This is a genomic window from Thioalkalivibrio sp. ALE16, from assembly GCF_000381305.1.
Classification (GTDB): domain Bacteria; phylum Pseudomonadota; class Gammaproteobacteria; order Ectothiorhodospirales; family Ectothiorhodospiraceae; genus Thioalkalivibrio.
Genome location: NZ_KB906364.1, coordinates 21,180 through 77,827, shown reverse-complemented (window position 1 = coordinate 77,827; position 56,648 = coordinate 21,180). Strand labels below are relative to the sequence as shown.

Sequence of the window (56,648 nt, the reverse complement as noted above, 5' to 3'; positions counted from 1 at the left end):
AGGCGGTGCAGCAGGAGGGCCTGGAACCGGCCGGTAACCCGAGCATCGAGCCGACCAGCCTGGAGGGCGGCGACGCCATCGAGTTCACCGCCAGCTTCCAGGTGTTCCCGGAGGTGCAGGTGGCCGACTTCGCCGACGTCGAGATCGAGCGGCCGAAGGCCGAGGTGGCGGACGAGGACATCGACCGCGTAATTGACTCGCTGCGCGAGCAGAACAAGGAGTGGGCCGAGGTCAAGCGCAAGGCGAAGAAGGGCGACCGTGTCACCCTGGACTTCGTCGGCACCCTGAACGGCGAGGAGTTCGAGGGCGGCAAGGCCGAGGACTTCCAGGTCGAGGTCGGCGCCGGGCGCCTGATCGAGAGCTTCGAGAAGCAGCTCAAGGGCGTGAAGGCCGGAGAGGAGCCGACCATCGACGTCACCTTCCCCGAGGATTACCCGGCGGAGAACCTGAAGGGCCAGACCGCGCAGTTCGCCCTGACCATCAAGCAGGTCGAGGGGCCCAAGCTGCCGGAGGTCGACGAAGAGTTCGCGAAGAAATTCGGCATCGAGGACGGCTCGGTGGAGAAACTTCGCGCTGATGTGCGGTCCAATATGGAGCGGGAACTGCGTCAGGCCCTGAAGGGCCGGGTGAAGCAGCAGGTCCTGGAGGCCGTGGTCGACAAGCACGACTTCGACCTGCCGGACGCCCTGGTGAAATCGGAGATCAACCGTCTGCGCGAGGAAGCCGAGAAGCGCTTCGGTGGCGCCGAGCAGACCCAGCCGCTGCCGGACAGCCTGTTCGAGGACGAAGCGAAGCGCCGTGTCCGCCTGGGGCTGGCCCTGCGTGCGATCATCGACCAGAAGGGCTTCGAGGTGGACGCCGAGCGCGTCGAGCGCGATCTCGAGGAGATGGCCGCGACCTACGAGGACCCGGAAGAGGTGAAGAACTACTACCGCTCCAATCCCCAGGCCAAGAGCAACCTGGAGTCGCTGGTGCTGGAAGACCAGGTGGTCGACTGGGTGGTCGAGCAGGCCAAGGTCACCGAGAAGGAAACCAGCTTCCAGGACGTCATGAATCCGAACAAGGAGTCGACTGAATGAGCCACGACATGGCCGACCAGGGTGCGCAGCATGCCCAGGGCCTGAACCTGGTCCCGATGGTGGTCGAACAGACCGCCCGCGGCGAGCGCGCCTACGACATCTATTCCCGTCTGCTGAAGGACCGGGTCATCTTCTGTGTGGGTCCGGTCGAGGACTACATGGCCAACGTGATCGTGGCTCAGCTGCTGTTCCTCGAGTCGGAGAACCCGGACAAGGAGATCAGCCTGTACATCAACTCCCCGGGGGGCGCGGTCACCGCCGGCATGGCGATCTACGACACCATGCAGTTCATCAAGCCCGAGGTCAGCACGCTGTGCGTGGGCCAGGCCGCGAGCATGGGCGCTGTTCTGCTGGCGGGCGGGGCCCCCGGCAAGCGCCATACGCTGCCGCACTCGCGGGTGATGATCCACCAGCCGCTGGGCGGCTTTCAGGGTCAGGCGTCGGATATCGATATCCATGCCCGCGAGATCCTGAAGATCCGCGACGAGCTGAACCGCGTACTGGCCCACCACACCGGCCAGCCGATCGAGAAGATCGAGCAGGACACCGATCGCGACCGCTTCATGACCGCGACCGACGCCAAGGAATACGGCCTGGTCGACCACGTCCTGACCCACCGCAACTCCGCGGACGACTGATCCCCTCGTCCGCGCCGATCGCAACCGCGCCCCGGAGACCGGCTCCGGGGCGGGGCCTCAATACCGGACTTCTGCTTGGCCCGTTTGCAACTCACAGGCAAACGGGGCATGTTTTGAAGAACACTGAAATCGCAACCGAGGCAAACGGATGAGCGACGAAACCACCCCCTCCGCCGACGGCAAGCTCCTGTACTGTTCTTTCTGCGGAAAGAGTCAGCACGAGGTGCGCAAGCTGATCGCCGGGCCATCCGTATTCATCTGCGACGAGTGCGTCGAGCTGTGCAATGACATCATCCGCGAGGAGATGCAGGAGGCCGGCCACACCGAGCGGGATTCCCTCCCGACACCGCACGAGATCCGCGCGATCCTGGACGACTACGTGATCGGCCAGAACTCCGCGAAGAAGATCCTCTCGGTCGCGGTGTACAACCACTACAAGCGTCTGCAGGCCAAGGCCGGCAAGGACGATGTCGAGCTGTCCAAGTCGAACATCATGCTGATCGGCCCGACCGGCTCCGGCAAGACGCTGCTGGCCGAGACGCTGGCGCGAGTACTGAACGTCCCGTTCACCATCGCCGACGCGACCACGCTGACCGAGGCCGGTTACGTGGGCGAGGATGTCGAGAACATCATCCAGAAGCTGCTGCAGAAGTGCGACTACGATGTGGAGAAGGCCGAGAACGGCATCGTCTACATCGACGAGATCGACAAGGTCTCGCGCAAGTCGGACAACCCCTCCATCACCCGTGACGTCTCGGGCGAGGGTGTGCAGCAGGCGTTGCTGAAGCTGATCGAGGGCACCACCGCCTCGGTCCCCCCGCAGGGCGGACGCAAGCATCCGCAGCAGGAGTTCCTGCAGGTCGATACCAGCAACATCCTGTTCATCTGCGGCGGGGCCTTCTCCGGGCTGGAGAAGGTCATCCAGCAGCGCGCCGAGAAGGGCGGCATCGGCTTTGGCGCCGAGCTGCGTACCACCGAGGCGGCCAAGTCCGGTGGCCAGTGGCTCAAGCAGCTGGAGGCCGACGACCTGGTGCGCTATGGGCTGATCCCCGAGTTCGTGGGGCGCCTGCCGGTGCAGGCGACCCTGGACGAGCTGGACGAGGACGCGCTGATCACCATCCTGACCCAGCCGAAGAACGCCCTGGTCAAGCAGTACGCCCGCCTGTTCGAGATGGAAGGGGTGGAACTGGAGTTCCGCGACGATGCCCTGTCCGCGATCGCCCACAAGGCGATGGAGCGCAAGACCGGGGCGCGCGGCCTGCGCACCATCATGGAGAACATCCTGCTCGACACCATGTACGAGCTGCCGTCCATGGAAGGCGTCAGCAAGGTGGTGATCGACGAGGCGGTGATCCGCGGCGATGCCGAACCGTATCTGGTGTACGAGAACGACTCGTTCGCCAAGAAGCAGGCGGCCGCGGATTCCTGAGCGGAAGTGTTGCGGCGCCCTTGAAATGGGCGCCGCCGCCCCCACTTCCTCCTGTACATTCGTCCAGCCCTGAGGGGGCAACATGACCGATACCCACTCCTCCCAGAACGAGGTGGACTCCCCCGTCAAGCGCGTCGCGGTGCTGCCGCTGCGCGATGTCGTGGTCTATCCGCACATGGTCATCCCGCTGTTCGTGGGTCGCGAGAAGTCGATCCGCGCGCTGGATTCGGCCATGGCCGAGAACAAGCAGGTCCTGCTGGTCGCCCAGAAGAGCGCCGAGGTCGACGAACCCGAAGCCGGCGATCTGCACGATATCGGTACCCTGGGCAACATCCTGCAACTGCTGCGCCTGCCCGACGGCACCATCAAGGTGCTGGTGGAGGGGGCCCAGCGCGCCCGCGTGATGGATGTTTCCACCACCGGCGATGCGGAGAAGGAGGAGGACTACTTCGTCTCCGACATTCGCCTGATCGACGAGGAATACGACACCGAGGACAAGGAACTCGAGGTCCTCGGCCGCTCCGCGCTGAACCAGTTCGAGCAGTACATCAAGCTGAACAAGAAGGTCCCGCCGGAGATCCTGACTTCGCTGGCCGGGATCGACGACACCTCGCGCCTGGCCGATACCATCGCCGCGCACATGTCCCTGAAGCTCGAGGAGAAGCAGCAGGTCCTCGAGATCGCCAATGTGCGCGAACGCCTGGAGCACCTGGTCGCCAAGATCGAGGGCGAGATGGACGTGCTGCAGATCGAGAAGAAGATCCGCGGCCGCGTGAAGCAGCAGATGGAGAAGTCCCAGCGCGAGTACTACCTGAATGAGCAGATGAAGGCCATTCAGAAGGAGCTGGGCGACCTCGAGGACGCGCCGAACGAACAGGAAGACCTGGCCGAGAAGATCGAGAAGGCCGGGATGCCGGAGGAGGCCAAGAAGAAGGCCACCGCCGAGCTGAACAAGCTGAAGATGATGTCGCCGATGTCGGCCGAGGCCACCGTCGTGCGCAGCTACATCGACTGGCTGGTCAATGTCCCGTGGAAGAAGAAGACCCGGGTCAGCAAGGATCTGGCGCGTGCCGAGAAGATCCTCAACGAGGACCACTACGGCCTGGAAGAGGTCAAGGAACGCATCCTCGAGTACCTCGCCGTGCAGTCGCGAGTGCGCAAGCTGAAGGGCCCGATCCTGTGCCTGGTGGGCCCGCCCGGCGTCGGCAAGACCTCGCTGGGTCAGTCCATCGCCCGTGCGACCAACCGCAAGTTCATGCGCATGGCGCTGGGCGGGGTGCGTGACGAGGCCGAGATCCGCGGCCACCGTCGCACCTACATCGGCTCGCTGCCGGGCAAGATCATCCAGAACCTGGCCAAGGTCGGGGTGCGCAACCCGCTGTTCCTGCTCGACGAGATCGACAAGATGGCGATGGATTTCCGCGGCGACCCCGCCTCGGCCATGCTCGAGGTGCTGGATCCGGAGCAGAACCACACCTTCAGCGACCACTATCTGGAGGTCGATTTCGACCTGTCCGACGTGATGTTCGTGGCCACGGCCAACAGCATGCACATCCCCGGGCCGCTGCTGGATCGCATGGAAGTCATCCGGCTGTCCGGCTACACCGAGGACGAGAAGGTCAACATCGCCCACAACTACCTGCTCGACAAGCAGATCAAGGCCAATGGCCTGAAGCCGGCCGAGATCCAGATCTCCGATGCGGCGGTGCGCGACATCGTGCGCTATTACACCCGGGAGGCCGGTGTGCGCTCGCTGGAGCGCGAGATCGCCAAGGTCTGCCGCAAGGTGGCCAAGCAGCGCCTGCTGGCCAGCGAGAAGGAGCGTGCGCGGACCACATCGGTGACCCCGAAGACGCTGGAGAAGTACCTGGGCGTGCGCCGTTTCCGCTTCGGCCTGGCCGAGGAGAACGATCAGATCGGTCAGGTGACCGGTCTGGCCTGGACCGAGGTCGGGGGCGAGCTGCTGACTATCGAGGCCAGCGTGGTCCCGGGCAAGGGCAAGACCCAGCAGACCGGGAAGCTCGGCGACGTGATGCAGGAATCCATCCACGCGGCGCTGACCGTGGTGCGCTCGCGTGCCGAGGCCCTGGGGCTGGAGGAAAACTTCCACGAGAAGAAGGACCTGCATATCCACGTGCCGGAGGGTGCGACGCCCAAGGACGGACCATCTGCCGGTATCGGCATGTGCACCGCGATCGTCTCGGCACTGACCGGGATCCCGGTGCGAGCGGATGTGGCGATGACCGGGGAGATCACCCTGCGCGGCCAGGTCCTCCCGATCGGCGGGTTGAAGGAGAAGCTGCTGGCCGCCCATCGCGGCGGGATCCGCACGGTCCTGATCCCCGAAGAAAACGAGAAGGATCTGGTCGACATCCCGAAGAACATCAAGCAGAAGCTCGATATTCGCCCGGTGCGCTGGATCGACGAGGTCCTGGAGGTGGCGCTGACGCATATGCCGGAGGGCAAGGCGGGCGAGACCCCGGAAAAGGTCGAAGAAGTCGTCAAACCGGCCAAGGAATCCGGCCGTCGCCGGGTTCGGCACCACTAAGCGTCTGTAAACGGACGGAAACCGCGGGGACCCGCAGACCGGGGCTCCGCGGTTTTTTGTGGACTGGATCACACCCATGCGGGGGCGGTCAGGAGATCGCGTTTGACTCGTTTTCCGGGGGCTTGCTATAACCCCATCCGCATCACCTGATTTCTCGCCGAGGGCAGTTGCGGGGCCATGGAGAAAAGGCCTCCGGCTGGTGTAAGCTAGGCCCAGTCCGGCAGAAAGCCTGAGTCACCACTGAGATAAGGAAGCGCTTCATGAATAAATCCGAACTGATCGACGCGATCGCGGCGGAAGCCGATGTCCCCAAGGCCCAGGCCGGCCGGATCGTGGATGCCATGGTAAGTGTTGTTGGCGACACCCTCGCCAAGGGTGACCAGGTCTCCCTTGTCGGCTTCGGTACCTTCCTGGTGCGCGAGCGTGAGGCCCGCACCGGTCGTAACCCGCGTACCGGTCAGACCATCCAGATCGCCGCTTCGAAAACGCCTTCGTTCAAGGCTGGTAAAGCGCTCAAGGATCGAGTAAACTAGCGCGCTTTATCGGGTGCTTAGCTCAGTTGGTAGAGCGTCGCCCTTACAAGGCGAATGTCGGCGGTTCGAACCCGTCAGCACCCACCAAGTGCAGCCCTGACCCTGGTTGCACTGCAAGAATACGGAGCGGTAGTTCAGCTGGTTAGAATACCGGCCTGTCACGCCGGGGGTCGCGGGTTCGAGTCCCGTCCGCTCCGCCATCTCCGAGAAAGGCGCCCTTGTGGCGCCTTTTTCTTTTCTTGGCTATTGCGATCCAGGAGCAAAGAAGGTCAAGGGCGTTTGCACCACAGAGAACACGAAGGACGCGGAGAAGGGCAAGGAATTCGGGGCCGCGGCAACACGCGGCTTGCCCCCCCTGACACAACTTCATCCTTCCAATCCTACGATGCTCTGTCCTTCCCGCGGATCGCTATCGACTTTCTCCGTGCCCTCCGTGTCCTCTGTGGTGCAAACGCCTTTGACCTTGCCCTTCTTCGTGCCTTCGTGCGCTTCGTGGTGGATAACCTAGGCGCAGACGTGCGCGGGCGCGCCTGCTACCATCGGCGGTTGATTCCCGATTTCCTCTCCACGGCGGAGTGAGCAGAGACCATCATGTTGCAAGCGATTCGTGACCGGGCGAGCGGCTGGCTCGCCTATGTGATCATCGGCCTGATCACCATTCCCTTTGCCCTGTGGGGCCTGGGCGAGTACTTCGGCGGGGCCGGCCCGCTGGTGGCGGCCGAGGTGAACGGCACGGATATCGCGGTGCGCGATGTGCATCAGGAAGCGCGCGCCCAGCGCGACGAAATGGCGCGCATGTTCGGCGGCGAGATCCCCGATGATGTGCTCGACGAGCAGGGCATCCGCCTGCAGGCCCTGGAGACGCTGATCCGTCAGGAACTGTTGCGCCAGGCGGCGGATTCCGCCGGGTTCAAGGCCGCCGGTGACAGCGTGCTGCGCGAGATCCGCGGCATGCCGGTCTTTCAGGAAGAGGGGCGCTTCAGCCGCGAACGCTACAGCCAGCTGCTGAACGCCCAGCGCATCAGTCCTGCGGACTTCGAACAGGACATCGCGCGCAGCATTGTGCTGTCGCAGATCCAGCGGGGGATCCAGGCGACCGGCGTGGTACCGGAAAGCCTGGTGGAAGACTACAGTCGTCTGCGCAACCAGACCCGCGTGGCCAGCTGGCGGGTCTTCTCCGCGGACGAGTTCGACCGTCCGGACGTGGTGGACGAGGACGCCATCCAGGCGTACTACGAAGCCAATCCCGATGAGTTCACCACCACCGAGCGCGTACGGGTGAGTTATCTCCGGCTGGATCCGGAGGGCCTGGAGGCCGGGGTCGAGGTCACCGAGGACCAGGTGCGCGAGCACTACCGGGTGAACCGCAGCCGCTACGAGCAGCCGGAGCTGCGCGAGGTGCGCCAGATCCGTATTCAGGACACGGGCGAGGAGGGCGAGGCCCGCATCCGCGAGCTGCGCGAGCGGCTGGAGGCCGGCGAGGACTTTGCCGAGCTGGCCGAGGAATACTCGGAGGACAGCCTGACCGCCGACCGTGGCGGGCGAATGGGCGAGATCGCCCGGGGGGACCTGGGCTCGACGCTGGAGACCGTGATCTTCACCCTGCCGAAGGATCTGATCAGCCAGCCGGTGCGCACCGAGCGAGGCTGGTTCATCCTGGAGGTGACCGCGATCCAGGAGGCCCAGCCGCAGCCGTTCGAAGAGGTCCGCGACGAGGTCGAGCAGGATCTGCGCGATCGCACGGCGGAGCAGATGCAGATTGACGCCCTGGACGACATGATGGCGCTGGGGATCGAGTTCCCCGACAGCCTGGAGCCGGCGGCCGATGCGACCGGGCTGGAGATCCAGACCAGCGACTGGTTCTCGCGGGGCTCCGGGGACGGCATTGCGCGGCACCGCTCCATTCGAAACGCGGCGTTTGATCCGCGGGTGCTGGAAGACGGCCACAACAGCGAGGCGATCGACCTGCAGGACGGCTCCACCGTGATCCTGCGGATCGACGAACACCAGCCGTCCGAGCTGCGCCCGCTGGCGGAGGTGGAAGACACGATTCGCGAGCGCCTGCAGCGTCAGGCGGCGGCCGATGCTGCCCGTGAAGCCGGCGAGGCCCTGATCGAGCGCCTGACCGCGGCGGAGGACTGGGCCTCAGAGGCGGACGAGAACGGGGCCTGGAGTCGCTCGGTCGAGGTCACCCGCGAGCGCGCCGCGGAACTGCCCACCGGCTTGCAGGACCACCTGTTCCGCCTGCCGGCCCCGGGCGAGGGCGCGGTGGAGATCGCCGGTGCCCGGATCGGCGACGGCGACTTTGCCGTGACCGTGCTGGAAGAGGTGCGTATGGGCGAGGACGCCGCCGATGCCGCTGCACGCCAGCAGGCGCGTGACCAGATCGGTAATGCCTATGGCAGCGCCGAATTCCGGGCCTACCTCGCCTGGCTGGAAGAGCAGGCCGACATCAAGCGCTTCCCCGACGCGCTCGACTAGCCTGAGTCGTTGTTTGGAAAGGCCAAGGGACGTAACACCACGGAGGAGACGGAGCCCACGGAGAACGTCGATTGTGACTGACTGGACGGGGCGCGGGGAGCGATGCGTTTGTCCTGTCTCTCGGAATACCTTCGCGCTAAGCAGTCCCTGCGAATTCTCCGTGTCCTCTGTGCACTCTGTGGTTCAACGCCCTTGCCTTATGGCCGCTAATGCCGAGCGGGTTTGATTGGCCGAGACCGGTTGCAGCCCGAAAACAAGAAAGCCCGGCTCCGCTCATGCGGGCCGGGCTTTTCCATGTCTGCCACGGGAAGAGGCGGCATCGGGGCCGAAGCCTGCGAGCTACTTGTTGTCGAGGCCGATCTCGGCCGCGCCCAGGCCCACCGTGTTGTAGCCGGAGTCGACATACATGATCTCGCCGGTGATGCCGGAGGCGAGATCGGAGCAGAGGAAGGCGCCGGCGTTTCCGACCTGTTCGGTGGTCACGTTGCGCCGCAGCGGGGCATTGGCCTCGACGTGGTCGAGGATGCGCTTGAACTCGCCGATCCCGGAGGCCGCGAGGGTGCGGATCGGGCCGGCGGAGATCGCGTTCACCCGGGTGCTCTCCGGTCCCAGCGTATAGGCCAGGTAACGGACGTTCGCCTCCAGGCTCGCCTTGGCCAGACCCATCACGTTGTAGTTGGGCATCGAGCGTTCGGCGCCCAGATAGCTGAGGGTAAGGATGGAGGCGTCTCGATCCTTCATCATCGCGCGGCCGGCCTTGGCAAAGGCCGCGAGGCTGTAGGAGCTGACGTCGTGCGCGATGCGGAAGCCGTCGCGGGTCATGTTGTCGAGGAAGTCGCCTTCCAGTTGCTCCTTGGGTGCGAAGGCCACCGAGTGCACCAGGATGTCGACGCCGTCCCAGTAATTGTCCAGGTGCTCGAAGACCTGTTCGATCTCGCGGTCATCCTCGACGTTGCAGGGCACCAGGATGTCGGAGTCGAAGTCCGCGACCAGTTTCTCGACGCGATCGCGCAGGCGTTCGTTCTGGTAGGTGAAGGCGAGCTCGGCGCCCTCGCGATGCATGGCCGCGGCAATGCCGTAGGCGATGGAACGGTTGCTGGCAACGCCGACGATCAGTGCGCGCTTGCCCTTCAGAAAACCCATGTGACACTCCTTGGTTCGGATCCGTGCGGACGTACCCGGGCGGGCCGTCTCGACGGCGCCCGCCCGGCTGCGGAACCGGGGACGGGCGCGACTGTCTCCGGGATCATACCGATGTGGTGCTAGTGCGGCCAGCACCCGATGAGCCGAAGCAGGTGGCTTGCTATAGTGCCAGCACCCGCGGTCCCCGCGACCGCTCGCCCGTCATGCCGAAAACAGTGTGGCGGGCGGCCAGCGCAACAACCCGGAGGTCTTGTGAGTCGTCATTTCGGTTGGATCGTGACCCTGATCGTGCTGGGCATCCTGTTGCTGCTGGTGATGGTCCAGATCGACCGCCAGTGGCAGCGCATGGCCTCCATGCAGAACACCATGAGCGAGCAGGCTCGGGACCTGCGGGCGCTGCGGCGCAGCCTGCAGGGGCTGGAGTCGGACCTGGCCTCGGGACGTTTCGCCGGCATGGAGGCCGAGCAGGGCCCGCGGGCGGACGCGGTCCCGTCGGCCTTCCGCCGCGCGGCACGGGCCGCGGAGCAGGAGGACTACGCCGAGGGTGACTGGCTGGTGCAGGCCTTTGGCACCGGGCTCGCGACCATTACGCCGTATGTGTCCTCGGATGCCTATGCCTCCGAGGTGCAGAACTATGTGCTGGAGTCGCTGGTGGTTCGCGATCCGGACACCCTGGAATGGCAGGGTCTGCTGGCCGAGTCCTGGGAATTTGACGACAGCGGGACGGAGCTGACCTTCCGCCTGCGTTCGGGGCCGCAGTTTTCCGATGGCGAGCCACTGACCGCGGAGGACGTCGAGTTCACCTTCGATTTCCTGATGACCGATGCTATCGCGGTGCCGCGGGCGCGTGCCTTCCTGGAGAAGGTCGAGGCGGTGGAGGCCGTGGACGAACGCACGGTACGGTTCGTGTTCGAGGAACCGTTTTTCGATGCGATGCGGGTGGCCGGGGGCCTCGATGTGCTGCCGAAGCACTTCTACGAGCGCTACCTGGAGGACCCCGAGACCTTCAACGAGTCGCGCGGCATCCTGCTCGGTTCCGGCCCCTACCGGCTGGAGGACCCGACCGGCTGGACGCCGGACGCCGGGCGCATCGAGCTGGAGCGCAACCCGCGCTACTGGGGTCCGATCGAGCCGCCATTGGATCGCCTGGTCTGGCGCGTAATCCAGAACGACAGCGCGCGCCTGACCACCTTCCGCAACCGGGATATCGATGTCTACGGCGCCCGGCCCCGTGAATACGCCCGGCTACGTGACGACGAGGCGCTGCGCGAACGCGCGGACACCCACGAGTACATGAGTCCGACGGCGGGCTATTCCTATATCGCCTGGAATCAGCAGCGCAACGGCGAGCCAACGCGCTTCGCCGATCCGCGGGTGCGCAAGGCGATGAGCTACCTGACGGACGTCGACCGGCTGATCGAGGAGGTCATGCTGGGGTATGCCGAGCGGGCGATCTCGCCGTTCTCGCCGCGCAGCGATCAGCACAATCCGGATCTCGAACCCATCCCCTTTGATGTCGAGCGGGCCCTGGAGCTGCTCGCCGAGGCCGGCTATCGCGAGCGCAATCGCGACGGCGTGCTGGTCAACGAGGACGGGGAGCCGTTCTCCTTCGAACTGGCGTATTTCCAGGACAACGAGGACACCCGACGGATCGCTCTGTTCCTGCGCGATCTCTATGCGCGTGCCGGAGTGGAGATGCGACCCCAGCCGACCGAGTGGTCGGTGATGCTGGAAAAGCTCAGTCGCCAGGACTTCGACGCCATCACGCTGGGCTGGACCAGTGGCGTCGAGGTGGATATCTACCAGATGTTCCACTCCAGCCAGACCGTTTCCGGCGGCGACAACTTTATCCACTACCAGAACCCCGAGCTGGACGCGATCATCGAGGCGGCCCGCGGCGAGGTGGACGAGCCGGCGCGCATGGAGCTGTGGCGCGAGGCCGAGCGCATCCTGCACGAGGACCAGCCCTACACCTTCCTGATGCGGCGCCAGACGCTGGCCTTCATCGATCGGCGCATCCAGAACCTGGAACAGACCGCGCTGGGGCTTAACCTCGGGGCGGTGCCGCTGGAGATCTACGTGCCCTTCGAACTCCAGCGCTACGGACAGTAGTCGCCTATGGGCCACGTAGTGGAATCGATTGGCAGGCGGCGCGCAGGATGCTGACCTATATCCTGCGCCGCATGATCCTGATGGTGCCGACCCTGTTCGGCATCACCGTGGTCGTGTTCGCGGTGATGGCGGCGGCGCCCGGGGGCATCAGCGCCCTGACCCTGGTGGAGGGGCAGGGCCTGGAGCCGCAGGCGCAGAAGGCGATGGAGGAGTACTACAACCGCCTCTACGGCCTGGATCAACCGGCGCCGGTGCAGTTCGGACGCTGGCTCAACAACATCTCGCCGATCGGATTCGCCCAGGACGCGGACGGTTCGCTGACCGGATGGCCGCACTTCAAGGCGCCCAACCTGGGGACCAGTTTTCGCTACGGCCGCCCGGTGGTCGACCTGATCGCGGAGCGGTTGCCAATTACGCTGCTGCTGAACGTGCTGTCGATCCCGCTGATCTACATCGTCGCGGTGGCCGTGGGGGTGCGAGCGGCCACCCAGCACGGCCAGGCCTTCGACTCGCAATCCGGCGTAGTGTTGCTGGCGCTGTGGTCGGTGCCGACCATGCTGGCGGGCGTGCTGCTGATCGGCTTCTTCGCCTCCGACCAGTTCTGGCAGTGGTTTCCCACCGGGGGCATCAGCCAGCGCGCGGCACTGGACATGACCTTCCTGCCGACGGTGGAGGTGGTGTGGGCCCTGCCGCTGCTGCTGGTCCTGCCGTTTCTGGGCGCGGCCCTGGGGATCTACCTGGCGCGAACCCTGCCGGCGCGGATCCGTGGCGGGCTCGGGGCCGTGCTCGGGGCCCTGTGTGGCTGGCTGATGTTCCGCGACCTGGCCGTTGCCGGGACGGTCAGTACCGGGGTCGCCATGGGGGTCGGCGCCGCGGTCGGCTGGCTGATGGCGCACAGTGACTGGGGGGTGCTGCGCGGCTTCTATCTGGGCACGCTGGGGCTGGGCGCGGGGCTTGCGCTGGCCCTCGGACTGGCGCCGGGCAGCATGGTGCCCGGCTTCCTGCTGGATCGGGCCTGGCATCTGGTGCTGCCGGTGCTGTGTCTGTCCTACGGCGGGCTGGCGTTCCTGGCCAAGCTGTCGCGCTCGGCGGTGCTGGAGAACCTGACCTCGGACTATGCGCGCACCGCGCGGGCCAAGGGGGTCGCCGAGCACGACGTGCTGTGGCGCCACGTGTTCCGCAACTCCCTGCTGCCGCTGATCACCGTGTCCGCCACCCTGCTGCCCTCGCTGCTGGCCGGGTCGGTGATCGTGGAGGCCATCTTCTCCATTGACGGCATGGGCAAGCTGGCGGTGGAGGCCGTGCAGACGCGCGACCGCGAACTGGTGCTGTCGATCACCCTGATCTCCGGGGTGCTGACCCTGGTCGGCTACCTGCTGGCGGACCTCGCCTACGCCATCGTCGATCCGCGGGTGAACTATGACTGAGCCGAGCCGCCATCCGGAAACCGGGGGTCGCCGCAGCCGCTCCTGGGCGCGGCGCGTGGTGGGCGAGGTCCTGCTGCGCTGGGGCGCGCGCCTCGGGATTGGCTGGATCGCGCTGTTGACTCTGGTGGCGATCCTCGCGCCGGTGCTGGCGACCTCCCATCCGCTGCTGGTGCAGACCACCGACGGCGAGTGGGCGATGCCCTTCCTGCGCTATCTGACGGCAGCCGACGTGACGCTGTTCGGTCTGCTGGTGCTGGCGCTGGTCTTCTGGCGCCTGCCCGGGCGGCCCTGGCGACGCTTCGGGCTGTGGGCCGCGCTGGGCGCGGTGCTGGCCGCGGTGGCCTGGCAGACGGTCTCGCCGCCGTCGCTGGTGATCCACGATCAGTACCGCGAGGCCGAGCGCATGGGCGAATACCAGACGGTGATTCGCGCCCCGATCCCGTATTCGCCGCGCGACTACCTGCGCGACTATGCCGATACCGGCCTGGAGGCCCCGCGCGAGGCGCCGGATCGGGTGCACTGGTTCGGCACTGACGACACCGGTGCGGATGTCCTCTCGCGCATGATCCACGCCTCGCGCATCGCGCTGTCCATCGGCTTCATCGCCACCGGGATCGCGCTGGGGATCGGGGTGATCCTGGGCGGGCTGATGGGCTACTTCTCGGGGATCGTGGACATCATCGGCATGCGCCTGGTGGAGATCTTCGAGGCGATCCCGACGCTGTTCCTGCTGCTGACCTTCGTTGCCTTCTTCGGCCGCTCGCTGTACCTGATGATGCTGATCATCGGCCTGACCTCCTGGTCCGGCTACGCGCGCTATGTGCGCGCGGAGTTCCTGCGCCTGCGCCAGCAGGACTTCGTGCAGGGGGCGATCGCGTCGGGGCTGTCGCTGCCGTCGATCCTGTTCCGGCACATGCTGCCGAACGGGATCGCGCCGATCCTGGTGGCAGCCAGTTTCGGGGTCGCCTCGGCCATCCTCGCCGAGGCGACGCTGTCGTTCCTCGGCCTGGGTCTGGTGGATGATCCCTCCTGGGGGCAGATGCTGAACCAGGCGGTACAGAGTTCCACCTTCAACTGGTGGATGGCGGCCTTCCCCGGCGGGGCGATCTTCCTGACGGTGTTCGCCTACAACCTGATCGGCGAGGCCCTGCGCGACGCCGTGGACCCGCACGCGCGCTCGGCCGCGCGCAGTGCCAATCGCGATGCCGGCGCGCGTCCGGCGGCCGGTGCCACCAGCGCGACCAGCGGCGGGGTGCGCTGAACATGCTGGAGGTGCGCAACCTGCAGATCCGTCACCGTGACAGCGAGGCACCGCTGGTTGCGGAGGCGAGCTTCGCCATCCGCGGTGGCGAACTGTTCGCGCTGGTCGGGGAGTCGGGTTCCGGCAAGTCGATCACCGCGCTGGCCATCATGCGCCTGCTGGACGAGGGCTTCGAGCGCCCCACGGGCGAGGTCTGGCTGGCCGGGCGCGAGGGACGCCAGGAACTGCTGGGGCTGCCAGCCCCGGCGATGCAGCAGGTACGCGGCGACCGAGTGGGGATGATCTTCCAGGAGCCGATGACTTCGCTGAATCCGGTGCTGACCGTGGGCGATCAGATCGAGGAGGTGCTGCGTCTGCACCGCCCCCAGATGAGCCCGGAGCAGCGCGCCGCGCGCACGCTGGAGGTGCTGCGCGAGGTGCAGCTGCCGAACCCCGAACAGCGCCGCGACGAGTATCCGCACAAGCTCTCCGGCGGGCAGCGCCAGCGGGTAATGATCGCGATGGCGCTGGTGGCGGAGCCGGACCTGCTGATCGCGGACGAGCCGACTACCGCGCTGGACGTGACCATCCAGGCCGAGATCCTGAAGCTGATCGACCGCCTGCGCGAGAAGAACGGCATGGCGGTGCTGCTGATCACCCACGACTTCGGGGTGGTGGCCTCGGTGGCCGACCGGGTGGCGGTGATGCGCGAGGGGCGGCTGGTGGAGCAGGGCGAGTGCCTGCCGTTGTTGCGCGACCCGCAGGATGCTTATACGCGCAAGCTGATCCAGGCCCTGCCGGAGAATCTGCCCCCGCTGCCGCCGGTGCCGGGCGCCGGACGCAATGCGCTGCTGCAGGTCTCCGGGCTGCAGGTGCACTTCCCGGTGCTCAAGGGGCTGATGCGCCGCCAGGTCGACGTGGTGCGCGCGGTGGACGATGTCAGTTTCGAGCTGGAGAACGGCGAGGTGCTGGCGGTGGTCGGCGAATCCGGCTGTGGCAAGACCACCCTGGGCCGGGCCATCCTGCGCCTGGTGGAACCGACCGGTGGCGAGGTCCGCTACCGCGGCGAGTCGCTGACCCGCATGCCGCGCAAGCCCCTGCGCCGACTGCGGCGCCACCTGCAGGTGGTGTTCCAGGACCCGGCCTCGTCCCTGAATCCGCGCCTGAACGTGCTGACGCTGCTGACCGAGCCGATGGCGGTGCACGGCATCGGGGCGGACGTGGACGAACGCATCGCCCTGGCCGGGCAGGTCCTGCAGCAGGTGGCGCTGCCGGAAGATACCCTGTGGCGCTATCCGCACGAGTTCTCCGGCGGTCAGCGCCAGCGCATCGCGATCGCGCGGGCCCTGGTGCTGGATCCGGACGTGATCATCTGCGACGAGGTCACCAGTGCGCTGGACGTGTCGGTGCAGGCAGAGGTGCTGCAGATCCTTGCCCGGCTGCGGGCCGAGCGGCGTCTGGCGATGATCTTCATCACCCACGACATGGGCGTGGTCGAGTACTTCTCCGATCGCATGCTGGTGATGCACGACGGACGCATGGAAGAGATCGGCGCCACCGAGGAGGTGCTGGCCAGCCCGAAGGCCGAGTACACCCGCCACCTGCTGGACGCCGTGCCCCGCGTCTCGCGCTACCTCTGAACCGGGCGAGCCGGCGGCAATGTGCCTTGGTGCGGTCGTTTTGATTCACCACGAAGCGCACGAAGACACGAAGAAGGGCGAGGTCAAGGGCGTTTTCACCACTGAGGGCACAGAGGGCACGGAGAAGGCCCGGGTTCCGGCTCCTGTGTGCCTTGCTCGGTAAGTATCTGAAGGCCCATTTATTATTCTGAAAACAGGACTGACCGGCGCCATATGGGAAACCGCGCAGCGGTTATCCGGGATCTTTCGGGATGGGCAACGGTAGGCGTGAGCCTCAACAGGTCCCGGCTTTTCCCTGCGCTTCGGCAGGGATGACGAGGTCGAATGCTCCGGGAGGGATGATGGGATACCACACCGCAGGGTTCGCTGAGTCAGAGGCGTACCCAGGACCGCGAGCGATTATTTCTTCGTGTTCTTCGTGGCCTTCGTGGTGAACCGCCGTGCGCGGCCATTTGGTCAGAGCGGTGTCTATCTCTGGCAGGTGGGGCAGTAGCTGCTGGCGCGCTGGCCGATGCGGCGGGTGCGCAGTACATCGGCGCAGACGTGGCAGGGTTCCCCGGCGCGGCCGTAGACGTGCAGGGACTGGCGGAAGTAGCCGTGGGTACCGTCCTCGCGGAGGAAGTCGCGCAGGGTGGTCCCGCCCTGCTCGATGGCCTCGGCCAGTACGGCCTTGATGTGTGCGGCCAGGCGCTGGTATTCCGCGCGGGTGACGCGGCCGGCCGCGCGACCGGGCCGGATGCCGGCGAGGAACAGGGCCTCGGTGGCGTAGATGTTGCCGACCCCGACCACGATGGCCTGGTCCATGATGAAGGCCTTCACCGGGCCACGGCGGCCGCGGCTGCGCAGGAAGAGGGTGTCGCCATCGAATGCGGGGTCCAGGGGTTCCGGGCCGAGCTCAGCCAGGAGCGGATGCGGGGTGCCGTCGTCTGGTAGCGGCAGACAGCAGCCGAAGCGGCGCGGGTCATGCAGTCGGACCTGATAGCCGTTGTCGAGGTGAACGATCAGGTGGTCGTGGCGCCGCAGTGGTGTCTCCGGCGGGCAGTGGCGCAGGCTGCCGGACATCCCCAGGTGCAGCAGCACGCCGGCGCGATCCGTCTCCAGCAGGAGATACTTGGCCCGGCGGGCCAGTCGGTGGACCTGCGCGTCGACCAGCCGCGTGGTCAGGTCTTCGGGGACGGGCCAGCGCAGGCGTGGCTCGCGGACCTCGAAGGCGGTGATGCGGCGCCCGGCCAGCAGGGGTTCCAGTCCGCGTCGGGTGGTCTCGACCTCGGGCAGTTCAGGCATGCACGCCCTCGATCTCCAGCAGCAGCTCGCGGCGGCAGATGTCGCCGCGCACCCACTGCACGATCGGACCCGGGTGGGCCGCGTTGTAGTGTTCCGCCAGCACGGCCGCGACCCGGGGGCGGTCCTCCGGGCGGCGCAGGTAGACACGCAACCAGGACGGCCGGGGCAGCTTGCGCCCGGCGGTATTGTGCAGGGCCTGGAGGTTGGCGAGGGTCTCGCGCGCCTGGGCCACTACGTCGTCCGGGTGCCGGCTCTCGTGGCCGACGATGCTGGCGGTGCCGGAGAGCAGGATCAGCGGGCCGTCGGCCGTATCCAGTTGTGTGGCGCGGGCAAAGGTCGGGCTCTTCGGGCTGTAGCGCGCCGGGTAGTGGTAGGCGCTGACCTGGCGCGGGTTCTCCAGCGGTTTCGCCGGTGTCCGGGTGGCGATCAGGTAGATCACCAGCTGGCGCCGGTCGCCACCGATCGCGGTGGCGGCCGGCATGCTGGCCAGCGGGACCTGCAGAGCCTCCAGGGCGGCGGCGCGCCCGACACAGAACGCCTGGTAGCGTTCCAGTCCGTCCTCTTCGCCGTGGATATCGCCGAAGAAGTTCCAGATGCGCGCCAGGTGTTCGTAGCCGCGCGTGCGGCAGGCGGCCAGCAGCGACTGGTAGGCCTGTTCGGTCTGCTCCCGCAGCCCGTGGTCCGGGCCGGTCCAGCTCGCAAACAGCACATCGTCGTGTTCCAGCAGGTGCACGGGGCCCTCGCGGGAGGAGCGCGGCGTGCCGGGGGCGGTCCAGTATTCGACATAGTCATCCGGCGCCAGGGGGCTCAGTCCCGGATGGATCTCGAGGGTGCCGCGCGCGGCCTCCATCCCTGCGGGCTCGCGCAGCCGGATCCGCAACCCCGTGTCGGGGCCTGTCGCGGCTTCCGGCATCAGCTGGCTGCGCAGGGTGAGGGGCATCGTCTAGGGCTCCGCCAGGGATGCGAGAAGGTCCTCGGTCCAGCGTACGGCTTCCAGGTAGAGGCGGCTGGAGACCGGCGCGGGGACGGGGGCATTCGCGCTGTCGGGCGGCAGCGCGGGGCCCTCGAAGGCGGCGATGGTCGCCAGCAGCGGCGCCAGCGGGCCGCTCCCCTCCAGCAATGCCTGTTCCATCTCCGTGGACAGGTGGAGCTCGCCGAGGATGCGCCGCAGCGGCACACCCAGCACCCGGTCCAGGCCGGACAGCATGCCGAGCGTGAAATAGCGCTCGCATTCCTCCGGGGGCAGGCCCAGGGCGCGGGCCATCAGCATGCCCATGCGGGCGCGGATCATGACCTGTTCGAGACCGTGGCTCTGGCCGTCGGCGCCGCGCAGGACCATCAGCATCGCCAGGCGCTTGATCCGCCCCTGACCCAGCCGCAGGATCGCATCGTACAGGGAGTCCGTGGGCCGCCGGCCCCGGTAGGCCGGGCTGTTGGCGAGGCGCAGCAACTGGATTGCCAGCCCCGGTTCGGCGGCGATCAGGCGCTCCAGTTCGGCCGGCGTGGGATCGGGGGCCTGCAGGGCCTTGAGCAGGCGCAGCAGGGCGAGTTCCAGGCTCTCCAGACGCTGCCCCTCGATCACGTGGGGAAAGGACAGGTGAAAGCCCTGGAACAGGCTGAACCCGAGGTGGCGGCAGCGCGCATAGTCCTCGGCGGTCTCGACCTTCTCGGCCAGCAGTTCCACTCCGAAGCCGCGCAGGGTGTCGACTTCCTGCGCCAGGCGTTCGCGGCCCAGGGTCAGCACGTCGAGCTTGACGAGGTCGGCCAGCTCGACCAGTTCCGCATGGCTCTCCTGGAACTGGTAGTCGTCGAGCGCAATGCGAAAGCCCCGGGCCTTCAGGCGGCGCACGGCGGCGACCACTTCGGCGTCGATCTCGACATCCTCGAGGATCTCCAGCACCACCTGCTCCGGTGGCAGGCTGGTGATGACGTCGTGCTCGAGGAAGCCGCGGGTCAGATTGACGAACGCCAGGTGCTCGCCGACGAGATGCTCCAGCCCGATGTCGATAAAGGCGCTGCGCAGGAGATCGGAGGTGGCCAGGTCGCCGTCGGTGACCGAGGCGGTATCCATATGCCCCGCGCGAAAGAGGAGCTCGAAGCCGACCAGGTTCTCCTGATCGTCGAAGATGGGTTGCCGGCCGACAAAAATTGGTTGCATGCTTGCGTCAGGTGAACACGATCAATCACGGATGGGCGGCCACGACGAAGTGCGGCAGGCCGGCTCGGGAGGAACACACGCACCATGGATTCGATTGATGCGCCATTTGGCGAAGTCGTGGAGTTGCGCCAGATCCTGCACGACTCGGGGGTTCCGTTGCTGCGGGTTATTATCCGCGATGGCGAACGTTATACCAAGATCGAACTGGACCCGGCGACCGCGCATCGTTGGGGGCGCGTGATGACGCGCTGGGCGGAGACCGCTGCGGAGGGCAGCGCGGCATCCGGGAAGGGTGGTCAGCCGGATCCGGTCTGAGGATGGGCCCCGGGTGCGCGTTGCGGTGCATCCGGGGCTTCCGGCCACGCAGACACAAAAAGGGCCCGGCACCGCGTGAGCGGGCCGGGCCCTTTTTCGCCCGGGATCAGGCAATCGTGCCGGGGGGCGCGATTACTTGATCTTGGCTTCCTTGTACATCACATGCTTGCGGACGACGGGATCGAACTTCTTGATCTCCATCTTCTCGGGCATGTTCCGCTTGTTCTTCGACGTGGTGTAGAAGTGGCCGGTGCCGGCGGAGGACACCAGGCGGATCTTGTCGCGTGCGGACTTGGCAGCCATCGTGAAGCCTCCTTAGACCTTTTCACCGCGGGCACGGCAGTCCGCCAGGACCGCGTCGATGCCGCGCTTGTCGATAATGCGCATGCCCTTGCTGCTGACGCGCAGGCGTACGAAACGGTTCTCGCTCTCCACCCAGAAACGGTGGGAGTGCAGATTGGGCAGGAAGCGCCGCCGCGTCTTGCGGTGGGCGTGCGAAACGTTGTTACCGGTCGCCGGGCGCTTGCCGGTCACCTGACATACTCGGGCCATCGGGGGACTCCGGAATTTGGGTCTACCAGAAAGACGGCGGACTATAGCGCAGCCCCGGGGCCGGTGCAAGGGAGAAACGGGTCTGGCGCGGCGCGCTCAGTTGGCCCCGGGGGCGCAGTGGGCTCGGACCCGGGGCGCCACGCCGCATTCGCGGGCCCAGGCAAGCGTTGAGTCCAGCGGCATCGGACGGGCGATGCCGAAGCCCTGGGCCGCGTCGCAGCCCCATTGTTGCAGGGTGTCCAGGGTGGCGGCGTCCTCCGCCCCTTCCGCCACCACCTTCAGCCCGAGGTCGCGGGCGAGACTGATGCTGGCGCGGGTGATCTGCGCATCCACCGCGTGTTCCAGCATCTGGCGCACGAAGGCCTGATCGATCTTGAGGGTGGTGACCGGCATCCGCTTGAGATAGGCCAGCGAGGAGTAGCCGGTGCCGAAGTCGTCGATGGCGAGCGCCAGCCCGGCGGCGGTCAGGCGGTTGAGGGCGGTGATCACCTCGTCCGGATCGGCCATCAGGGCGGTCTCGGTGAACTCGAGCTCCAGGGCGCAGGGGGGCAGGCCGGAGGCGTGTACCTGTTCCAGCAGATCATCGGCGAATGCCGGGTCGAGGAAATTGCGTGCGGAGATGTTGATGCTGACCGGCATGGTCAGGCCGTGCTCGCGCAGGGTGGCGAGGTCCGCGAGGGCCAGGCGCAGGACGCGGCGCGTCAGCTCGTGGATCAGCCCGGTGCGCTCCGCCTGCGGGATGAACTCGCCCGGGGAGATGCGTCCGCGCGTGGGGTGTTCCCAGCGCAGCAGGGCTTCCAGCCCGATCAGTTGCCGGGTCTCCAGGTCCACCTTGGGCTGGTAGTGCAGGTGCAGCTGGCCGTCGTCCAGGGCGCCCTGGAGCTCGCCGAGGAGCTCGACCGTATGCAGGCTGTTGTCGTCGCTGCGCCGGTCATAGCTGCGGTAGCGCCGGCCCGAATGGCTCGCCTGGTGCATGGCCATCCAGGCCTTGGTCAGCAGCCGGGTCGGCTCGTCCTGCTCGTGGAAGGGGAAGGACGAGATCCCCGCGTGGGCCCCGAGATAAACCGGGATGTCGTAGACCTCGAAGGGGGCCTGCAGGGCGTCGATCACCGCCTGGGTTACCGCCAGGGCCTCCTTGCGCCCGCGGTGCGGCAGGATCAGGGCGAAGTGGTCGTCGTGGATATGAAACACGTCGGCCCCGGCAGGACCGGCCACGCCCTGCATGCGGTCGGCGATGCCGCGCAGCAGGGGGCGCTCGGCGGCCAGGCCGAGGGCGCTGATGCTGTCCTGGTAGTTGTCCATTTGCAGGCTGATCACGAACACCCGTGTGGCGGCGGCCTGCGGGGCCTCCGCCTGGCGCATCAGCTGCTGGACGTACTGTTCCAGTGACTCGCGGTTGGGCAGGTTGGTTACCGGGTTGGTGTAGGCCTGCTCCAGCAGGCGGGCGGAATGCCGCCGCAGGGTGTCGAAGAGCCAGCCGGAGAAGCCGCCCAGCACCACGTAGATGCCCGTGCGCGTGAGCCAGTTCAGGGCGGGCTGAGCCGCCCCGGTGGCCGTGTCCAGGGGCATGAAGGGCCCGAGGAGCAGGCCGGCCAGCAGGCCGAAGGCCAGCCCGCCCGACAGGCCGAACAGGGCCGCCCCCAGCAGCACCGGGATCAGGATGAAGTTGAGATAGGCCGTGGAGGTGCCGCCGGTCTGAAAGACCAGCAGGGTGACCAGTGCCATCAGGAGCGCGGCGGCGGCCGCCCCGGCGACCCTCCAGCGCTTGTGGATGCCTTGCGAGCGCCCATGCGACCAGGCGTGGTACGGGGATGCCCCCATTCCGGTTCCTTCGGCTTGCGCCATGATGTCGTGATTCCCTTATAGACGTTTCTCGCGCGGGCGGGGCAAGGATCCGGGCCGATGCGTCCGGGAGGCGGGTCGCTGTTGCCCGTCGCGGGGGCTTGGTAGCATCCGGGGATGGTACGGACTTTATTCTCCAGGACGGGGCGGCATGGCTGATCGGCGGTTGCAGGTCTTTCTAACGGTGGCGCGGCTGTTGTCCTTCACCCGCGCCGCCGAGGTGCTGCACATGACGCAGCCGGCGGTGACCTTTCAGGTGCGGCAGCTGGAGGAACAGCTGGATACCCGGTTGTTCGATCGCAATCACAATCGGGTGACACTGACCGATGCCGGGCGGCTCGTGCAACGCTATGCCGAACGCATCTTCGATACCTACGGCGAGCTGGAAGCCGCCCTGCGCGAGCTGAAGGGCGCGAATGGCGGGGCGCTGGTGATCGGGGCCAGTACCACGGTGGCGGAATACATGCTGCCGGCCCTTCTGGGGGCCTTTCGTCGCGAGCATCCGGATATCGGCATCCGCCTGCGGGTGGGCAATACCGAGAGCGTGGTGCTCATGGTCGAGGAGGGCAGCGTGGATCTCGGTATTGTCGAGGCCCCGGTGACCCACCGCAGCCTGCAGGTGCAGCCCTGCCTGGTCGATCAGTTGCGCCTGATCGTGCCGCCGGATCACGAACTGGCCACGCGCGAAAGCGTTCGCGTCGCGGACTTCATCGAGCGTCCATTCATATGCCGCGAGGAGGGTTCCGGGACCCGCGAGGTCATCATGGAGTACCTTGGGCGCGCCGGGTACGACCGCAGCAGCCTGCGGGGCTGCATGGAACTGGGCAGTTCGGAGGCGATCAAGGGTGCGGTAGTGGCCCGTATGGGGCTCTCGGTGCTGTCCGAGGCGGTGGTGGCCAAGGAGCTGGAACTGGGCGAACTGGTGGCACTGCCACTGTCACCGCCGCTGGAACGGCCGATCTCCCTGGTGCACGCGCGGCAGAAGTTCCGCGTGCCCACGCTGGAGGTGTTGATGCAGTTCCTGCGCGGATACTGCACGGCAGAGGAAAACCGGGATTGAGGTACGCGGTGCGGTCCGCGATGCCGGGCAACCGCACGGCCGTCATGTGCGTTGTTCGCCGGTCGGAGTGACGCCGCCGCGAGCCGGCCCCGATCCGTGTTTCCCTCGCCCGGCCCCGAATACAAAATCAGGATAGACGCGACATGAAGAACTACTGCGTAGTGCAGCATACCTATTCCGAGTTTCTCGGACTGATCGAGTCACAGCTGGAAAAACGCGATATTGGCTTTTCCTACTATCGGCCGTTCGTGGGGCAGGATCTGCCCGGTTCCGCGGCCCAGTTCGACGGGCTGTGGCTGCTGGGCGGCGCCTGGCCGACCGCGGATCACGAGGAGAACCCGCAGGTCCCGGACGAGCTGTCGCTGATCGACATCTTTCGCCGTTCGAAGCGCCCGGTGGTCGGGATCGGCATGGGCGGATTGCTGGTGGCCGAGCAGGCCGGTGGCACCGCGCACGAGGACCCGATGTATCGCGCGCGTTTCGTGACCGCACACAAGACCGCGGCGGGCGAGGGCGACGAACTCGCCGAGGCCCTGGATGGCCGACGGGTGCTGCAACTGGTCAATGGCCGGGTCGACCTGCCGGACGGCGTGCAGCCGGTGCTGGTGGACGACGACGGCGACTGGCTGGCGATCCGGCCGGACGAACTGACCTATGGCATGCTGTTTCGACCCGAGATGAAGCCCGGGATGCTCGAGGACATCATCATGGAGGCGCGTCACAACCCGCCGCCGAACATGGGCGAACTCCTGGGCGAGGCGCGCATGGAATGGGGCGAGATGCAGAAGGTGACCGAGGACGTGATCGTGGCGCTGGTGAAGGCGCTGGGCCTGATGCAGGAACGCCGCAAGATGCCGGTATTCAGCCTGAAGATCGAGGACGAGGGATGATCCCGCCACTGGGCATGGGCAGCGATGGCGGTCTGTCGGGAGGCGATCTTGGCTCGGTGCTGGGGGGCGCGCGCAAGAAGGGGCGTGAGGACCCGGCGCGGGCGATCGCCGAGATCGCCGCGCGGCTGTCGCCCGAGGACCAGGCCAGCCTGCTGAAATTTGCCCGCTTTCTGGAGCAGGAATCGCCGGCCCCCGCACCGGAGCCGGTGCCCGAGCCGGAGCCCATTCCGCGGCCGGAGAGCGAGTCGGTGATCAAGGCCATGCGCCGCCTGTCCGCCACCTACCACATGCTGGATCGCTCCAAGCTGCTGAACGAGACCTCGGCCCTGATGGGACAGCACGTGATGCAGGGGCGTCCGGCGGTGGAGGTGATCGACGAGCTGGAGGTCGTCTTCCGTACCCATTACGAGAAGGCGGTGGCCCAGGACCCGACCCGTTCCGCGGACGGGGATGACCCGGAGGCGGGAGGAGCGTCGCGATGATCGACATCCTGCGTCAGTGGTACCAGCGTCATTTCACCGATCCGCAGGTGGTGATCCTGGCGTTTCTGCTGCTCGCGGGATTCCTGGTCATCATCTTTGCCGGGCGTATCCTGGCGCCGCTGCTGGCCTCGCTGATCATTGCCTACCTGCTGGAGGGCGCGGTACGGAGGCTGGTCCTCTGGCACATCCCGCGTATCCTCGCGGTCACCTGCGTGCTGCTGGCCTTCCTGGCACTCACCGTTGCGGCGCTGTTCAGTGTGGTGCCGCTGATGTCGGCCCAGGTCACCCAGCTGGTGCGCGAGCTGCCGGGCATGATCTCGGAGGGCCAGAAGCTGCTGCTGCAGCTCCCCGAGCGCTACCCGCAGCTGATTACCGACGAACAGGTCCTCGAGCTGATGGGGGCGATCCGCGCCGAGGCGACCCTGCTGGGGCAGCGCGTGGTGTCCTTCTCGCTGTCGTCGGCGCGGCACATCGTGGATGTGGTGATCTACCTGATCGTGGTCCCGCTGATGGTGTTCTTCATGCTGAAGGACCGTGACCTGATCCTCGGCTGGGTGCGCGGGTTCATGCCCCGGGATACCCACCTGGCCAGCCAGGTGTGGCGCGAGGTGAACCTGAAGATCGCCAGCTACGTGCGCGGCAAGTTCATCGAGATCGTGATCGTCTGGGCGGTCACCTTCCTGACCTTCAACTGGTTCGGGCTGGAATACGCGGTGCTGCTGTCGTTCATGGTGGGCATCTCGGTGATCATCCCGTACATCGGGGCGGCGGTGGTGACCATCCCGGTGGCCGCGGTCGCCTATTTCCAGTTCGGCCTGAGTTCCGAGTTCGCCTGGGTGCTGATCGCCTACGGGGTGATCCAGTTCCTCGACGGCAACGTGCTGGTGCCGCTGCTGTTCTCCGAGGTGGTCAACCTGCACCCGGTGGCGATTATCGCCGCGGTGTTCGTGTTCGGCGGCATCTGGGGGCTCTGGGGGGTGTTCTTCGCCATCCCGCTGGCGACCCTGGTGCATGCGGTGATCAAGTCCTGGCCGCGAGCCCAGCACCCGCCGCCCGAAACCCCGACGGACGGCGAGGCCGGTTCGGCCGAAGCCGTCACCAAGTAGCCCGAAATCCCGGACCTCCGCCGCGCCCGCCCGCGGGCCCGGCGGCTGGTTGGTCCCCATTCGATAACAAGAAGAACGCATGACCGGAACCGAGATCCTGATGAATGTGACGCCCCAGGAGAGCCGTGTGGCCCTGGTGGAAAACGGCGTCCTGACCGAGCTGCACCTGGAACGCACCCGTCGCCGCGGGATCGTGGGCAACATCTACAAGGGCCGGGTGGTGCGCGTGCTGCCGGGCATGGACGCAGCCTTTGTCGACATCGGCCTGGAGCGTACGGCCTTCCTGCACGCCTCCGACGTGGCGCCGGTGGAGCGCGAGGAGCTCAATGGCAATGCGCTGTCGGGCGGGGATGCCCCGGCAACCGCCGCGGGCAACGGGACCGCCAATGGCGGCGCGGCGCCGGCGCGCGAGGGCATCCGCGAACTGCTGCGCGAGGGGCAGGACATCCTGGTTCAGGCGGTCAAGGATCCGCTGGGGTCCAAGGGCGCGCGCCTGACCACCTACATCACGCTGCCGTCGCGCAACCTGGTGCTGATGCCGAACCAGTCGAATGTCGGGGTGAGCACGCGCATCGAGGACGAGGGCGTGCGCGCGCGGCTGCGCGAGTCCATCGAGCAGCTGCGTGACGAGCTGGCCCCGCAGCACGGCTTCATCGTGCGCACCGCCGCGGAGCTGGCGGATTACGAGGCCCTGTACAACGATACCGCCTTCCTGAAGAAGGTCTGGGACAGCCTGCAGGAACAGGCGGCCAGCGCGCCGCCGGGGACCGAGGTCTACGCCGACCTGCCGCTGGTCGAGCGCATCCTGCGCGACATGGTGGGGGTGGACATCGAGCGCATCCGTATCGACTCGCGCGAGACCTATCAGAAGGTCTGCAGCTTCGTCGAGCGCTACCTTCCGGAACTGATCGGGCACATCGAGCATTACCCCGGCGAGCGCCCGATCTTCGACCTGTTCAACGTCGAGGAGGAGATCCACCGCGCCCTGGAGCGCAAGGTGGAGCTGAAGTCCGGTGGCTACCTGATCTTCGACCAGACCGAGGCGATGACCACGGTCGACATCAACACCGGCGGCTTTGTCGGCCATCGCAAGCTCGAGGAGACGATCTTCAAGACCAACCTGGAGGCGGCCCAGGCCATCGGGCGCCAGCTGCGCCTGCGCAATCTCGGCGGGATCATCATCATCGATTTCATCGACATGCAGGACGACGAGCACAAGCGCCAGGTGATCCGCGCGCTGGAAAAGGCGCTGGAACGGGATCACGTGAAGACGCAGATCTGCGACGTCTCGCCGCTGGGGCTGGTGGAGATGACCCGCAAGCGCACCCGCGAGAGCCTGGAGCACCAGATGTGCGAGCCCTGCCAGGTCTGTGGCGGGCGCGGCTACCTCAAATCGGCGGAGACCGTCTGCTACGAGTTGTTCCGCGAGATCCTGCGCGAGGTGCGCCAGTACGACGCGCGCGAGCTGCGGGTCCTGGCGTCGCAGAACGTGATCGACCTGCTGCTGGACGAGGAATCCGCCGCGCTGGCGGAGCTGCAGAGCTTTGTCGGCATCCCCATCCGCTTCCAGGTGGAGACGCTCTACACCCAGGAACAGTTCGACGTGGTCTTCGTCTGAGCTATACCTAATTCAGACATGGCCCGGATTCGGGCGATTGTCGCCAGCGGGGAGGGAGAGACACCAAGGTGAAGCACGCGTGCGGACCCAGCATGGATCGGGGTCCCGGTCGGCCGGGCAGGCCGCGTTTTGATCGGGTGGGTGAAAAATGAGCATCCGTTCACAAAGTGTACGGGTGGCCCTGGGGATCCTGCTGGCCCTGGTGCTGGCGCTGGTGATCGCCATCCTGGCATTGCGCCTGGCGTTGCCGCACTGGGACGGCCTGCACGCCTGGGTGGAGGCGACCGCCAGCGAGCAGCTGGAGCACGAGGTCTCCGCCGCGGGCATCGAACTGGGCTGGGCCGGCTGGTCCCCGGCGCTGGTGGCGCGGGAGGTCCGGGTGGCGATGCCCGAGGGCGAGCCGGTTGCCATCGAGCGCCTCGGGATATCGCTGAGCGCCGGGGCCAGCCTGCGTAGCCGGCACCCGGCACTGGCGGTGCGGGTCGAGGGTGTGGATCTGCGCCTGGTGCGCCATGCCGATGGCCGGTTTTCCCTCCACGGGCGCGAGATCGGCATGGGCGAGGGGCGGTTGCTCACCATCCCGGTGGCGCAGTGGCCCGATGTCGAGGCGGAGGCGATCCGGCTGATCTGGGAGGACCGCGGCGCGGGCCTGGAGTCCGCCGCGCGGCTGGACCGGGCGGCCCTGCGCACGGCGCACGACGGCTCGCTGCGGCTGTTTCTCGACGGGGCCCTGGACGCGCCGGATGCGGGTGGGCATTTCATGCTCGGGTTGCAGGCGCCGGCGGCCGATCTGCGCGATGCGCGTTTCTTCCTGGAAGCGGATGCGGTGGACCTGACCGCCTGGCAGCCGTGGCTGGCCTACCTGGGCTGGCCCGCGCCCGAGGGCACCGCGACGCTGCGCCTGTGGGGTGCGCTCGACGATGGCCGCATGGCCTGGCTGCGCGGGGATCACGAGACGACTCTTGGCCTGGCCGGGGAGCCGGCCGGTCCGGCCATCGGCCATCGATTCGACTGGCGGGTCCGGGACGGTCGGCACCGGTCGTCCTGGAGCGGGACGCGGCCGGGTTCCGGGGACCTGCGCCTGGCCTACCGCCTGGAGGGCGAGCCCCGCGCGCTGGTGGTGGATGCGGTGGAGCTGGCGGCCCGCGATGTCGACGTCGAGCCCTACGCGCCCCTGCTCACCCTGCTGCGCCAGGCGGCGCCCGAGCTGGCCGAGCGTATCGCCGACCTCCATCCGCGCGGAACACTGGACCTGGCCCGGTTCGAGGCACGCCGCGAGTCGGACCGGCTGCAGCCGGTCTGGGCCGAGGCCGATGTGCGGGATCTCGGCTGGCGCGCCGCCGGGCACGGGCTCGGGGTGCAGGGAGCGGCGGGCTACCTGCAGTGGCGTCGCGGCGGCGTGGAACTGCTGCTGGACAGCCGCGACCTGGAGATCGATCTGCCGCGGGTACTGGCCGAGCCGGTGGTGCTGGACACCGCCCGTGGCCGCCTGCGCGCCGAGCGTGACGACTCCGGGCACTGGCATCTGGCGGGCGAGGGCCTGAATGCCGCGAATGCCGACGCCGCGGTACGCGGGCGCATGCGGATGCGGCTGGACGGGCACGCGGCCGGCCCGCGGGTCGATATCGCCATGGACATCCTGCGTGCCAACGGCGACCGTACCGCGCGCTACCTGCCGCTGTATCACCTGCCGGAGAACACCTATCAGTGGCTGGTGGACAGCATCGTGACCGGGGTCTCCACGGGGGGCGGCATGGCCTACCGGGGACGCGGAGAGGACTTCCCGTTTGCCGACGGCGAGGGGGTGTTCGACCTGTGGGCGGATGTCGAGGCGGGCATCCTCGACTACCAGGAGGGCTGGCCCAGGGCCGAGGACGTCAGCGGGCGGCTGCTGTTCCACAACGCGGGCTTCCGCGCCGAGGACGCGCGGGGCCGCATCCTCGACACCGAGGTGCATGCCACCCGGATCGGGATCGAGGATATGGAGAACGCGGTCCTCGAACTGGAGGGCACGGCCGATGGTGATGCCGCTGATCTGCTGACTTATCTGCGTCAGGCCGACCTGCTGGAGGAGGCGGCGGAACTGCGCGATCAGGCGCGCCTGACGGGCCCGACCCGGCTGGGGCTCTCCCTGACCCTGCCGTTGCAGGAGGGGCGCATGGACCAGACGCGGGTCGCCGGCACGCTGGATCTCCAGGGCACGCGCGCCGAGGTCCCGGGCTGGCCCGCGGTGCTGGAGGCCGTCGAGGGCCAGGTCCGGTTCGATACCGCCGATCGCATCGCGGCGGAGGATGTGACCGCGCGTGTCCATGACGAGACCGTCACCCTGGGGGCGGACTGGCCCCTGGATGGCGAGACCGCACGGCTCACGGCGCGCGGGAGACAACCCCTGGGGCCCTGGCTGGAGGATTTTCCGGAGCTGGCCCCCTACCTGGAGGGTGCGGCGCAGTGGGAGGCGCAATTGCGCCTTGGCCAGGCGGTGGATGGTGTGCGTCTGGATCTGAGCTCGGATCTGGTGGGTGTGGCGATCGACTGGCCGGAGCCGATCGGCAAGCCGGCGGAGGAGACCCGCGCGCTGGAACTGACGCTGCCCTTGGGGCATGACGGCGCGGGCATTGGCCACCTGACACTGGGCTCGGTCCTGCGGGCCCACCAGCGTCTCTCCCCGACTGCCGCCCCCGAGGATCCGGCCGTGCGCGGCGCCGAGCCCCGCACGGCGGCGCGCGGGGTTGCCCTGCAGGCCCTGGCGCTGGAGATCGGCGCTCCCCGGGCCAGCGCCCTGGCCCTGCCGGGGGCGGGTGTGTCGGTGCGTGCCCGCCTGCCACGGCTGGAGGTGGACCCGTGGCTCGAGGCCCTGGGCGAGGCCCCCTGGGGCGGTGCGGTGGATCTGGGCGCGGCCGGCGACGATGCCGAGGAGGCGGCGCAGGCCGTGGCGCTGACGCGCCTGGAACTGGATATCCGCGACCGTATCCGCTGGGGCGGGCGGGACCTGCCCGGGCTGCGCTTTCTGGGCCGGCGCGGGGACGCGGGCTGGGATCTGGAGGTGGCGTCCGACTGGCTGGCCGGCGAGGCCCGCTGGCGCCCGATGGCCGCTGGCGGGCGTGATCGCTGGGAGGCGCATCTGCGTCACCTGATTCTGGACGATCTCGAGTGGACCGGCGCTGGCGAAGAGGCCGAAGCGGAGGTGCAGCCCGTCACAGCCGGGAGTTTCGAGGATCCGCGGGCCTGGCCGGCGGTGGACCTGACGCTCGACAGCCTGGCGCTGGGCGATTACCGTTTCGCGGATATCGAACTGGGCCTGGAGCCGCAGTCCAGCGGTCTGGTAATCCGGGACCTGGAGGTCCGTGCCCCGGAAGGCGATCTCCACGCCGACGCCGTCGGCATCTGGCGGGTGTCCGGGGAGGGTCTGCCGGAGACACGCCTGGATGCGACCCTGTCCGGTGACGACTGGGGCGCGGCCCTGCGGTCGGCGGGGCTGTCGCGGGCCCTGGTCGGGGGCGCCGGCGACGGGTCGCTGTCGCTCGTCTGGCCGGGGCCGCTGTACGCCCCGAGCCTGGCGCAGCTGACAGGGTCCGTGGAGCTGTCGCTGTCCGACGGGCGCCTGGCGGATGTCGAGCCGGGGGCGGGTCGCCTGCTGGGGCTGGTCAGCCTGGACGTACTGCCGCGGCGGTTGCGGCTGGATTTCCGCGACGTGTTCACCGAGGGTCTGACCTTCAGCGAGCTGACCGCGGACGCCGTGCTGCGCGACGGGGACCTGCATGTGCCCGACCTGCGCCTGGAGGGACCCTCGGCCAAGGTGCGTCTGAGCGGCCGCACCGGGCTGGTGGCACGTGACTATGATCACGAGATCGTGGTCGTGCCGAGCCTGCGCACCGCGCTTCCGATCGTCGGGGCCCTGGTGGGCGGCCCCGTGACCGGCGTCGTGGTGCTTCTTGCGGAACGCGTGCTGGGGATCGGGGATCAGATAGAAGAGGCGGCCCGCGTCGAGTACGCGGTGACGGGCCCCTGGGACGACCCGCAGGTACGCGTGCTGGTGGAGCCGGCAGCGGAGACCGACGGGGCCGACAACGACTGATACCGGCGCGGGCAGTGGCGCCCCGACCGGTCTCGCAACGGACAAGCGGAGCAACATGACTCAGGTAGCGGCCATCCAGATGGCCTCCGGACCCCAGCCCCAGGCGAACCTCCTGGAGGCCAAGCGACTGCTGCAGGAGGCGGCCGACAAGGGCGCGCGCCTGGCGGTGTTGCCGGAGAACTTCGCCTTCATGGGCATGCAGGAGACCGATGTCCTCGGCATCGCCGAGGTCGCCGACGGGGCCGGTCCGCTGCAGGCCTTTCTCGCCGAGCAGGCCCGGCGCCTCGGGCTGTGGATTGTCGGCGGGACCATCCCGCTGCAGACCGCGGGCGGCGACCGGGTGCGGTCCGCCTGCCTGGTGTTCGACGATCAGGGGCAGCAGGTGGCGCGCTACGACAAGATCCACCTGTTCGACGTGCGCCTGCCGGACAGCAGCGAGGCCTATACCGAATCGAAGGTCTTCGAGCGCGGCGACCAGGTGGTGGTCGTGGATACGCCGGCCGGCCGCATGGGCCTGGCGATCTGCTACGACCTGCGCTTCCCCGAGCTGTTCCGGGCCCTGCTGGATCAGGGGGCGGAATGGGTCGCCCTGCCGGCGGCCTTCACGGCGCAGACGGGGCAGGCGCACTGGGACGTGCTGCTGCGGGCGCGCGCCATCGAGAACCAGTGCTACATGCTGTCGGCGGCTCAGGGCGGGTTCCATGTGAACGGCCGCGAAACCTATGGCCACAGCGCCCTGGTGGATCCGTGGGGCCGGATCGTCGGCCAGCTCCAGCGCAACCCGGGCGTGCTGCTGGCCGATCTGGACCGGGCCCAGGCCGCGCGCATCCGCAACAGCTTCCCGGCCGTGGAGCATCGCCGCCTGCCGTGCCCCGGGACCACCTGATCCGGCGACATAAACCCGCAACGCCGGCGCGCTTGAAAGCGCGGGCGGTGCCCCAAGCTCCATACTGAACCAAAAAGTGCTGCCCCGCCTGCGAGTGCGGCGGGGCAGTCGATCTCCGAACCCGAGAGGACTGCATGATCGACCGTCTTGCGCAACAGACCCTGCTCGACCCCGCCGGTCTCGGCGACAGCGAGCTGAGCACCCTTCTGGGTACCACCTTCGGTCACGGCATCGACGGGGGCGACTGCTACTTCCAGTTCGCCAGCCAGGAGGGGTGGTCGCTGGAGGATGGCATCGTGAAGTCCGCCAGCTTCAATATCGAGCGCGGGGTCGGCATCCGCGTGGTGCGTGGCGAGCAGACCGGGTTCGCCTATTCCGACGACATCGCGATGCCGGCCATGCTGGAGGCCGCGAAGACCGCGCGCAGCATCGCGAGCGCCGGTCAGAGCGGGCGCATCGCTGTGGCCTCGCGGTCGCCGTCGCGCCCGGCGCTGTACGCCCCCGACAACCCGCTGGATTCGCTGGACGAACAGACCAAGATCGACCTCCTGAAGGAGGTGGATGCCGTGGCCCGCGCCGAGGATTCGCGCGTCACCCAGGTGATGTGTTCCCTGGCCGGGGTGCACGAGGTCGTGCTGGTGCTCAACGCCCGCGGCGAGCTGACGACCGACGTGCGCCCGCTGGTGCGCCTGAACGTGCAGGTCATCGTCGAACAGGGAGGGCGTCGCGAATCCGGGACCTCGGGCGGCGGCGGACGCTTCGGCTACCAGTACTTCCGCGAGTCGGACCGGGCCGCCGGCTATGCCCGCGAGGCCGTGCGCCAGGCGCTGGTCAACCTGGAGGCCCGCGAGGCCCCGGCCGGGACCATGAAGGTGGTGCTCGGCCCCGGCTGGCCGGGCGTGCTGCTGCACGAGGCGATCGGCCACGGGCTGGAGGGCGACTTCAACCGCAAGGGCACCTCGGCGTTCTCCGGGCGCGTCGGCGAGCAGGTCGCGGCGAAGGGCATCACCATCGTCGATGACGGCACCCTGGAGGGGCGGCGCGGCTCGCTGAACGTCGACGACGAGGGCAACCCCACCCAGCAGACCGTGCTCATCGAAGACGGCGTACTGCGCGGCTACATGCAGGACGAGATGAACGCCCGCCTGATGGGCACGCGCTCCACCGGCAACGGCCGCCGCGAGTCCTATGCCCGGCTGCCGATGCCGCGCATGACCAATACCTACATGCTCGGCGGCGACGCCGACCCGGAGGAGATCCTGGCCTCGGTGGACGACGGCCTGTACGCAGTCAATTTCGGCGGCGGCCAGGTGGACATCACCTCCGGCAAGTTCGTGTTCTCCGCCTCCGAGGCCTATCGGGTGGAGAAGGGCAAGGTGACGTACCCGGTCAAGGGTGCGACCCTGATCGGGAATGGCCCGGATGTGCTGACGCGGGTATCGATGATCGGCAACGACATGAAGCTCGATTCCGGTATCGGGACCTGCGGCAAGGAGGGCCAGGGCGTGCCGGTTGGCGTGGGTCAGCCCACGCTGCGGATCGATGGCATGACCGTGGGCGGTACCCAGGCGGCGTGAGCGCTGCGGGACCGGAGAATCGGCGTCGAAACGGCGACAAGGACAAGGAGGCAACAGATGAATCTCGATTTCCTCGAACAGGAACGTTCCCTGCCGGAAGGGCATGGCCACGACCAGATCGTGCAGTGGCATGTGTTCCGCGCGCGCGACAAGGCCGAGCAGTTTGCCCACCACGTCGAGCTGGGCGAGGGCCAGGACCTGGTCGGCGGCTGGACCCGGGACAGCGTCGGCATGCTGTACTGGGTCGGCGTGCATGTCGACGACCTTGAGCGCTGGGGCAACGCCGGCGCGGTCCACAAGCACGGCGCCCGGGTCGACTAGATCGCCCGGCACCGCTCGCGGTTCCGGGCTGAATGGCCCGGGGCCGCTTCCCTGTTTCTGTATCCCTGACGGATATCCCCGACTCGTCCCTTTATAGCGGAACCCTGCATGAGTACATCTCCCGAACGCGTGAGCCCGGAATCCCTGTCCCAGGACGGCGAGGTCCAGGCCCTGTCCCATTCGCCGGAATCCCTCCAGGCACGGGTCCAGCGCACGCTGGAGGCGGCGCGCGAGCGCGGGGCCTCGGACGCCCAGGCGGTGGTCAGCCACAGCGTCGGGCTGGAGCTGGGTGTGCGCAAGGGGGAGATCGAGAGCCTGGAGCACGAGCGCGACCAGAGCCTGTCGCTGATCGTCTACTTCGGCCAGTCCAAGGGGGCGGCCTCCACCACGGACTTCAGCGACCAGGCCCTGATCGACACCGTCGAGGCCGCCTGCCGCATCGCCCGCTACACCGAGCCGGATCCGTATGCCGGGATGCCGGACCCCGCGTTCAAGGCGAGCGACTGGGAGGACCTCGACCTTGACCACCCCTGGGGCTGCAGCGCCACTGAGGCGACCGAACTGGCCCGCGCGATCGAGGCCGCGGGCTTCGCGGCCGACGACCGGATCGAGAACTCCGAGGGCGCCAGCGTCAGTACGCGGCGCGCCATGGCCTTTCTCGGCGACAGCCAGGGCTTCATGGGGGGCTATCGCAGTACCCGGCACTCGCTGTCCTGCGCCCTGGTGGCGCGCGACGCGGCCGGCATGCAGCGCGACTATGCCTACACCGTGGCCCGCCACGCGGGCGACCTGACCGCCGCCGAGGCGATCGGGCGCGAGGCGGCCGAGCGCACCGTGCGCCGGCTGGGCGGGCGCAAGCTCTCCACCCGCACCTGCCCGGTGCTGTTCGCGCCGGAGATGGCGCGCACCCTGATCGGCAGCTTCACCCGCGCGATCTCCGGGCCGGCCCAGTACCGCGAAAGTTCGTTCCTGTTGAATGCCGTGGGCGAGGCCGTGTTCCCCGCCTGGATGCAGATCGAGGAACGCCCGCTGACCCCGCGCGCGCTGGGCAGCGCACCCTTCGACGGCGAGGGGGTGCGCACCCGCAACCGGCCGCTGATCGCCGATGGCGTCCTGCAGAGCTATACCCTGGACAGCTACGCCGCGCGTCGGCTGGGGCTGGAGACCACCGGCAACGCCGGTGGCGCGCGCAATGTGACCGTGGCCCCGGGGGACAAGGACTTTGACGCCCTGCTGTCCGAGATGGGTACCGGCTTCCTGGTGACCGAGCTGATCGGGCAGGGCGTGAACATGGTGACCGGCGACTACTCCCGCGGGGCTGCCGGGTTCTGGGTCGAGAACGGCGAGCTGCAGTACCCGGTGGAGGAGATCACCATCGCCGGCAACCTGAAGGACATGTTCCGGCGCATGGCGGCCGTGGGCACCGATGTCGACCGCCGCGGCAACATCCACACCGGCTCCATCCTGATCGAGTCGATGACCGTCGCCGGCGACTGAGCCGCCCTCGCGGCGCGCGCCCGGCAGTGGGCGTGCGCGGCGCATTCCCCGGTACCCTCCACGCTGCTACGCTCGTCGTGTGGCTGCATGGCCGTGACCGCCCGACCCCGCGAGGCGGCGGCCTAGGGAGACGCTGATTGAATCGCACGTCCGCGTTGGTGCCCCCCAGTTTTTCGAAACAAAGCGCTCCGAGACAAGGCGCGTCGTGCAGCGGGTAGTGGTTCTACCCGCCCGTTTCTGATGGATTGGGGCGCAACGCAGGATCGGGGAACAGGGGGCACCAACCCGACAAGTGATTGAAAGAGCGGGCTCGGCCGCCCGTTGTTGATCGAAAAACGGGCGCGCGCACGGCGTTGCGGCTCCCTTGTGCAGAATGACTGCACGGCAGTCACCGCGCATTAAACGCACGCAAAAGTGACTCGAGCGCGGACGTGCGATTCAATCAGTGTCTCCCTAGCGCGGGCGAGGGACAGCCATGAACTTTTTCGAACAGCAGGACCAGGTGCAGCGCAGGACCCGCTGGTTGCTGGTTCTGTTCGCCCTGGCGGTGCTGGCGGTTGTCGGAGTGCTGGGCATTGCGGTCTGGCTCATGGGCGGCGGCGGTGCGGCGATTGCCTGGACCATGGGGATCACGGCGGGGCTGATCGTGCTCGCGAGCCTGTACCGGGCCTGGCAGCTGCGGGCCGGGGGTGGCGGCCTGATCGCGCAGGAGATGGGCGGCGTGCGCATCGCGGGCAACCCCGCCGACCCCCAGTGGCAGCGGCTGCGCAACGTGGTCGAGGAGATGGCGATTGCCTCCGGGATGCCGGTGCCCGAGGTCTACGTGCTGGAACAGGACCTGGGTATCAACGCCTTCGCGGCCGGGTTTGCCCCGAATGACGCGGTGATCGCGGTCACCCGCGGCGCCCTGGACAGCCTGGAGCGGGCCGAGCTGAAGGGGGTGGTCGCGCACGAGTTCGGACATATCCTCAATGGCGACATGCGCCTCAACATGCGCCTGATCGGCATCCTCTACGGCATCGAGGTCCTGGCGCTGCTGGGCCAGGGCGGGCTGGCGCGCCGGCGCCGCCGCCACAAGGGGGATGTCGCGGATACCGGGGTCGGGGTGCTCAGTGTCACGCTGATCGTGGTCGGCTATGCGGGGTTGGCGCTGGCGCGCTGGATCCGCGCGGGCATCTCGCGCCAGCGCGAATACCTGGCGGATGCCCACGCGGTGCAGTTTACCCGCGAGCCGGACGGCCTGGCCGGCGCCCTGAAGAAGGTGGCGGCGCGCTATGCCGGTCTCAACGGCAATACCGAGGAGATCACCCATATGCTGTTTGCCAGCGACGCGATCGGGCAGCTCTTCGAGACCCATCCGCCGCTGCTGGAGCGCGTACGCATCCTGCAGCCGCAATTCGATCCGGAGGAGCTCAAGGGCCTGCGCGAGCGGCTCAATGCCCGCGTGCGCGAACGGGCGCGCGAGCGCGCGGTGGATGGCATGCAGCGCGAGCGCGAGGGGCGTCTGCCCGGGGCGGAGGCCGTGGAGGACGCCCTGGGTGGCCATCCGGCCCTGACCCACATCCTGGGGGCGGGGATGCTGCTGGCCGCCATCCCGGGGCCGCTGGCCTGGGCCGCGCGCTCGGAGGCGCGGGCGATCGAGGTGGTGCTGTATCTGCTCCTGAACCCGGACCCGGAGGTACGCGAACGGCAGCTGGCGGTGATCGGCGAGGCGCTGGGCGGCGACCTCCAGGAGGCCGTGCGTCGCCTGCAGACAGCGGAACCCGAGCTGCGGGACGATCTGCGCCTGCCCTTGCTGGAGCTCGGATTCCCGGCCCTGCGGCGCCTGGACGCGGACGACAGGGCACGCCTGCGGTCCCTGGTCGATCGCCTGATCCATGCCGACGGGCGAGTGGCGGTCTTCGAATACGCGCTGGGGCGTCTTCTTGACCGGCAGCTCGGGGACATTCAGGACCCGGCCGCCGCGTCCCGGCCGCGCCACGCTGCCCTGGAGGACCACCAGGAGGGCGCGCATTTCCTGCTGGCGGTGCTTGCCCATCACGGTCACGCGGCCGATCCGGCCGCGGCGCGCGCGGCGCTGACGGCCGGCGTGGGTGTCCTGACCGGCGCCCTGCCGCTGACAGTCGAGCTTCCAGAGGCCCTGACCGGTCCCTCCGGGGCCCGCGCCTGGGCCAGTGTGCTGGACCGTGTGCTGGAGCAACTGGATGGCCTGCGCATGCGCGACAAGGACCAGCTGATCCAGGCCATGGTCACCACCGCGAGCCATGGCGGGCAGGTGGTGACCGCCGAGGTCGAACTGATGCGGGTGATGGCGGCCGCGCTACATGTCCCGTTGCCGCTGGCCGTGGACGACTGGGCTGGATCCCAGCCGACCGGCGAGGGCGGCGTCTGAACGCGATGCGGGCAGAATCGCGGGTTTTGCGCTCGGTTGCCGCGGGGACGGTCTGGCCCGTGTGCGAACCGAAAAATAAATTCGCTGGCAAGTCACGGATCCCAAAGGGGTTTCGGGCCGGCACCCGAGAAAACCCGAAAAAACACTATCAATGCACCGCGGTTTGGGCGGACAATGGCCGCGAGGTAACGGTAACAGGCTCCATGCAGCACCAGGCGACACCCCGCAAGGGGCGTTCAGATTCGCAGTTCCGGTCCCGGTTGGGGCCGCAGAGAATCACGATCAATCTTCACCGTCGTTCGGTTGCCCTCCAGTCTCTCCCCCCTCGAAATCCCAATCCAGTACGTACAAAACAGAGGTAACCGAAATGGCTACAGGTACAGTGAAGTGGTTCTCCGACGAAAAAGGCTTTGGCTTTATTACCCCGACCGATGGCTCCAAGGACGTGTTCGTCCATCACAGCGCCATCCAGGGTAGTGGCTTCAAGTCCCTGGCCGAAGGCCAGAGCGTCTCGTTCGACGTCGAGCAGGGCCAGAAGGGTCCGGCTGCCGCGAACGTCGAAGCGCAGTAAGACAACCCCGGCGCGCAAGCGCCAGGTTGTTGAAGAGCCCCGCCTTGTGCGGGGCTTTTTCGTGTGGAGCCGGGTGCGCGGGGGAGGGCTGATGCGGGCCGTGCCTGCACGGATCTGCCCCGAAACGGCCGCATTTTCGTGTGGTTCGGGGCGCGGACCGTGCTACCGTTCGCGCATGAATGCTGTATTTCACCAGGCCCTTTTCCGGCCCCGCCGCGGATCGCTCGTCCGGGTGGGGCTGGTGGTCCTGTGCCTGCTGTTATTCGCGCAGCAGGCGGCGGCCCAGGGGCCCTACCGCGCGCCGGAGATGATCCCGGGGAGTCAGACCATCGAGGCCGCCGAGGCCTGGGCGCTGTTCCGCGCGGGGGTGCCGTTTGTCGACACCCGGTTGCGTGCGGACTACGAGGCGGGGCGGGTGCCCGAGGCGCGCAATCTGACCATCATGCGCGACCGGGACGACGAGCGGAATCGCTTCACCCGCGAGAACCTGCTGGAGTTCATCGGCGATGTCGACGCACCGGTGGTGATGTACTGCAACGAGCGGGACTGCTGGCGTACCGAGGCGGCCACCCGCCGCGCCCTGGAATGGGGCTTTACGAACCTCTACTACTTCCCCGGCGGCTTCCCGGAGTGGATCCGTTCGGGCTATCCGTTTGAATAATCGCGTGGTGTCTGCAGGCGCACCCACCGGGCGGCGAATCCGGCTCCAGACGATCCTGGCCGGGGTCATGTTCGCCGGGCTCCTGGTGCTGGGCGTGACGCTGGCCACCGGCACTCATCTCGCCGTGGGTCAGGCCGAGCAGCGCCTGGACCGGCTGGACGTGGAGGGCCAGTCGGCCGCCTGGCGCCAGACGCTGGCGAACGAATGGCAGCGGATGCGCGCCGAGGCGACGGCCGTGACCCGCAACGAGGCGCTGATCGGCGCGCTGCGCGACGATGCCGGCATCCGGACCTATGCCGACCCCCTGTACAACCGGCTGCGCGCCGGGGGTATCGCGGACCGGATCGTGGTCGTCGATGCCCAGGGGGGCGTGCGCTACGACTCCGCGGACAACCACGGCGAACGCGTCCCGCTGGCGCGCGCGGCGCTGGAGGACGGGCGCTTCCACGAGGGGCTGCATCATGTACCCGGGGAGCGGGTCTATGCCGGGCTGGCGATCCCGGTGTATCGGGGGGCAATCCGATCGGTGCAGTCGTGCAGTTGCGCGACCTGTCGACCTCCGCGCTCGAGTCCATGGCCGAAGCCATCGGGGGGCGCGCCGCGCTGCTGGATGAGCGCGGGCCGCTGGCGCTGACCGCGCCGTTCTTGATGGCGCTCGCGCCGGGCGAGCGACTGCACCAGCAGGCGGCGGCCAGCCGCGTTGACGCAGATGGCCGGCATTCCCAGCTGGTCTACCTGCCGCTGGTCCCGTTTGGTGGCGAAGAGGCGACGGCCACGGTGGTCCTGGCGCGGGATCTGACCGAATCGGTGGCGACCCAGAACCTGATCAATGCCACGACCTACGTCGCCGCCTTCGGGATGCTCGTGCTGATTGCCGGCGGGCTGTACCGGTGGCTGGGGCGCACCCTGCGCCCGATGCGGCGGGCCATGGATACGCTGGACCGGATCGGTCACGGGGACTTCGAGACTGATCTGCAAGCCGACTCGCGCGTGGCCGAGATCGCCCGCCTGCAGGAGGTGACCCGGACCATGGCCGGCCGCCTGGGGCATATCGTGGAGATCGAGGAAGAGAATGCCCGGCTGGCCTTTCGTGATGCCCTCACCGACCTGCCGAACCGGCGGCTGCTGCTGGAGCACCTGGAGCACGCCATCCACACGGTCAATCGCACCCGGCGCCACGCGGCACTGCTGCTGATCGACCTGGACAACTTCAAGACGCTCAACGACACCTGCGGCCATTCCGCCGGCGACCGCCTGCTGCAGGCCCTCGCGCAGCGGTTTACCGCGCGCCTGCGCGATCAGGATATCGTGGCCCGTCTGGGCGGGGACGAATTCGTGGCCCTTCTGGAGGAACTGAGCCCGGATCGCTCGCAGGCCGGCGCGGACGCCCAGCGCATCGCGGGCGAGTTGCTGAAGGCCATGCGCGAGCCGGTGCGCATCGACGATATCGAGCACGTGATGTCCGGGAGCATCGGTATCACGCTGTTCCCGCGTGGCTTTGACACCCCGGAGGAGCTGCTCAAGCAGGCCGATTTCGCGATGTACCAGGCCAAGCAGCAGGGGCGCAACGGGGTGAGCTTCTATGATCCCGCCATGCAGCGCACGCTGCTGCGCGAGGCGGAACTCGAGCGCAAGCTGCGCCGGGCCCTGCAGGGCGAGGAACTGGTGATCCACCTGCAGCCCCAGGTCGACCCGGAGGGGCGGATCCTCGGGGCGGAGGCCCTGATGCGCTGGCCGCAGCCCGATGGCAGCTGGATCTCGCCCGGTGAATTCATCCCGGTGGCCGAACACACCGGCCAGATCCTCGAGGTTGGGCGCCTGGCGCTGCAGCAGGCCTGCCACACCCTGCGGGCCTGGCAGGGGCGCCCGGTTCTGGACAGGCTGCCGATCTCGGTGAACCTGTCCCCGCATCATTTGCGCCAGCCCCGGCTCATGGAGGAGGTGACCGCCATCCTGGACGAGACCGGGGCCGCCGCGCAGCGGCTGCATATCGAGGTTACCGAGAGCGTGATGGCGGATGCCTCGCAGCCCCTGATTGCCAACCTGGAGGCCCTGCGGGCCCGGGGCGTCGCCCTGGCGCTGGACGACTTCGGGACCGGCTACTCGTCCCTTGGCTACCTCAAGCGCCTGCCGCTGGACGTGCTGAAGATCGACCGTTCCTTTGTCCAGGACATCGAACACGACGCCGATGACGCCAATATCGTCGCGACCATCGCCGCCATTGCCCACAACATGGGGCTCAGCCTGATCGCGGAGGGGGTCGAGAACGAGGCCCAGCGGGACTTCCTGGTGCGCCACGGCTGCCATCGTTTCCAGGGCTATCTGTACCACCACGCGATGCCGGTGGCCGATTTCGAGGCACTGGTTGCGGCCGGAACGGACGCCGCCGATCACGGGACGATTGATACCCAAGGAGAGCAGGAATGATTCGGATACGGCAGGGCAGGTGGCGGTCGCGGGTGCTTGCCGGATTGTGGATTGGGCTCCTGGCCGTTCCGGCCGCCCTGGTTCACGCGGAGGAGACCCCGGCACCCTGGGGAAGCGCCGCGCCGGTGGAGCAGGACTATGCGGGCCTGAAGGCCGTCTATGATGTGACGGCCGGTACCCCGGAGGCCCTGGAGGACGTGCTGGATCACGCCGCCTACCTGAGCCGCATGACGGGTGACGATCCGTTCGACAGTCACATCGTGCTGGTCATCCACGGGGACGCACTGGACCTGTTCGCGCGTGAACACTTTGCCGAACATGAAACCCTGATGACCCGCGCCCGCGGGCTCACGCTGAATGGCGTCATCGAGTACCGAATCTGCCAGGCCGGCGCCGCCCGCCGTGGCTATGGACCGGAGGACTTCCACGGCTTCGCCAGCGTGGTCCCGATGGCCGATGCCGAGATCGTGCGCTTGCAGCAACAGGACGGCTACGGTTACATGCGCTGAGCCCGGGGCTGCCGGGCACGCAACCCGGACCCAGAGGGATCGAACGCATGACGGACCGCCAGCAACCGGGATTTCTGGAAGCCATCGAGCAGGCGGGCCTGCTGGTGGAGATCTGGGAGTACTTCCCGGAGAACATGTTCCTGATCCGGGTCGAGGGGCCGGACTTCCTGGTCGAGGCGGCCAACCCGAAGATGACGGAACTGTTTGGGCAGGACTGCAGCGGCAAGCGCCTGCACGACTTCCTGCCCTGGTCGGTCGCGGAGGAGGTGGTGGCGCACTACCGCGAGTGTCTGCGCCAGGATGCCCCTCTGCGCTACGAGGAACACGCGACCTTTCACGATGCCCGTGGCCAGGAACGCGAGGGGCACTGGCTGACCCTGCTGGTGCCCGTACACGACCCGAACGGGGCCATCACGCACCTGTTCGGGGTCTCCCAGAATGTCACCGAGCTGCGGCTGGCGCGCGCGAGCCTGGAGCGCTACAACCGCGACCTCGAGGCCGTGGTCGACGAGCGCACACGGGCCCTGAACGCGGTGAACCAGCAGCTCCAGGAGGCGAACCGGCAACTGGAGGCGCTCGCCTCGAGCGATACCCTTACGGGGGTGGGCAACCGCCGGCATTTCCAGGCGGGGGCCGAGCGCGAGATGGAACGCGCGCGACGGCATGGTGGCGCCTTGTCCCTGCTCATGTTCGACCTCGACGGCTTCAAGAGCATCAACGACCAGGACGGTCACGCGGCGGGCGACGCCGTGTTGAGAAAGGTAGCGGCGAGCGTGCAGACGACCCTGCGCGCGAATGACCTGTTTGCCCGCTATGGCGGGGATGAGTTCGTGCTGCTCCTCCCCGATACGCCCCTCGCGGCCGCGCGCCAGATGGGCGAGCGCCTGCGTACTCAGGTGCAGGAGGACGCGGGTGTGGCCCTGAGCCTTGGGGTCGCCGGTTTCGAGGCCGCCGATACGCAGCTCGACATGCTCGTCCAGCGGGCCGACGCCGAGGTCCTAGGGAGGCGCTGATTGAATCGCACGTCCGCGTTGGTGCCCCCTGTTTTCCGAGACAAGGCGCGTCGTGCAGCGGGTAGTGGTTCTACCCGCAAGCGGCGCAACGCAGGATCGGGGAACAGGGGGCACCAACCCCCCACAAGCCATTGAAAGCAGGGGCTCGGCCGCTTTTGCGCGGGAACGGCGTTGCGGCTCCCTTGTGCAGAATGACTGCACGGCGGTCACCGCGCCTTGTTCGCACGCAAAAGCGACTCGAGCGCGGACGTGCGATTCAATCAGCGCCTCCCTAGCGGCCAAGCGCGCCCGCAAGGCAAAGTAGAGCCCGGCCCGGCCCCCCGGATCACCCGCGGCGGCGGTCCTGCCGGCCGCACACGGGCCGGTGGTTCAGAGGCCGAAGATCTCGGACTTGAGGTTCCACTTGGAGGCGAGGGTCTCGGTGGCGTTGAGGAACTCCTCGGCGCGGGCCGGGTGGTTCCACTGGCCCTGGGCGATCCAGGCCAGCGCGGTGTCGCGGTCGGGGGCCAGAGACAGGATGTGGATCAGCTCGCCGGCATCACTGCCGATGACCTCGCCGCCCAGCAGGGCGCCGGTGTCCATGTCGCCGATCAGGCGGACGAAGCCCTCGGGCTCGTCCTGGCCCAGCGCGCGCGGGGAGGTCTCGAAGGCGGCGAAGCCGACCGCCGGTTCCAGTTCCTCGTCCTCGGCGTCATCCTCGTCCATACCCAGACGCGCCATCTCCACCGCGGAGTAGATCGCGATTGGCACGAAGCGCTCGTCCTGTTCGCGGGTATTGCCGTTCTGGATGTTCTCCACCGCGATGGTGGCGTCCGCCAGGGCGTGGTTGGCGGTCTGCCATTCGCTCGCGACATCGCCGATGGCGTAGATAGTGTCGACATCGGTCTGCAGCGTGGGGCGGCGCTTCACGAAGCCGCGGGCGTCGGTCTTCACCCCGATGGCGTCGAGGTTCAGGCCCTCGGTGTGCGGGGTGCGTCCGGTGCCGAGCAGGACCCAGTCGACCTCGAAGCTGTTGCCTTCGCTGTCGGTGATGGTGACGCCGTCATCCGAGGTCTCGACGCTTTCGTAGCCCTTGACCCGCACCGGCTCGATGCCGTCCGCGGCCAGCTGTTCCTTCAGCGTGCCCAGTGCCTGCGGGCTGAACTTCTGGTTGGACAGCGGCTTGGAGCGCGACAGCCAGGTCACCTGCTTGCCGAGATGATGGAAGATCCAGGCGAACTCGGTGGCGACAACGCCGGAGCCGATGATCGCGACGCGTGCGCCCGCCGGCGGCTTGTCGTCGAACAGCATGTCGGTGGTCAGTACGCGCCCGGGTTCGGCCGTGAACGGGGCCGGAACGGTGGCGGTGGCGCCGGTGGCGATGATGGTGTGGCGGGCGCTGACGGTCTCGGTGCCGTCGTCGGTGACGACCTCCAGGATCTCGGCGTCGCGGAAGCTCGCAGTGCCGTGGCGGTACTGGATCTTCAGGTGCTTCATGTAGCCGAGGTAGGAGTTGCGCACCTCGGTGACCACGTCCTTCTGGTGGTCCCAGGCGCGATCCATGTCGGCCGTGAGGCTGCCGCTGATGCCGCGGCCCTCGAAGTGGCGCTGCGCGGCGACGGTGCGGGCGGTGTGGTACCAGTCCTTCTTGGGTACGCAGCCGCGGTTGAGGCAGCAGCCACCCCAGTCGCCCTTCTCGATGATGACGACGCTCAGTCCGCGCAGGGCGCCCAGAACGGCGGCACGATAGCCCCCGGGGCCACTGCCGATGATGGCCAGGTCAAAGGTCTCGCTCATGGTGTCTACTCGGTCAGGTCAATGATCGGGTCGTGCCATTCCAGCTGCGTGAGGTTCAGCTCGAACACGCGGCCGTCGGCCTCGTAGTCGAAACGCACCGGGACGTGGCGCAGCTCGCGCGCAAACCAGGCGGACAGCGCAACGTCGCTGTCCTTGCTGCGGCGGTCGATGCGGATGGTCTCCACGCGGCCGATCGGGGAGTCCATGGTCTCGCGTCCGACGACCTCGAACTCGTATTCGCGCAGGCGGTCGCGTTCCAGCGCCTGGATGGTCTCGCGGTCCCCCGCGGCGGCCAGTTCGCCGGTCTCCAGGCGCTGCATCATCAGGTACAGCGAGCCGAGGAAGTCCAGGGTCTGTTCCGGGACCTCGAGATCGAAGCGCTCGCTATTGATGGTGCCGATCGCGCGGTTGCTCTCCCAGTCGAAACGCGTCTCGACCTTGCGCTCGCGGCGCGGGGTGATCTGCTGGCTGCGCGACTGCACCAGCTGGAGGTCGCCGTTGCGGCTGTTCATCAGGGCCTCGCGGCTCAGCTCGAAGCGCCCGAGGATGCGCAGGAAGCCGGAGACGTGGGCATCCATCGCCATGCGGGTCTGCACGTCCTCGTGGTTGAGGGTGATGCGCGCCTTGAGCGTATTGCCCATGGCGCTGGCCTCGTAGCTGGCGGTGTAGGGCGGGATCGGGCGCAGGTCGCGGTCCGCGGCTGCCGGGGTGGCCAGCAGGGCCAGCACCAGGGCCAGCATTATGGAAACAGCACGCCGGGTCATCGCGCGGCTAGCGCCGGTCGTCGGGGCCTGAACGTTCATGGGTGTCCTCGTCGAGTTGCAGCGGTGCCTCAAGCGGCCTGCCGTCGCCCTGCAGGATCCGCCCGCACCACTGAATTTCGCCTGAACACACGCGCCGGACGACCTCGGGGTACAGCCGGTGCTCGGCCCGTTGCACGCGGGCGGCCAGGGTGTCGGCCGTATCGTCGGGCGCCACCGGCACGCGTGCCTGCATGATCACCGGTCCGCCGTCCAGCTCCGGGGTGACAAAGTGGACGCTGGCGCCGTGCTCGGTCTCGCCATCGGCCAGGGCGCGGGCGTGGGTGTCCAGGCCGCGATACTTGGGCAGCAGCGAGGGATGAATGTTCAGCATGCGGCCGGTGAATCGGTCCACAAAACCGGGGGTCAGGATGCGCATGAAGCCGGCCAGGATGACCAGGTCCGGGGCATAGTCCTCGATGGCGGCGGCCAGGTCGGCGTCGAAGGCCTCGCGCGAGGGGTAGTCGCGATGGTTCAGGACACGCCGCGGGATGCCGTGCTGTTCGGCCAGCGCGAGCCCGCCGGCATCCGGCCGGTTGCTGATGACCCCGACCACCCGCGCGGGGATGCGGCCCTGTTCGCAGGCCTCGATCAGGGCGCCGAGGTTGCTGCCGCGCCCGGAGATCAGGACGACCAGGCGCCGCGGAGTCGTGTCCGATTGCCCGATGGGTCCGCTCATGCGGCGGCGTAGGTGACGCCGGGCTGGTACTCGTCGCGTTCGCGGATCACGCCGATCGGCCAGCTGCGGATGCCGGCCCGCGCGAGCTGTGTGCTGGCGGCCTCAACCCGGTCCTCGGGGAGGATGACGGTCATGCCGATGCCGCAGTTGAAGGTGCGCAGCATCTCCTCGTCGGCGATGTCGCCAGCCTGCTGCAGCCAGTGGAACACCGGCGGCCGCGCCCAGCTGTCGGGGTCGATGCGTGCGCCCAGGGTGTCGGGCAGCACGCGCGGGAGGTTCTCGGTCAGGCCGCCGCCGGTGATGTGGGCCATGGCGTGCACCGGGAACTGCTCCAGCAGTTCCAGCAACGGGCGCACGTAGATCCGGGTGGGGGCCATCAGGGCCTCGCCCAGCGTGATGCCGTCGGCGCCCGGCAGCGGTGCGTCGAGGCGCGTGCCGGCATGCTCCAGCACGCGCCGGATCAGGGAGTAGCCATTGGAATGGGGGCCGCTGGCCTCCAGGCCGAGGACGACATCCCCGGCGGCGACCCGGCTGCCGTCGATCAGGGCGTCCTTCTCGGCGATGCCGACTGCGAAGCCGGCCACGTCGTAGTCCTCGCCCTGGTACATCCCGGGCATCTCGGCGGTCTCGCCACCGATCAGGGCGCAGCCCGCCTGTTCGCAGCCCTCGGCGATGCCGGTCACCACGTCCGCCGCGATGTCCACATCCAGGTGGCCGGTGGCGTAGTAATCAAGGAAGAACAGCGGTTCGGCCCCCTGGACGACGATGTCGTTGACGCACATCGCGACCAGGTCGATGCCGATGCGGTCATGCCGGCCGGTCTCCTGCGCCAGGCGCAGCTTGGTACCGACGCCGTCCGTGCCGGATACCAGGACCGGCTGCCGGTAGCGATCCATCGGCAGTTCGAACAGGGCCCCGAAGCCACCCAGGCCGGCCATCACGCCGGGGCGTCGGGTGCGCGCCGCATGCGGCTTGATACGTTCGACCAGCTCGGCGCCGGCCTCGATGTCGACACCGGCCTCGCGGTAGGTCAGGCCTGAACGGGATTCGGACATGGGTTCCCCGATGTTGAATGAGCGCGGGTGGAGGCCGCGCGCTGCGGCGGTCTCGCAGAACCCGGCATGGTAGCGAGCCGGGTGCGGGGGTGCAAAGCCGGGAAGCGTTTCGCGGCGAAGAAGGCGGGTGCGAACGGGCGGCGCTGGCGAGCCTTCTCCGGCGATGCCGGGGCGCATGCCTGTGGTATTTTGTGGCGCCTGTCGAACAACCGATCATGACCATGCCCCTGCATCCTCGAGCGCATTCCCGCCTGGCCTTCCTGCTGGGCCTCCTTTTCCTGGTGCTGACCCCGGCCGGGGCCGCCGATGACGCGCTGGTGGTGACGGTCACCGCCGAGGACGAGGCCCGGGCCCTGGAGCAGGGGCTGGAACAGGCGCTGGTAAGGCTGGCGGGGCTGCGTTCGGGCCCGGTGCTGGATCTGGCGGGTGAACTGCTCGAAGGCCGCGACGACGAGGGCTGGATCGCGGCGCTGGAGCGGCGGCAACAGCTCGAAGAGGACCGCTACCGCCTGGAGTTCGACCCGTTTCGTCTGCGCACCGCGTTGCGAGACGCGGGTGTGCCGGCCTTGCTGGGCGAGCGTCCGGCGCTGCTGGTATGGGCCGTACATGATGCCGGCGGGCAGCGTGACCTGCTCGGGGATGCGGTGGACGGCCCGGGGATCCTCGCGGCGCTGGACGAGCTGGCCGAGGCCCGGGACATGCCGTTGCTGTTCCCGCTCGGCGATCTGGAGGATCGCCGGTCCGCCCAACCCTCCGATATCGTGGGCGGTGTGAGCGAGCCGCTGGTTGCGGCCGCGCGCCGATACGAGGCCGACGGGGTTCTGCTGCTGCACGTGCGCGAGACCGCGAGCGGGGCCGAGGCGCGGGTGGTCGCGGTGCACGACACCCGTGAATACCGCAGTTCCGCCAGTGGGGACAGCCCCGCAGTGGCGGCCCGCGAGGCGGTGGCGCGGGCGCTGGACCGGGTGGCCGAGCCCCTGGCACGGGTCGCGGCCGAGCCGGAATGGCTGCGCCTGGGGTTTGCCGGGATCCAGGGCTTTGCGGCCTTCGAGCGCCTGCGCGCGGAATTGGCGCGGCTGCAGGCGGTGGAGGCGGCGCGTCTGGATGCGCTGGCCGGCGACAGCGTGGTGCTGCAGGTGCGCACCGGCCTTGATCGCGATGACCTGGTCGACCTGCTGCGCGGCTCCGGCTTTGCCCGGGCCGAGGCGCCGGATGCGGCACCCGAGGCCGATGCCTGGCTTGATCGGCGCTGATTGCTGTCACGGCGAACCGGATGCTGCCCCGCCACCAGATCCCCAATGCCGTCACGATCGGCCGGATCCTGCTGATCCCGCCGATTGTCGTGCTGCTGGCGCTGGAGCACTACCTGGTGGCGGTGGTGCTGCTGGCAATCGCCGGACTGAGTGACGCCCTGGACGGCTGGCTGGTCCGGCGTTACGGCTGGCATACGCCGCTGGGTGCCTGGCTGGATCCGGCGGCGGACAAGCTGCTGATGCTGGGGATCTATGTGGCCGTGACCCTGTCCGGACTGCTGCCCCTCTGGCTGCTGTTGCTGGTGGTGGGGCGGGATGTCTGGCTGACCCTTGGCTCCGCGTTGTACCGGGTGTTTGTCGGGCCCCTGGCCATTCGGCCGTTGCTGATCAGCAAGGTGAACACCTTCCTGCAGATCGCGCTGGTGCTGGTGGCCATCGTGAAGGTCGGTCTGCTGGCACTGGACCCGATCTGGGTGCAGCTGCTGATTATTGTCGTGGCCTTCACGACCCTGGCCAGCGGTCTGGCCTATACCGTGCAGTGGGGCCTGTATGCGTGGCGTTACCTGCGCGGCCAGGGCGGGTCGGACGCGGCGAACGGGAGGGCGTCATGAGCACGGGGATCGAGTTGCGCGAGCGCGTCGGCCCGGTCTCGGCCGCGACCCTGGCCGCCCTGGTCGGATTGCTGGTACTGGGCGGGGCGCTGTACCTGCTCGCGCCAATCCTTACCCCCTTCGTCGTGGCGCTGCTGATCGGTTATCTGTTCAATCCGCTGGTGACACGTCTGGCGGTGCGCACCGGGCGTTCGCGCACCCTGGCCACGGTGGTCATCTTCCTGCTGGTGATGCTCGGGCTGGCCGCGCTGATCCTGATCCTGATCCCGCTGGCGATCGCCCAGTTCGAACGACTCACGCTGGCGCTGCCGCAGATCCTCGGCTGGTTCGATGCGCAGGTGCGGCCGTGGCTGGAGGAACTGGCCGGGGACGGCCTGCCGCCGCTGGACGCCGGTGCGCTGCAGGGGCTGGTCACCGAGCACTGGCGCGAGGCCGGCGGGCTGGCCGGGGGTGTACTGCAGTGGATCGGCAGCTCCACCGGCGCGCTGGTGCTGGGGGTATTGAACCTGGTGCTCATCCCGGTGGTGAGTTTCTATCTGCTGCGCGACTGGCCGCGCCTGCTGGACGGATTGCGCGACCTGCTGCCGCGGGCCTGGCGTTCGGCGGTGATGACCTTCGCCGCGGAGTCGGACGAAACGCTGGGGGCCTTTCTGCGCGGACAGATGCTGGTGATGCTGGCGCTGGGCCTGTTCTATGCGGTCACCCTGACCGTGGCCGGGGTCGAGATGGGGCTGGCGATTGGCCTGATCGCCGGGCTGGTCAGCTTTATCCCCTATGTTGGCGTGATCGTCGGGGTGCTGCTCGCCAGCGCCGCCGCGCTGGTGCAGGGCGACGGCTGGACCCTGCTGCTGATCGTGCTGGTGATCTTCGCCGTGGCCCAGGTGCTGGAGTCCATGGTGCTGACGCCCTGGCTGGTGGGCGACCGCACCGGGCTGCATCCGGTCGCGGTGATCTTTGCCGTGCTGGCCGGCGGACAGCTGTTCGGCTTTTTCGGCGTGCTGCTGGCGCTGCCGGTGGCGGCGGTGCTGGCTGTCGGCGTGCGCCACCTGCTGGTGCACTACCGGCGCCTGAATGCCGGGGAAGCGCCCTCGGAGCCGGGAGGTCCCGGGGAATGAGTGCCGGCCAGGGTCGCGAGGCTGCCCCGCAGCGCCAGCTGCCGCTGGACCTGCGCCTGCGGGATACGTCGCGCTTTGCCGGCTTCTATCCCGGCGGCAATCCGCTCGCCCGGGATGCCGTCGAGGCGCTGGCCGTCGGGGTTGGCATGAGCGAGCCACAGATCCTGCTGCACGGGCCGTCCGGCGTCGGCAAGACCCACCTGCTGCAGGCGGCCTGCCATCAGAGCCACGAACGCGGCGATCCGGTGTCCTACCTGCCGCTGGGCGAGGTCGCATCCGCCCCGCCGCTGGCGGTGCTGGACGGCCTGGAGGGTGCCCGCCTGGTGGCACTGGACGATCTCGACGAGGTGGTCGGGCAGGGCGACTGGGACGAAGCCCTGTTCGGGCTGCTGAACCGCCTGCGCGACAGCGGCTGCCGGGTACTGCTGGCGGCGACCCATGCGCCGGACGGGCTGGGCAGTCGCCTGCCGGACCTGACCTCGCGCCTGGCGTGGGGGCCGGTGTTCCGGATGCAGGCACCGGAGGAAGACGACCTCAAGCGCATCCTCGCCCAGCGCGCCGCACTGCGCGGGCTGGAGCTGCCGGAGGCGGTGGCCGACTACCTGCTGCGCCACTACCGCCGTGATCTGGTGGCCCTGCTGGCCCTGCTGGACCGCCTGGACCTGGCCGCCCTGGCCGAACAGCGGCGCTTGACCATCCCCTTCGTCCGCGACCAGCTCGCGCGTTCCTGATCTTCACCACGAAGCACACGAAGGCACGAAGAAGGGCTAGGTCAAGGGCGTTTAACAGGAAGACGGGAAGGACGGAAGATTCTGGATGGGGCGTACCGGGAGGCGGTCCTCGGCCCGGGGATGCTGGCTGGGCGCCTCGCTCCGGCCGAAGCGTGGGTACATTGCGCACCGGAAAGGACTTTCCCGCAACCTCCTGTAAACAAAATGCCCTCTTCCAGCCTTCCCGTCTTCCTGTGAACGGGTTTTGACCTTCTTCGTGTCTTCGTGCGCTTCGTGGTGAAAATCAGGAAGTAAGCTTGCGAGCGCGGCGGGCGTCGAGTTTGACGTAGAGCAGGCAGCCGGCGAACCAGGCGAGGCTGGCGGCGGTCATCAGCAGCCCGTACAGGCGCGCGTCGGCCGCCGCGGCCAGCGTGATCCCCAGGGTCACGTAGGCCAGCGCCAGCAGGCTGGACCAGGCGTGGGTGTAGCGGCGCCCGTGCAGCATCCCGCGCAGCGGGAACAGCAGCGGCAGGACCAGGATCACCAGCGCCAAAGAGACCGGCACGATCTCCGGCCGGTCGATCCAGGTGGTCCAGACCAGGATCAGGCCGATCAGGGCCAGATAGGCGACCAGCGCCAGCGCGCGCGCCGCGAGGATCATGCCGATTCCCCGTTCTGCAGGCGGCGCGTGATCCGCCCGACCCGCTCGCCCAGGGCCGTGGCGATGCGCTGCTCCTCGCGGGTCACCGGGTGCTCGCCCTGGCCACCGGCGACATGGCTGGCGCCGTAGGGCGAGCCCCCGGAGGTCGTGGTGCTCAGTTCCGGCACGGTGTAGGGCACGCCGACCCAGAGCATCCCCTGGTGGATCAGGGGCAGGGCCATGGTCAGCAGGGTGGTTTCCTGCCCGCCGTGCTGGGTGGCGGTGCTGGTGAACAGCCCGAACGGGCGATCGACCAGGCCGCCGCTGGCCCACAGGCCGCTGGTGCCGTCGAGGAAGTGCTTCAGCGGCGCGGCCATGTTGCCGAAGCGCGTGGGCGAGCCCATGACCAGCCCGGCGCATTCCTCCAGGTCGCGGGTCTCCGCGTAGGGCGGGCCGTCGGCGGGAACCGCCGGCGCCTCGCCGGTGATGTTGGTGCTCACCGGCGGCACGGTGCGCACGCGGGCGACGGCGCCGGCGCGCTCCACGCCGCTGGCGACGTGGCGGGCCAGCTCGGCGGTCGCGCCGTAGCGGCTGTAGTACAGCACCAGGACCTCGGGGACCGCGCTCACGACAGGATCTCCAGCACCTGCTCGGGCGGACGCCCGATGCGGGCGCGCTCACCCATGACCAGGATCGGGCGTTCGATCAGTTTCGGATGCTGCACCATGGTCTGGATCAGCGCCTCGTCGTCCAGCTCGGCATCCTTCAGGCCCAGTTCGCGGTACTCCGCCTCGCCGGTGCGCAGGAGATCGCGCGGGGCGATGCCCAGCCGGTCGACGATGGCGCGCAGGGTGGCGGCATCCGGCGGCGTCTTCAGATATTCGACAATCTGCGGCTCCACGCCCTGCTCGCGCAGCAGTGCCAGGGTCGCGCGCGACTTGCTGCAGCGCGGGTTGTGGTACAGCGTAGGGGCATCGGACATGAATCCACTCCGGAGGACGAAAAATGACGGAGGCCAATGATAACCATGCCCGCCGCTGGCGTGTCAGCGGTCAGGTGCAGGGGGTGTTCTTCCGCGCCTCTACCCGCGACGAGGCCCGGCGGCTCGGGTTGACCGGTTATGCCCGTAATGAGCCGGACGGCAGCGTCGAGGTGCTGGCCGTGGGCCCGCGCAGGGCGCTGGACACGCTGGAGGAGTGGCTGGCCGACGGGCCGCGCATGGCGCGGGTGGATGCGGTGGAGGCCGAGGAGCTGGAACCCCCGGAGCCGGCGCCGCGCGAGTTCTCCACGGGCTGACTCGGCGGTGCCTCAGTAGCGCCGCAGCGGGCGACCCGGTGGCGGAATGACCTGGACGAAGGCACGCACGTCGCGCAGCCGGTGCGGACCTTCCGACCGGATGCGGGTCTCGGCCCCCTGCATCCAGGCGCCGTCCCAGGCGAGGCGGGCCGCCCCGGTGCGCGAATGGCGCGGCAGGTCGATCAGCAAGAGGCCGTCTTCATAGGCGACCTCGAGCTCACTGCGGTAGCGCTCGGCGTGTACCTCGATGCTGCGGCTCTCGCCACTGGCGAGGGTAAAGGCCGTTGGCTCCAGCGCGCGTTCGCGACCGCCGATCCGCAGCGTGCCGCCGCTGAGACTGACGCGGATCAGGTCTCCGGGCAGGCCGGCCTGGCCACTGCGGATGGCCGCGACCCGCTCGGCGCGTTCGGCTGCCCGTGCCGCCTCCTGCTCGGCTTCGGCCTGCAGCCGGGCCTCGCGGGCCTTCTGCACCGATTCCCAGGCGCGGATGGCCTCGACCCGTTCGGCCTCGCCCATGGCGTCCCATTGTTCTTCGCTTACCCCGTAGATCCGCGGGCTGCAGGCGGCCAGCAGCAGTGCCAGGGCTGCCAGGACCGGGTACAGACGAAGCGTTGCGGGCATGCGCGATTTCCGTGTGGGTTTGTAGCCGAGTCTGTCCGAGTAGCCTGTACCGGCCCTGAACCGGGCTGAGGGAAACACTGTTTCCCTCAGAACAGCAGGTTGATGACGAGCAGCGAGACGACCATGAACAGCAGGGTCACACCGGCGCCGGCGCGCAGGTAGTCGGCCACGCGGTACCCGCCGGGATCCATGATCAGGGCATTGACCTGGTGGGTGGGCAGGATGAAGGAGTTGGATGCGGCGATCGCGACGATCAGCGCGAACACGCGCGGGTCGGCGTCGATCCCCATGCCCTGGGCGACGCTCGCGAAGCTGACCGCCAGCGGGACCAGCAGAACCGTTGCCCCGACGTTGGACATCACCAGCGTGAAGAAGGTGGTCAGCAGGAACACCGCGACCTGCAGCACCCAGACCGGCATCCCTTCCAGTTGCTGCATGCCGTTGGTCGCGATCCACTCACCGGCGCCGGAGTTCTCCACCGCCAGCCCCAGCGGGATCAGCGAGGCGAGCAGGAAGACGGTCTTCCAGCTGATGCCGCGATAGGCCTCGTCCATCGTGATCACGCCGGTGAAGATCATCCCCAGGGCCCCGCCCAGCAGGGCCAGTGCCAGCGGCAGGTCGGTGAACAGCACCAGCCCCAGCCCCAGCGCCAGGGAGCCGAGCGCGGCCAGCGGCCGGTGGGTCTTTGAGGCCTCCTGCTTGCGTCGTGGATAGCGGCTGGTGACCACGACGAAGTCGCGGTCGTCCTCCAGCGCCTGCAGGTTCTCCCACGGGGTATGCACGACCAGGGTGTCGCCGGCCTTCAGTGGGGTATCCGGGACCTCGTCGACGATCAGGTCATCACCGCGCTGGATGCGCAGCACCGAGATGCCGTAGCTGCGGCGCATGCCCTTGTCGCGCACGGTCTGGCCGATCAGGTCGGAGCCGGGCGGGATAATCACCTCCGCGATGCCGCCGTGGCGAGCGGACAGGGCGCGGGCGAACACGTCCAGTTCGTCCTTCAGCAAGGTGCCGGTGTGGTCGCAGGTCGTCTCGATGGTGGTGACCGGGCCGAGGATGGCGAGGTGTGCCCCGCGCTCCAGCTCCACGTCCCGGTTGGGTTCGATGCGGGTCTCGTCGCCCGTGGTGACGCCCACGACGTGCACCCCGAAGGCCGCCTCGAAATCGCCCACACGCATTCCGGCCAGGGAGCTGTCCTCGTCCAGGCGTGCCTCGCGCACGCCGAAATCCATGCCGTAGACATCGCGGAACCAGGCCGAGGTCGTCTGCACCCGGCTCTCGTCCGGGTCCTCGGTCTGGGGATCGCGGGCCGGCAGGACCCAGCGTCCGAACAGCGCGAAGTAGAGGATCAGCGTACCCAGCAGGGCGAGTCCGATCGGGGTGACGTCGAACAGCCCGAAGCCCTCGACATCCCGCGGCAGCAGGTCGTTGAGCAGGATCAGCGGGCTGGAGGCCACCAGCGTCAGGGTGCCGCCGACGATCGCGGCAAAGCCCATCGGCATCAGCAGGCGCGAGCGCGGGATGCGCGCGGCGGCCCCGATGCGGTTGATCACCGGCATGAACAGGGCGGCGGCACCGATGTTCTGCATGAAGCTGGTGATGATGCCGACGGCCCCCGAGGTGGTGGCCATCACGCGGCGCTCGGTCTGCCCGCCAAAGCGCAGGATCAGGTCCGCCAGGCGGTTCATGACCCCGGAGCGGTCCAGCCCCTTGCCGATGATCATCACCGCGATGATCGCGATCACCGCGTTCGACGCGAAGCCGGAGAACAGCGCCTCGCCCTCGACGATCGGCGCCACCCCCGGCACCAGCGCGACCATGCCGAGCAGGAACAGCACGCTCAGCGCCGCCAGGTCGATCCGGATCACCTCCGTCACGAACAGCAGGATCGTCAGCCCCAGCAGGCCGAACACGATCCCCATCTCCAGGGTAAAGGCGACCGACCCCATCAGAAGCGGCCCTGTTTGCGGGGATCGGTTGCGGCGGGGCAGTCGATGAGGGGGCCGCGTGAATCAGGCAACGCGCGGATGTACTTCTTGCTCGAGCCGGGGCCCCAGGGACTGGCGGGCCTGCTCGAGCTCGAAGTGATCCTGGAGGTTCATCCAGAACTCGGGCGAGGTGCGGAAATAACGGCCCAGGCGAAGCGCCGTATCCGCCGTGATCGCGCGCTTGCCCTGCACGATCTCGTTGATTCGGCGGGGGGGCACGCTGATGTCGTGCGCCAGGCGGTACTGGCTGATGCCTGCCTCCTCGATGAATTCGGCCAGGTGCTGGCCCGGATGGATCGGGGCCTCGATATCCTGTGCTGTCATCGTTGCCTCCCTGGTGGTCGTCGGATCAGTGGTAATCCACGATCTCGACGTTGTAGGCGTGACCGTCTCGCCATTCGAAACAGATGCGCCACTGGTCGTTGATCCTGATGCTGTATTGACCCGCGCGGTCGCCTTTCAGTGCCTCTAGGGAGACGCTGATTGAATCGCGCGTCCGCGCTCGAGTCGCTTTTGTGTGCGAACAAGGCGCGGTGACTGCCGTGCAGTCATTCTGCACAAGGGAGCCGCAACGCCGTGCGCATGCAAAAGCGGCCGA

General features: G+C 68.2%; 49 protein-coding genes, 2 tRNA genes and 1 pseudogene (1 of these 52 only partly in view). 34 read left to right on the top strand and 18 right to left on the bottom strand.

Annotated elements, in window-relative coordinates; genetic code table 11:
• The 8 genes from tig to F627_RS0110235 all read left to right on the top strand — a co-directional run.
• On the top strand, positions 1-1,079 hold the 3' portion of the coding sequence (gene tig, locus F627_RS0110270; RefSeq protein ID WP_026279296.1) for a trigger factor. The gene continues 229 nt to the left of window position 1, outside the view; the window shows 1,079 of its 1,308 coding nt (coding positions 230-1,308); its start codon lies off the left edge, out of view; its stop codon occupies positions 1,077-1,079.
• Positions 1,076-1,717 (top strand): ATP-dependent Clp endopeptidase proteolytic subunit ClpP, encoded by a 642-nt coding sequence (gene clpP, locus F627_RS0110265; RefSeq protein WP_018867497.1) that lies wholly within the window; start codon positions 1,076-1,078, stop codon positions 1,715-1,717. Before tig ends, clpP begins: the two co-directional genes overlap by 4 nt.
• Positions 1,718-1,865: 148 nt before the next feature.
• Positions 1,866-3,146, top strand: coding sequence for an ATP-dependent Clp protease ATP-binding subunit ClpX (gene clpX, locus F627_RS0110260; protein WP_018867496.1), 1,281 nt, complete (start codon positions 1,866-1,868; stop codon positions 3,144-3,146).
• A gap of 82 nt (positions 3,147-3,228) precedes the next feature.
• Positions 3,229-5,694: an endopeptidase La gene (lon, locus tag F627_RS0110255; protein WP_018867495.1), complete on the top strand. Its 2,466-nt coding sequence runs from the start codon at positions 3,229-3,231 to the stop codon at positions 5,692-5,694.
• 260 nt (positions 5,695-5,954) lie between these two features.
• A complete protein-coding gene (locus F627_RS0110250; RefSeq protein ID WP_017940837.1) occupies positions 5,955-6,227 on the top strand; it encodes an HU family DNA-binding protein in 273 nt (90 codons plus the stop codon).
• Between the two features lie 11 nt (positions 6,228-6,238).
• Positions 6,239-6,314: transfer RNA gene (locus F627_RS0110245), tRNA-Val, on the top strand.
• 36 nt (positions 6,315-6,350) lie between these two features.
• A tRNA-Asp gene (locus F627_RS0110240) sits at positions 6,351-6,427 on the top strand.
• Between the two features lie 391 nt (positions 6,428-6,818).
• The gene (locus F627_RS0110235; RefSeq protein WP_019583988.1) at positions 6,819-8,708 is read left to right on the top strand and encodes a SurA N-terminal domain-containing protein; all 1,890 of its coding nucleotides are present in this window, start codon (positions 6,819-6,821) and stop codon (positions 8,706-8,708) included.
• A gap of 339 nt (positions 8,709-9,047) precedes the next feature.
• On the opposite strand, the gene F627_RS0110230 is transcribed toward F627_RS0110235, so the two are convergent.
• Positions 9,048-9,851 (bottom strand): enoyl-ACP reductase, encoded by an 804-nt coding sequence (locus F627_RS0110230; protein WP_018867493.1) that lies wholly within the window; start codon positions 9,849-9,851, stop codon positions 9,048-9,050.
• 252 nt (positions 9,852-10,103) lie between these two features.
• Here F627_RS0110230 and F627_RS0110225 point away from each other — a divergent pair, with 252 nt between their 5' ends.
• Genes F627_RS0110225 through F627_RS0110210 form a run of 4 tightly spaced genes read left to right on the top strand, consistent with a single transcriptional unit; the run spans position 10,104 to position 16,270 of the window.
• A complete protein-coding gene (locus tag F627_RS0110225; protein ID WP_019583987.1) occupies positions 10,104-11,963 on the top strand; it encodes a peptide-binding protein in 1,860 nt (619 codons plus the stop codon).
• 47 nt (positions 11,964-12,010) lie between these two features.
• Positions 12,011-13,390 carry an ABC transporter permease gene (locus tag F627_RS0110220; protein WP_018867491.1) on the top strand — a complete coding sequence of 460 codons (1,380 nt, stop codon included), beginning with the start codon at positions 12,011-12,013 and terminating at the stop codon, positions 13,388-13,390.
• Positions 13,383-14,651: an ABC transporter permease gene (locus tag F627_RS0110215; RefSeq protein ID WP_018867490.1), complete on the top strand. Its 1,269-nt coding sequence runs from the start codon at positions 13,383-13,385 to the stop codon at positions 14,649-14,651. The genes F627_RS0110220 and F627_RS0110215 overlap by 8 nt, the downstream gene beginning before the upstream one ends.
• Positions 14,652-14,653: 2 nt before the next feature.
• Positions 14,654-16,270 carry an ABC transporter ATP-binding protein gene (locus F627_RS0110210; RefSeq protein WP_018867489.1) on the top strand — a complete coding sequence of 539 codons (1,617 nt, stop codon included), beginning with the start codon at positions 14,654-14,656 and terminating at the stop codon, positions 16,268-16,270.
• 468 nt (positions 16,271-16,738) lie between these two features.
• Here the strand turns inward: F627_RS0110210 and mutM are convergent, their stop codons facing one another.
• The 3 genes from mutM to F627_RS0110195 are packed head-to-tail and all read right to left on the bottom strand — an operon-like array spanning position 16,739 to position 19,712.
• Positions 16,739-17,554: a bifunctional DNA-formamidopyrimidine glycosylase/DNA-(apurinic or apyrimidinic site) lyase gene (gene mutM, locus F627_RS0110205; protein ID WP_019583986.1), complete on the bottom strand. Its 816-nt coding sequence runs from the start codon at positions 17,552-17,554 to the stop codon at positions 16,739-16,741.
• Positions 17,547-18,494 carry a hypothetical protein gene (locus F627_RS0110200; protein WP_019583985.1) on the bottom strand — a complete coding sequence of 316 codons (948 nt, stop codon included), beginning with the start codon at positions 18,492-18,494 and terminating at the stop codon, positions 17,547-17,549. The genes mutM and F627_RS0110200 overlap by 8 nt, the downstream gene beginning before the upstream one ends.
• A 3-nt stretch (positions 18,495-18,497) precedes the next feature.
• Positions 18,498-19,712, bottom strand: coding sequence for an EAL and HDOD domain-containing protein (locus F627_RS0110195; protein ID WP_019583984.1), 1,215 nt, complete (start codon positions 19,710-19,712; stop codon positions 18,498-18,500).
• Positions 19,713-19,796: 84 nt separating this feature from the next.
• Between F627_RS0110195 and F627_RS0110190 the strand changes: the two genes are divergently transcribed.
• Positions 19,797-20,027, top strand: coding sequence for a hypothetical protein (locus tag F627_RS0110190; protein ID WP_018867485.1), 231 nt, complete (start codon positions 19,797-19,799; stop codon positions 20,025-20,027).
• 132 nt (positions 20,028-20,159) lie between these two features.
• Here the strand turns inward: F627_RS0110190 and rpmG are convergent, their stop codons facing one another.
• The 3 genes from rpmG to F627_RS0110175 all read right to left on the bottom strand — a co-directional run bounded on the left by rpmG (position 20,160) and on the right by F627_RS0110175 (position 22,400).
• Positions 20,160-20,330 (bottom strand): 50S ribosomal protein L33, encoded by a 171-nt coding sequence (rpmG, locus tag F627_RS0110185; RefSeq protein WP_017941410.1) that lies wholly within the window; start codon positions 20,328-20,330, stop codon positions 20,160-20,162.
• A 12-nt stretch (positions 20,331-20,342) separates the two neighbouring features.
• Positions 20,343-20,579 (bottom strand): 50S ribosomal protein L28, encoded by a 237-nt coding sequence (gene rpmB / locus F627_RS0110180; protein WP_017941409.1) that lies wholly within the window; start codon positions 20,577-20,579, stop codon positions 20,343-20,345.
• A 96-nt stretch (positions 20,580-20,675) separates the two neighbouring features.
• Positions 20,676-22,400: a bifunctional diguanylate cyclase/phosphodiesterase gene (locus F627_RS0110175; RefSeq protein WP_019583983.1), complete on the bottom strand. Its 1,725-nt coding sequence runs from the start codon at positions 22,398-22,400 to the stop codon at positions 20,676-20,678.
• 172 nt (positions 22,401-22,572) lie between these two features.
• On the opposite strand from F627_RS0110175, the gene F627_RS0110170 reads away from it, so the two are divergent.
• The 16 genes and pseudogenes from F627_RS0110170 (at position 22,573) to F627_RS0110090 (ending at position 43,506) form a co-directional block, all read left to right on the top strand.
• Positions 22,573-23,481 carry a LysR family transcriptional regulator gene (locus F627_RS0110170; protein ID WP_018867482.1) on the top strand — a complete coding sequence of 303 codons (909 nt, stop codon included), beginning with the start codon at positions 22,573-22,575 and terminating at the stop codon, positions 23,479-23,481.
• Between the two features lie 143 nt (positions 23,482-23,624).
• On the top strand, positions 23,625-24,371 hold the full coding sequence (locus F627_RS0110165) for a type 1 glutamine amidotransferase (RefSeq protein ID WP_018877133.1): 747 nt from the start codon (positions 23,625-23,627) through the stop codon (positions 24,369-24,371).
• Positions 24,368-24,853 (top strand): hypothetical protein, encoded by a 486-nt coding sequence (locus tag F627_RS0110160; RefSeq protein WP_019583982.1) that lies wholly within the window; start codon positions 24,368-24,370, stop codon positions 24,851-24,853. The genes F627_RS0110165 and F627_RS0110160 overlap by 4 nt, the downstream gene beginning before the upstream one ends.
• Positions 24,850-25,959: an AI-2E family transporter gene (locus F627_RS0110155; protein ID WP_019583981.1), complete on the top strand. Its 1,110-nt coding sequence runs from the start codon at positions 24,850-24,852 to the stop codon at positions 25,957-25,959. The genes F627_RS0110160 and F627_RS0110155 overlap by 4 nt, the downstream gene beginning before the upstream one ends.
• Positions 25,960-26,038: 79 nt before the next feature.
• Positions 26,039-27,577, top strand: a complete 1,539-nt coding sequence (gene rng / locus F627_RS0110150) for a ribonuclease G (protein WP_019583980.1) — start codon at positions 26,039-26,041, stop codon at positions 27,575-27,577.
• A gap of 148 nt (positions 27,578-27,725) precedes the next feature.
• Entirely contained in the window at positions 27,726-31,652 is a 3,927-nt protein-coding gene (locus F627_RS0110145; protein WP_042835219.1) for a YhdP family protein, read from the top strand.
• A gap of 55 nt (positions 31,653-31,707) precedes the next feature.
• On the top strand, positions 31,708-32,538 hold the full coding sequence (locus F627_RS0110140) for a carbon-nitrogen hydrolase family protein (protein ID WP_018867476.1): 831 nt from the start codon (positions 31,708-31,710) through the stop codon (positions 32,536-32,538).
• Between the two features lie 134 nt (positions 32,539-32,672).
• The gene (tldD, locus tag F627_RS0110135; RefSeq protein WP_018867475.1) at positions 32,673-34,115 is read left to right on the top strand and encodes a metalloprotease TldD; all 1,443 of its coding nucleotides are present in this window, start codon (positions 32,673-32,675) and stop codon (positions 34,113-34,115) included.
• 57 nt (positions 34,116-34,172) lie between these two features.
• Positions 34,173-34,436 (top strand): hypothetical protein, encoded by a 264-nt coding sequence (locus tag F627_RS0110130; protein WP_018867474.1) that lies wholly within the window; start codon positions 34,173-34,175, stop codon positions 34,434-34,436.
• A 108-nt stretch (positions 34,437-34,544) separates the two neighbouring features.
• Positions 34,545-35,933 carry a metalloprotease PmbA gene (gene pmbA / locus F627_RS0110125; RefSeq protein WP_026332082.1) on the top strand — a complete coding sequence of 463 codons (1,389 nt, stop codon included), beginning with the start codon at positions 34,545-34,547 and terminating at the stop codon, positions 35,931-35,933.
• Positions 35,934-36,408: 475 nt separating this feature from the next.
• Positions 36,409-38,325 carry a M48 family metalloprotease gene (locus F627_RS0110120; protein ID WP_019558685.1) on the top strand — a complete coding sequence of 639 codons (1,917 nt, stop codon included), beginning with the start codon at positions 36,409-36,411 and terminating at the stop codon, positions 38,323-38,325.
• A gap of 367 nt (positions 38,326-38,692) precedes the next feature.
• Positions 38,693-38,896, top strand: coding sequence for a cold-shock protein (locus F627_RS0110115; RefSeq protein ID WP_018140642.1), 204 nt, complete (start codon positions 38,693-38,695; stop codon positions 38,894-38,896).
• Positions 38,897-39,128: 232 nt separating this feature from the next.
• On the top strand, positions 39,129-39,557 hold the full coding sequence (locus tag F627_RS0110110; protein WP_019583977.1) for a rhodanese-like domain-containing protein: 429 nt from the start codon (positions 39,129-39,131) through the stop codon (positions 39,555-39,557).
• Between the two features lie 67 nt (positions 39,558-39,624).
• Positions 39,625-41,984 (top strand): annotated as a pseudogene (locus F627_RS0110100) (putative bifunctional diguanylate cyclase/phosphodiesterase).
• Between the two features lie 44 nt (positions 41,985-42,028).
• Positions 42,029-42,493, top strand: coding sequence for a DsrE family protein (locus F627_RS0110095; protein ID WP_018867469.1), 465 nt, complete (start codon positions 42,029-42,031; stop codon positions 42,491-42,493).
• 47 nt (positions 42,494-42,540) lie between these two features.
• Complete coding sequence (locus F627_RS0110090) at positions 42,541-43,506, top strand: GGDEF domain-containing protein (RefSeq protein WP_019583974.1); 966 nt, start codon at positions 42,541-42,543, stop codon at positions 43,504-43,506.
• Positions 43,507-43,875: 369 nt separating this feature from the next.
• On the opposite strand, the gene F627_RS0110085 is transcribed toward F627_RS0110090, so the two are convergent.
• From F627_RS0110085 to purM, 4 genes are read right to left on the bottom strand one after another with little or no spacing between them, the layout of a single operon-like run.
• Positions 43,876-45,282, bottom strand: coding sequence for an NAD(P)/FAD-dependent oxidoreductase (locus F627_RS0110085; protein ID WP_018876919.1), 1,407 nt, complete (start codon positions 45,280-45,282; stop codon positions 43,876-43,878).
• A gap of 5 nt (positions 45,283-45,287) precedes the next feature.
• Positions 45,288-46,022 carry a DUF3108 domain-containing protein gene (locus F627_RS0110080; RefSeq protein WP_018867466.1) on the bottom strand — a complete coding sequence of 245 codons (735 nt, stop codon included), beginning with the start codon at positions 46,020-46,022 and terminating at the stop codon, positions 45,288-45,290.
• A 31-nt stretch (positions 46,023-46,053) separates the two neighbouring features.
• Entirely contained in the window at positions 46,054-46,761 is a 708-nt protein-coding gene (purN, locus tag F627_RS0110075; protein ID WP_019583973.1) for a phosphoribosylglycinamide formyltransferase, read from the bottom strand.
• Entirely contained in the window at positions 46,758-47,816 is a 1,059-nt protein-coding gene (purM, locus tag F627_RS0110070) for a phosphoribosylformylglycinamidine cyclo-ligase (protein ID WP_019558682.1), read from the bottom strand. The genes purN and purM overlap by 4 nt, the downstream gene beginning before the upstream one ends.
• Before the next feature lie 221 nt (positions 47,817-48,037).
• Between purM and F627_RS0110065 the strand changes: the two genes are divergently transcribed.
• The 4 genes from F627_RS0110065 to hda are packed head-to-tail and all read left to right on the top strand — an operon-like array spanning position 48,038 to position 51,526.
• On the top strand, positions 48,038-49,069 hold the full coding sequence (locus F627_RS0110065; RefSeq protein WP_018881807.1) for a DUF2066 domain-containing protein: 1,032 nt from the start codon (positions 48,038-48,040) through the stop codon (positions 49,067-49,069).
• A 20-nt stretch (positions 49,070-49,089) separates the two neighbouring features.
• On the top strand, positions 49,090-49,680 hold the full coding sequence (locus F627_RS0110060; protein WP_018867462.1) for a CDP-alcohol phosphatidyltransferase family protein: 591 nt from the start codon (positions 49,090-49,092) through the stop codon (positions 49,678-49,680).
• On the top strand, positions 49,677-50,795 hold the full coding sequence (locus tag F627_RS0110055) for an AI-2E family transporter (RefSeq protein WP_018881337.1): 1,119 nt from the start codon (positions 49,677-49,679) through the stop codon (positions 50,793-50,795). Before F627_RS0110060 ends, F627_RS0110055 begins: the two co-directional genes overlap by 4 nt.
• Positions 50,792-51,526 (top strand): DnaA regulatory inactivator Hda, encoded by a 735-nt coding sequence (hda, locus tag F627_RS0110050; RefSeq protein WP_018876913.1) that lies wholly within the window; start codon positions 50,792-50,794, stop codon positions 51,524-51,526. The genes F627_RS0110055 and hda overlap by 4 nt, the downstream gene beginning before the upstream one ends.
• A 283-nt stretch (positions 51,527-51,809) precedes the next feature.
• Here the strand turns inward: hda and F627_RS0110045 are convergent, their stop codons facing one another.
• From F627_RS0110045 to arsC, 3 genes are read right to left on the bottom strand one after another with little or no spacing between them, the layout of a single operon-like run.
• Positions 51,810-52,166 (bottom strand): DUF2069 domain-containing protein, encoded by a 357-nt coding sequence (locus F627_RS0110045; protein WP_018867459.1) that lies wholly within the window; start codon positions 52,164-52,166, stop codon positions 51,810-51,812.
• Complete coding sequence (wrbA, locus tag F627_RS0110040; protein ID WP_018881336.1) at positions 52,163-52,774, bottom strand: NAD(P)H:quinone oxidoreductase; 612 nt, start codon at positions 52,772-52,774, stop codon at positions 52,163-52,165. Before wrbA ends, F627_RS0110045 begins: the two co-directional genes overlap by 4 nt.
• Positions 52,771-53,127: an arsenate reductase (glutaredoxin) gene (gene arsC / locus F627_RS0110035; RefSeq protein WP_019558678.1), complete on the bottom strand. Its 357-nt coding sequence runs from the start codon at positions 53,125-53,127 to the stop codon at positions 52,771-52,773. The genes wrbA and arsC overlap by 4 nt, the downstream gene beginning before the upstream one ends.
• A 23-nt stretch (positions 53,128-53,150) precedes the next feature.
• Here arsC and yccX point away from each other — a divergent pair, with 23 nt between their 5' ends.
• Positions 53,151-53,441 carry an acylphosphatase gene (gene yccX, locus F627_RS0110030; protein WP_018867456.1) on the top strand — a complete coding sequence of 97 codons (291 nt, stop codon included), beginning with the start codon at positions 53,151-53,153 and terminating at the stop codon, positions 53,439-53,441.
• Between the two features lie 12 nt (positions 53,442-53,453).
• Here yccX and F627_RS0110025 read toward each other — a convergent pair whose 3' ends face one another.
• The 4 genes from F627_RS0110025 to F627_RS17225 all read right to left on the bottom strand — a co-directional run.
• Complete coding sequence (locus F627_RS0110025; protein WP_018867455.1) at positions 53,454-54,062, bottom strand: Hsp20/alpha crystallin family protein; 609 nt, start codon at positions 54,060-54,062, stop codon at positions 53,454-53,456.
• 86 nt (positions 54,063-54,148) lie between these two features.
• Complete coding sequence (locus tag F627_RS0110020; protein ID WP_018867454.1) at positions 54,149-56,011, bottom strand: SLC13 family permease; 1,863 nt, start codon at positions 56,009-56,011, stop codon at positions 54,149-54,151.
• Between the two features lie 63 nt (positions 56,012-56,074).
• Positions 56,075-56,374, bottom strand: a complete 300-nt coding sequence (locus tag F627_RS0110015) for a HigA family addiction module antitoxin (RefSeq protein WP_018867453.1) — start codon at positions 56,372-56,374, stop codon at positions 56,075-56,077.
• Between the two features lie 25 nt (positions 56,375-56,399).
• On the bottom strand, positions 56,400-56,648 hold a 249-nt coding region (locus F627_RS17225; RefSeq protein WP_231370149.1), incomplete at its 5' end, for a type II toxin-antitoxin system RelE/ParE family toxin.

What these genes read in the sequence shown, in the direction of transcription:
- F627_RS0110200 (WP_019583985.1), bottom strand. Translation starts at nt 18,494, where the DNA reads ATGCCCCTCACCCTGCGCAGCCAGCTGATGCCGGAAGCCGCGACAGGC.
- F627_RS0110060 (WP_018867462.1), top strand. Translation starts at nt 49,090, where the DNA reads ATGCTGCCCCGCCACCAGATCCCCAATGCCGTCACGATCGGCCGGATC.
- F627_RS0110190 (WP_018867485.1), top strand. Translation starts at nt 19,797, where the DNA reads ATGGATTCGATTGATGCGCCATTTGGCGAAGTCGTGGAGTTGCGCCAG.
- lon (WP_018867495.1), top strand. Translation starts at nt 3,229, where the DNA reads ATGACCGATACCCACTCCTCCCAGAACGAGGTGGACTCCCCCGTCAAG.
- F627_RS0110055 (WP_018881337.1), top strand. Translation starts at nt 49,677, where the DNA reads ATGAGCACGGGGATCGAGTTGCGCGAGCGCGTCGGCCCGGTCTCGGCC.
- rng (WP_019583980.1), top strand. Translation starts at nt 26,039, where the DNA reads ATGACCGGAACCGAGATCCTGATGAATGTGACGCCCCAGGAGAGCCGT.
- F627_RS0110025 (WP_018867455.1), bottom strand. Translation starts at nt 54,062, where the DNA reads ATGCCCGCAACGCTTCGTCTGTACCCGGTCCTGGCAGCCCTGGCACTG.
- F627_RS0110090 (WP_019583974.1), top strand. Translation starts at nt 42,541, where the DNA reads ATGACGGACCGCCAGCAACCGGGATTTCTGGAAGCCATCGAGCAGGCG.
- arsC (WP_019558678.1), bottom strand. Translation starts at nt 53,127, where the DNA reads ATGTCCGATGCCCCTACGCTGTACCACAACCCGCGCTGCAGCAAGTCG.
- F627_RS0110145 (WP_042835219.1), top strand. Translation starts at nt 27,726, where the DNA reads ATGAGCATCCGTTCACAAAGTGTACGGGTGGCCCTGGGGATCCTGCTG.
- F627_RS0110170 (WP_018867482.1), top strand. Translation starts at nt 22,573, where the DNA reads ATGGCTGATCGGCGGTTGCAGGTCTTTCTAACGGTGGCGCGGCTGTTG.
- yccX (WP_018867456.1), top strand. Translation starts at nt 53,151, where the DNA reads ATGACGGAGGCCAATGATAACCATGCCCGCCGCTGGCGTGTCAGCGGT.
- tldD (WP_018867475.1), top strand. Translation starts at nt 32,673, where the DNA reads ATGATCGACCGTCTTGCGCAACAGACCCTGCTCGACCCCGCCGGTCTC.
- F627_RS0110115 (WP_018140642.1), top strand. Translation starts at nt 38,693, where the DNA reads ATGGCTACAGGTACAGTGAAGTGGTTCTCCGACGAAAAAGGCTTTGGC.
- F627_RS0110020 (WP_018867454.1), bottom strand. Translation starts at nt 56,011, where the DNA reads ATGGGGTCGGTCGCCTTTACCCTGGAGATGGGGATCGTGTTCGGCCTG.
- clpP (WP_018867497.1), top strand. Translation starts at nt 1,076, where the DNA reads ATGAGCCACGACATGGCCGACCAGGGTGCGCAGCATGCCCAGGGCCTG.
- purN (WP_019583973.1), bottom strand. Translation starts at nt 46,761, where the DNA reads ATGAGCGGACCCATCGGGCAATCGGACACGACTCCGCGGCGCCTGGTC.
- F627_RS0110085 (WP_018876919.1), bottom strand. Translation starts at nt 45,282, where the DNA reads ATGAGCGAGACCTTTGACCTGGCCATCATCGGCAGTGGCCCCGGGGGC.
- F627_RS0110015 (WP_018867453.1), bottom strand. Translation starts at nt 56,374, where the DNA reads ATGACAGCACAGGATATCGAGGCCCCGATCCATCCGGGCCAGCACCTG.
- F627_RS0110215 (WP_018867490.1), top strand. Translation starts at nt 13,383, where the DNA reads ATGACTGAGCCGAGCCGCCATCCGGAAACCGGGGGTCGCCGCAGCCGC.
- F627_RS0110140 (WP_018867476.1), top strand. Translation starts at nt 31,708, where the DNA reads ATGACTCAGGTAGCGGCCATCCAGATGGCCTCCGGACCCCAGCCCCAG.
- hda (WP_018876913.1), top strand. Translation starts at nt 50,792, where the DNA reads ATGAGTGCCGGCCAGGGTCGCGAGGCTGCCCCGCAGCGCCAGCTGCCG.
- pmbA (WP_026332082.1), top strand. Translation starts at nt 34,545, where the DNA reads ATGAGTACATCTCCCGAACGCGTGAGCCCGGAATCCCTGTCCCAGGAC.
- F627_RS0110250 (WP_017940837.1), top strand. Translation starts at nt 5,955, where the DNA reads ATGAATAAATCCGAACTGATCGACGCGATCGCGGCGGAAGCCGATGTC.
- F627_RS0110155 (WP_019583981.1), top strand. Translation starts at nt 24,850, where the DNA reads ATGATCGACATCCTGCGTCAGTGGTACCAGCGTCATTTCACCGATCCG.
- F627_RS0110230 (WP_018867493.1), bottom strand. Translation starts at nt 9,851, where the DNA reads ATGGGTTTTCTGAAGGGCAAGCGCGCACTGATCGTCGGCGTTGCCAGC.
- F627_RS0110220 (WP_018867491.1), top strand. Translation starts at nt 12,011, where the DNA reads ATGCTGACCTATATCCTGCGCCGCATGATCCTGATGGTGCCGACCCTG.
- F627_RS0110210 (WP_018867489.1), top strand. Translation starts at nt 14,654, where the DNA reads ATGCTGGAGGTGCGCAACCTGCAGATCCGTCACCGTGACAGCGAGGCA.
- F627_RS0110120 (WP_019558685.1), top strand. Translation starts at nt 36,409, where the DNA reads ATGAACTTTTTCGAACAGCAGGACCAGGTGCAGCGCAGGACCCGCTGG.
- clpX (WP_018867496.1), top strand. Translation starts at nt 1,866, where the DNA reads ATGAGCGACGAAACCACCCCCTCCGCCGACGGCAAGCTCCTGTACTGT.
- rpmG (WP_017941410.1), bottom strand. Translation starts at nt 20,330, where the DNA reads ATGGCTGCCAAGTCCGCACGCGACAAGATCCGCCTGGTGTCCTCCGCC.
- rpmB (WP_017941409.1), bottom strand. Translation starts at nt 20,579, where the DNA reads ATGGCCCGAGTATGTCAGGTGACCGGCAAGCGCCCGGCGACCGGTAAC.
- mutM (WP_019583986.1), bottom strand. Translation starts at nt 17,554, where the DNA reads ATGCCTGAACTGCCCGAGGTCGAGACCACCCGACGCGGACTGGAACCC.
- F627_RS0110130 (WP_018867474.1), top strand. Translation starts at nt 34,173, where the DNA reads ATGAATCTCGATTTCCTCGAACAGGAACGTTCCCTGCCGGAAGGGCAT.
- F627_RS0110175 (WP_019583983.1), bottom strand. Translation starts at nt 22,400, where the DNA reads ATGGGGGCATCCCCGTACCACGCCTGGTCGCATGGGCGCTCGCAAGGC.
- F627_RS0110065 (WP_018881807.1), top strand. Translation starts at nt 48,038, where the DNA reads ATGCCCCTGCATCCTCGAGCGCATTCCCGCCTGGCCTTCCTGCTGGGC.
- F627_RS0110235 (WP_019583988.1), top strand. Translation starts at nt 6,819, where the DNA reads ATGTTGCAAGCGATTCGTGACCGGGCGAGCGGCTGGCTCGCCTATGTG.
- F627_RS0110080 (WP_018867466.1), bottom strand. Translation starts at nt 46,022, where the DNA reads ATGCTGGCCCTGGTGCTGGCCCTGCTGGCCACCCCGGCAGCCGCGGAC.
- F627_RS0110045 (WP_018867459.1), bottom strand. Translation starts at nt 52,166, where the DNA reads ATGATCCTCGCGGCGCGCGCGCTGGCGCTGGTCGCCTATCTGGCCCTG.
- F627_RS0110165 (WP_018877133.1), top strand. Translation starts at nt 23,625, where the DNA reads ATGAAGAACTACTGCGTAGTGCAGCATACCTATTCCGAGTTTCTCGGA.
- F627_RS0110160 (WP_019583982.1), top strand. Translation starts at nt 24,368, where the DNA reads ATGATCCCGCCACTGGGCATGGGCAGCGATGGCGGTCTGTCGGGAGGC.
- purM (WP_019558682.1), bottom strand. Translation starts at nt 47,816, where the DNA reads ATGTCCGAATCCCGTTCAGGCCTGACCTACCGCGAGGCCGGTGTCGAC.
- F627_RS0110195 (WP_019583984.1), bottom strand. Translation starts at nt 19,712, where the DNA reads ATGCAACCAATTTTTGTCGGCCGGCAACCCATCTTCGACGATCAGGAG.